Here is a 57,671-nt window from a genome sequence, read left to right on the forward strand (position 1 = left end):
ACAGGAGCTGTACCATCAGCTATCATACTAATCTCAGTAGCAGCTGCTTTAGATAAATCTATGATTCTACCAGCGACAAATGGCCCTCTATCATTAATTCTAACTGTTGTAGTTTTGCCATTTTTCAAGCTTGTAACTTTAACCATTGTATTCATTGGCAAGGTTTTATGTGCTGCAGTTAGAGCATACATATTATATGTTTCGCCATTACTTGTTTTCTTACCGTGAAAATTTGGCCCATACCAACTAGCAATACCTGTGGCTGTATCGCCAACTTCTACTACTGTTGGGTAGTAGGTTTTACCATTTATGGTATATGGTCTCATTGTTGCTTCTTGGCTGCTTTTACTAGTATTTGGTTGAGTATTAAAATCTGAACCAAAATATGGAATACTACTTACAGAACATCCGCTAAAAACTAACGCTGTTAATGCGATTAATGATATTTTAGTGAGGTATGACAAGATTTTCTCCTATTGCTAATTTCATATTTGTTTTACTATTTGCTTTTACAATATCTGCTACTTCTACTCCAAATTTACGAGATATAGCGCCTAGCGTATCCCCTTTTTTAACCTCATATTCATAGATAGTTTTAGCATTTGCTGGGACTGCTAGTTTATAATTAGATTTAATTTTACTTATATTGTTATACTCTTTTATATCACTTGTTTTGATATTTAACTTTTTAGCTATTATCTCAAAAGTATCACCCTTTTTGGTATTGTAAATTTTAGTTTTTGGGCCTATTTTATAGTTTGCTATAAATTCCTCTTTTTTAATAGTTGGAATATAGATATAGTATTTATCTCTATTTGGCGGGGTAAAACTATATCTTAAATGCGTATTGTATTGGCTTAATTTTTCTATGCTAAATCCTATAGTAGATGCCACATCACGTAGGCTAATTCCACCTGGAATATCTACTTTTTCAATGCCTATATATGTAGCTGAATTTAGCATTGAGCTATCCTTTGAGATTAAAAAATCACTATCATTTGCTACATATGCCATCATTATAATCTTGCGTAAATAATCTCTAGTCTCTAGTGGTAGATATTTTTTCTTTGGATTTAATAAAATATTAATATCATCACTACCAGCAGCTTTTATAGCTCTACTTAGTTTGCCCTCACCTGCATTATAAGCCAAAATTGCTAAATACCACTTACCAAATCTATCCTTTAATCTCTCCAAATAATCAATAGCAGCATGCGTAGCTTGTAGTGGATCGCGTCTTTCATCAACATATTTATCAACTTCTAGATTATGCAGTTTTGCGGTACTAGGAATAAATTGCCAAATTCCAGCTGCCTTAGCGCCAGAGGTAGCTCTATTTGATAGTTTAGATTCTACAATAGCTAGATATAATAAAAAATCTGGAGCATTTCGCTCTTTTAAAACATCTTTGATTATAGCTGCGTGTTTATACTCTTTAGTTATAGTATTTATAAATTCTTGCTTTGTTGTATTCATTCTATTATTTTTTAATAACAAAAAATACTCATTATTAACATATTTAGGCTCAATATCAAGCTCTTTTAATATTCTAATCTCCTTTTGAGAATTATCATTCCAAACCATAAATCCAAATGAATAACTAAAACTCAAAAGTGTTAATAAAAATATTGATAATACTCTCATTTTTCTCCTTAAATTCCAAATAATCTATTTGCATTTTGTGTAGTTAAATTCTCTACCTCATCTCTACTCATACCTAAAATACCAGTCATCTTATCAGCTACATATGTTGTAAATGCTGGCTCATTTCTTTTGCCTCTATGTGGTTCAGGCGTAAGATATGGAGCATCAGTCTCAAGCACAAGCCTATCAAGTGGGATTTTAGGCAAAATTTCAACCAATTTTTTACCATTTTTAAAAGTCAAAACTCCACCTATACCATAATAAAATTTACTACTTAACTCAAGCAATATAGGACTAGCATTAAAGCAGTGCAAAACTCCACCTACTAGCCTATCTTCGTACTCTTTTAATATTTTTAGACTATCTTCATTTGCATCTCTAATATGCACAATCAGCGGGAGCTTAAGCTCAATTGCTAAATTTATTTGAGAGATAAAAGCATCTTTTTGTTTAGCTTTATATCCATCTATATCATTATCAGGAAGCCTAAAATAATCCAGCCCACACTCTCCAATAGCTATGCATTTTGGATCTTTAGCAAACTGACGCAATACAGCCTCATCATAACCTTCAATCTCATATGGATGTACTCCAGCTGCAAAGTAGATATTTTCATTTGAATTTGCTATTTGTGCAGCTTTTGGTAAATCATTTATATCAGCACCAGGAATTATAATCTTATTTACCCCATTATCAAAGGCATTTTTTATCACACTATCAATATCATCATATCTAGCATCATCTAGATGGCAATGTGTATCTATAATCATAAAATTTCTACCCTATTTTTACCATTTATTTTGGCTTTTTGTAAGGCCATATAGCCTTTTATAATCGCTTGGTCAAATTTAAGCGAAGTATCAAAACTACAAACACCAACTGAAATTGTCGGCGAAATCTCTGAAGCTACTACAAGACTAGCTACTTTAGATCTAATTTGAGCCATAATTTTTATAGAATCATCAAAGCTAATATTATTTAAAACTACTCCAAACTCACCACCACTAAGCCTAGAGACAACCATTTTTTTTAGCTCACTTTTAAGCGTAGATGCTACATGGGTTATAACCCTATCGCATAGATCAAATCCAAATTTAGCATTTATATCTCTTAATCCATCTATATCTACAATAGCAATGCTAAATTCTGCTTTTTGCTCTGCTAAATTTTTAATATAATTAAAAAAATAACGCCTATTAAATAACTTTGTTAATGGATCATATTTTTTATATAGCTCGATATTAATCTCATCTTGCATAGCTTTTAGATTGCTATCGACTCTATATATAATCTCCTCTTTACTAAATGGTATGGAAATAAAATCATTAGCTCCATTTTTTAAAAATTTAGCTGCTATATCATTATCGCTGCTAGCTACTGCGATTAAGCCTAGATGATTTTTATTTTTTGTTTGGCGAATTTGACGCATAAGCTCAAAACCATCTATAACTGGCATATTATAAGCTGTTAATATAAGCTTTATATCTGGATTATCATTTAGATAATTTAACGCCTCCTCTCCATGTGCTGCAGTAAAAACTTTATAAAGTTGGGAATTTAAAATCTCTTTTAGCTGATTTCTAACACTCATTGATGGTTCTACTATCATAACCTTATAGCTACGATTTCTACACAATCTATTAATAGTATCAAATATATAATTAATCCCATCAAGGCTATCTTTTAAAACATAATCAACTATATTTTTTTGAGTAAATATCTTTTTTAAATTCTCATCTACACTACCAGTAAGAATAATAGCTAAGATATTTTTAGATAACACATAATCTACTATTTCACCATCTGGGGCATCTGGCAAATTTAAATCAAGCAAAGCGATAAAAAAATCATCATTATCTTCAATAGCATTTATCGCCTCTGCATAACTATGAGCTACTACCACATCCATATCTACATTAGCGTCCATCTTTTTAGCTATTAGTTTGGCTAAGGCTTTATTATCCTCTACTATAAGGACTCTCTCTCGCATTATAACCCCATATTAATATTTTTAAGGCCCGATTATACTAAAATTTGACTTTAAGAGTTATTAAAGCAATAACTTCTTAGCAAATTCAGTTGCCTCTTGTGTTATACTCTCGCCACTTATCATACGCGATAACTCCATTACTCTTTCATCAATATTTAACTCTTTTGCAGTAGAGCCTTTTGAACTTTTTTGTACTAAAAAATGGTGATGAGCTTTAGAGCTAAGTTGCGGCTGATGTGAAATAGCAAAAATTTGATATAAGCTTGATAGTTCTATCAATACATTTGCAATACTCATAGCCTCTTTACCGCTTAAATTTGCATCTATCTCATCAAGGATTAACACTCCTCCACCAAGACCGCTAATCTTAGCTTCACTAGCAATAAATGCTAATCTTAAACGATTTATCTCTCCACTACTTAGAGTTTTTAAATTTGAGCTATTTAAATTTATATCTACTAAATCAGAGCCATTTATATCTAAATTTTTACTATTTAAATCCATATCAATCCTATCCATATATAGATCTTTTAAATAGCTATTTATCATAGTTTCTAACTCTTTTATAGCTTTAAAACGCTCTTTTGTTATAGCTTCTGAAGAGCTTTTAAGCTCATTTGATAATTTTGCAAATTTAGATACTAAATCAGATTTTTGAAACTCTATATTTTCATAATGGGCTAATTCACTCTTTCTTTTTTTTAATATCTCTAGACACTCTTCTATACTTCCATATCGTTTTATTAGAGCATTTAGACTCTCTATACGATCTAAAATCTCCTCAATATCCAATCCTTCAAACTCATCAAAATCCACACTACTTCTAGCTATTTTAAGCTCATTTAATGCATCGCTAAAAAATCCACTATCAATCTCGCTAATATGCAAAGCGTCCATTACTGCCTTCTCATAGGCAAATATCACTTCAGCTTTATTCCAAGCCTCTTCTATCTTATCTTTTTTACTAAGACGCTTTTTAATAGCATTAAGCTCTTCAAATTCTCCTACTTTAGGAGAAACTTGCTCGATCTTTTCTATCTCAAATTTAGCAAAATCTCTAAGCTCATCGATCTTTTTTTCCTCTTCATTTATCTTATCTAGATCTTTTTTAACGCTCAAAAATTCACCAAATTTCTCTTTAAATTTGATTAAATTCTGATTATGATTTTTAGATTTTTTACTAGCTAAAATATCTAAAAGATTAAGCAATCTACTATTTTCAAACTCTGTAATATCTTTCGCGCTTAAATATTTTAAATGGCGACTAGCAACTAAATTTAGATTTTTTTTAGATATCGATTGATTATTTATAAAGTATCTTGTGCTTTTATCTTTTAAAAGCTTAAAGCAGTTTATATCATCTTCTTCTATCCCAAACTCATCTAATCCTAACTTGCACTCTACATCAGCCTCAATGAGTCTAGCCTCGCTATCTTTATAACCAAAAACACTTAAAATTGCCCCCATTAAGACGCTTTTACCCGCACCACTAACGCCAGTAAATACACTTAGTCCATTACCAAATTTTAACTCTAATTCATCAAAACTTAAATAATTTTTTAGATAAAGTCTCTCTATCACTGGTGCCCCCATCTTAATTTCTCTTTTAACACGCCAAAGTAATCCCTTCCTTGATGTCTAAGCAGATTAACTCTAATATCGCTAACGCTAATATCTACACTATCAAATTCAATCAAATCCAATCTATCTTGACCATCTATTAGCACCACTACATCATCATTACTTCTAAACTCTAGTCCAAACTCTTTAGGCAAGACAAGCGGTCTTTGAGTTAGACTATGAGAACAAATTGGAGTTACGCTATATGCATCACATAAAGGGTAAATAATTGGCCCGCCAGCGCTCATATTATATGCAGTTGAACCCATCGCAGAGCTAACTATCACCCCATCACCAAAATATGAATTAAAATGCTTTGAGTTTAAAAACGCATCAATATGCGATGTAGTATCTATCTTTTTACGCATTAAAACTATATCATTAAAAGCGAGTTTGGTAGTAATTTTACCATTTTTATTAAAATTTGCCCTAAGCATATATGGGCGTTCAACATCATAAATTCCAGCCAAAAATTGATCTAAAAATCCACCAAATCCATCTAAAGTTGAATCAGTCAAAAATCCCAAATGCCCAGTATGCACACCATATACATAAGCTCCACTCCTAGCTGCCTTGCGACATGTAGCAATAAAATTACCATCGCCACCTAAAGAGATAATAACTCTAGCTCTTTTAGTTAGATCATCAAACTCATATCCTTGCACACCAAGACTACTAGCTACATGCGATTCAAATATAACATCAATTGAGCGACTTTTAATAATCTTAATAATTTTAACTAAGGCATCTTTTTGCTCTATTGGGTCTCTTGTTGTAATTGCTATAGTATTTAAATTTTTATGAATTTCAGACATAATACTCTCCAAAAATCAAAATTCTACACAAAAAAATATAATATAAAGTATATCTAAAAGCCTAAATTTAACTTTAGCTAATTACTAATAAAAATCTCTAATAAAAGTTTTATAAAATTTAATGTATAATGGCGGCTTTTTATAAACGAAAGGATTAATATGCGGAGTCATTACTGCACCGACTTAGACGCAAAAGATATCGGTAAAAGCGTGAGTCTATGTGGTTGGGTAAATTCATATCGTGACCACGGCGGCGTTATATTTATAGATCTGCGTGATAGAAGTGGACTTATACAGCTTGTATGCGATCCAGCAGATAGTAAATCAGCTCACGATATAGCTTCAAAAGTTAGAGATGAGTATGTTTTAAGAGCTAGTGGAAAAGTAAGAGCCAGAGGCGAAGGACTAGTAAATCCAAGATTAAAAACTGGCCAAATAGAGGTAGTAATCGATGAGCTAATCATTGAAAATGAGAGCGCTCCACTGCCTTTTGTCGTTGGTGATAATAATGTCGGCGAAGATATCAGGCTTAAATATCGCTTTTTAGATTTAAGAAATGAAGAGAGCCTAAATAAATTCCAACTTCGCTCTAAAGCTAGCATAGCTTGTAGAAATGCATTAGATAGACTTGGATTTTTAGAAGTTGAGACTCCTATGCTTACTCGTGCTACACCAGAAGGTGCTAGAGACTATCTAGTTCCTAGTCGCGTACATCCTGGTGAGTTTTACGCACTTCCTCAAAGCCCACAACTATTTAAACAACTTTTAATGTGTGCTGGATTTGATAAGTATTTTCAAATTGCAAGATGTTTTAGAGATGAGGATTTAAGAGCTGATCGCCAACCTGAATTTACTCAAATAGATGTTGAGATGAGTTTTTGTGATCAAGAAGATGTAATTAAAGTTGGTGAAGAGGTATTAAAAGATATATTTGTAGCTTGTGGTCACCAAATCCAAACTCCATTTAAAAGAATGTGCTATAAAGATGCTATGGAGCTTTATGGTAGTGATAAGCCAGATCTTAGATTTGATCTAGCTATGATTGATGTAATAGATATCTTTGCTAAATCAAATAATGAAATTTTTAGCACTCCAGCACAAGATCCACACAAAAATAGAGCCAAAGCTATTAAAGTTCCAAATGGTGATAATATCTTTAGTAAGCGTCAAATGCAACGCTTTGAAGAGTTTGTACGCAAATTTGGTGCTAAAGGTCTAGCATTTATCCAAGTTAAAGAAGATGGATTAAAAGGGCCGCTTGTTAAATTCTTTGAACAAGAACAAGTTAATGAACTCGTATCTAGATGCGATCTTAAAGTTGGAGATGTTGTATTTTTTGGAATTGGCGATAAAAAGACAGTTCTAGACTATATGGGAAGATTTAGAATTTTCTTAGCTGGTGAGTTAGGCATTATAGATGAAAAAGCACTAGAGTTCTTATGGGTAGTAGATTTTCCTATGTTTGAGCAAAATGATGATGGAAGCTACTCAGCTATGCATCACCCATTTACAATGCCAAACAATCCAGACGAGCCAAATTTAGAAGATATCACAAGTATCGCTTATGATGTTGTATTAAATGGCGTAGAACTAGGTGGCGGAAGTATTAGAATTCATAAAAATGATATCCAACAAAAGGTCTTTAAGCTTCTTAAAATTGACGAAGAAGAACAAAAAGAGAAATTTGGCTTCTTATTAGATGCGCTTAGCTTTGGTGCGCCTCCACATGGTGGATTTGCCATTGGTTTAGATAGACTTATTATGCTAACTACTGGCTCATCAAGCATTCGTGATGTAATAGCATTTCCTAAAACTCAAAAAGCTTCATGTCTAATGACACAAGCCCCAAGCAGCGTAGATACTCATCAATTAAGGGATCTAGGTTTAAGATTAAGAGAAAAGGATAAATAATGAAAAAACTATTTTTAATAATCGGTGCTCCAGGTAGCGGTAAAACAACTGATGCTAGTATAATCGCTGCAAATGATAGCAAATTTAGCCACTACTCAACTGGCGATCTATTAAGAGCTGAAGTAGCTAGCGGTAGCGATCTAGGCCGTTTGATAGATAGCTTCATCTCAAAAGGAAATTTAGTCCCATTAGATGTAGTTGTAAATACTATAATATCAGCTATTAAATCTAGCCCTACTGATTATATCCTAATAGATGGCTATCCAAGAAGCGTTGAGCAGATGATGGAGCTTGATAAAGTTCTAGCTAATACTGATGATGTAGAGCTATCAGGCGTTATAGAAGTAGACGTAAGCGAGCATGTAGCTAGAGAAAGAGTCCTAGGTAGAGCCAGAGGCGCAGATGATAATGATGAAGTCTTTAATAATAGAATGAAAGTATATCTAGGCCCTCTTAAAGAGATTAGAGATTTTTATAGCTCTAAATCTCTACTACGCAATATCAATGGCGAACGCACAATAGAAGAGATTGTTAGTGATATGGCAAATTTATTAAATACTATGATTAAGGAGTAAATATGGATATAAGCAAAATCAAAGCTGGTAGTAATCCAGATAAACTAAATGCAGTAATTGAGATCCCATACGGATCAAATATTAAATATGAAATTGATAAAGATAGTGGTGCAGTAGTAGTAGATCGCGTACTATACTCTGCAATGTTCTATCCAGCTAACTATGGCTTTGTCCCATCAACTCTAGCCGATGATGGCGATCCAGCTGATATTTTAGTTCTTAATGAGTATCCACTTCAAGCTGGTAGTGTGATACCTTGCCGTTTAATCGGTGTTTTAGTTATGGAAGATGAGAGCGGTATGGATGAGAAACTTCTAGCTGTGCCAGTAAGCAAAATCGATCCTAGATATGAAGATATCAAAAGCATAGATGACTTACCAAAAGCTACTCTTGATAAGATCAAAAATTTCTTTGAAACATATAAAATGCTTGAGCCTAATAAATGGGTAAAAGTAAAAGGCTTTGAAGATGCTAGCAAAGCTGAGGCTATCTTAGACGCTGCTATAAAAGCTTATAAATAATTCCTATGGTGGAGAACTCTCCACCAGCTTACTCTCAAATCAATCTACAAAAAAGGCTATAAATGATAATCTGCGAAGATAACTATCCTCAAATTCTAGATATAATCGCACAAAAGCTCACAAATGCTGATATAGAACTGCTACTAGTAGATTCTCAAACTATGCACCAAATCAATCTAAAAGAGCGCAAAATAGACAAAACCACAGATGTGTTAAGCTTTCCATTGCACTATATACCACACTTTCCAATTGGCTCAATAGTTATAAATACAGACCTAGCAATGACTAAAGCTAATGAATTAGGACACACAATAGATGAAGAGATAGCTCTACTTTTTACTCACGGATTGCTACATATTCTTGGATATGATCATGAAAACGATGATGGACAGATGAGAAGAAAAGAGATTGAAATTTTAAATGAACTAAATTTACCAGATAGTCTAATAGTAAGAACATTAGATGAGTAGTAGGGACTAGCCCTACTATCTTTTAGAATCTACCATTTAGTGATAGATAGTATCTTCTACCTTCATCTACTCTATCATATGTATTTACATATGCATCTTTACCTCTGTTTTTATAAGTTTCAAATCCATCTGTAAAATCTTTATCAAATAGATTATATATTCCAGCATTTAGGCTCCAATTTTTATTTATCTCATATGAAGCGCCTAAAGAGGCTAAAAATACATTTTGATAATACTCTCTATCTATATTTTTATTTCCCATATATCTATCTATCTGCCACTCACCTTTTATCCATGGAGTAATTTTTTTAGTTATTGAGTAGTCAGCTTTAGCTACTATATTATGCTTTAAGCTTCCCTCTTCTGGTTTGCCTACGCTATCTTTAGTAGTGCTATCTTTAATCTCAGTATCTAGATATGTATAGGATAAATTTAGATTCATATCACTAATAGGTCTAAGTCCAGCGCTAACTTCTACGCCCATATACTGCACTTCACCATGATTTATAGCTTGAGAGCATGAGCTACCTCCAGTAGCACTTGCGTTACAATTTCCTATATTAGGTATAGCTTCGCCTTGATTGTATGATGTGCTTGAAATTTTATCTTTAAAATCAGTGATAAATCCAGTTACAGCCATATCAAATATATCATCGCTATAGCCCATACCCAATTCATAGTTTATCGATGTCTCCTCTTTTAGATCTGGATTACCATATACTGGGGTTTTTCCTTGACCGCTATAGTTATACTCTCCAGCTATTAGCCTATTTGCTGTAGGAGCTTTAAAGCCTGTTGATACACCACCTTTAAATGTGAAGTTATCATTTAGATTATAGACTAGATACGCTCTTGGAGATATATTATTACCAAATATCTCATGATAGTTATATCTAGCACCTAGTGTTAATCTTAGATTTTCTAATATCGAATACTCATCTTCAGCAAATGCCGCTATAGCATACTGGCTAAATCTGCTTGGACTAGCTATCTTATCTTGCATTTTTTCTAGTTTATACTCAGCTCCAACGCTTAATATATTGCTTTGACCAATTGGAATCACAGCCTTAGTATCAGCTATATAGTCTTGAGCTAATATATCTCTATTTTGCCCGCTATATGGATTTTGTGCTACAACTAATCTACTATCATTAGTTACGCGGTTATATTGGATACCTGAATTTATAGTAAATCCATCATACACACCCTCATGCGTTAAATAGGTTACTAATTTTTCTACATCCATAGTTGGTTCATAGCCGCCTTTTGCTCCTACTGTACCAAGCTGCCCCTCTCTATTATCAAAATGATTTCTAGCATAATCTATATCAAATGTAAATGTATTTGCATCATCATGCATATAGTTTAATCTTGTGCCTATATTATAGTTATTAGCCTTTGTTGGGCTTTCACCTTGACTTCTATCTAATTCTTTACCATGTTCATTTCTATATATTACATTTGATTGTTCTCTATAGCTTTGAGCATATCTAAATGTAGCGCCTAATTTATTATCTATTAATGGACCATCAGCATAGATATTAAATCCATATAAATTTCCCCACTGATTATCCTCATTTATTAAGGTATTTAATCCAAATGAAGCGCCCCACTCATCGCTAACCTTTTTAGTGATGATATTTACCACGCCACCTAATGCCTCTGAGCCATATAGAGTACTCATAGGACCTTTGATAACCTCAATTCTTTCAATGCTAGAAAGTGGAGGCAAAAATGCGTTCATCACCTCACCAAATCCATTTGGCCCTATATCGCCACTAATACCTGAACGTCTTCCATCGACTAAAATTAACACATATCCATTACCTAAACCGCGTATAGATATATTATTCGCACCAGTTTTGCCAGGTGCTGAGATATCAACTCCTGGTATATCTGATATAGCCTCAGCCACATCTCTATATGGCTTTCTTTCTAATTCCTTTTTGGTAATGACATTCATTGTCGCTGGAGCTTCTTTAATCTCTTGAGAAAACCCAGAAGCTGTAACAACCACCTCATCTAATGCATACTTATCACTAGCTATAGCATAGTTTGATATACATGCTAACGCAGCTATGGAAAGTAGATATTTTTTATTCATAAATTCACCTTGAAAAAAAATTAACGCGGGAATTATATGATAATAATTATTAAAATAGATTTAAAATAAAATTAAATTTAACTAAATTTAAATACCAAATAAATCAAAATATTATCTAAGTTGTTATTTAAAATTCGATTCAAAAGCCTAAAAATAGATACTTTTGATTATAATTTAATAGATGAATTTAATAATATATCAAGTTTAACTAATGTATAATTTCAGTTGATTCGTTCAAATTTACAATATAAGGGGAGCTTATGAGTAAGCAAATCGAAGGGTTTCTTGGTATAAGCGAGGATCGCAAGAAAAGTAGAATTCCTGCAAAACTCGATCTTATTCAAAGTGGAACTGGGTTAGTCCTAGGACTATTTATGTGGGCACATATGCTGTTTGTATCTACCATACTATTTGGTGAAGATGTTTATAACCAAGTTGTGCATGTTTTAGAGCTTAGATTTATGTATGATAGCCCGCATATGAGCTATGTAACTAGCTTTATAGCTGCTTGTGTACTTGTTATTTTCTTTGTTCATGCTGCACTTGGTATGAGAAAAATGCCAATTAACTTCCGTCAATGGCAAGTATATCGCGCTCATGCTGTTCGTATGAAACACGAAGATACAACACTTTGGTGGGTTCAAGCTTGTACTGGATTTATCATGTTCTTCCTTGGTTCAGCACACCTTATCATCATCATCACAAATTCAGATCAAATCGGCTTAATGGCTGATGGTACACTTGGTTCTGCTGAGCGTGTTTATAGCCATTTTATGTGGTTATTCTATCTAGTATTACTTTTTGCTGTTGAGCTTCATGGTAGTATTGGTCTATATAGACTATGCGTAAAATGGGGATGGTTTGAAGGCAAAGATGCTAAAGCAACTCGTAAAAATCTAAAAAAAGCTAAATGGATTTTAAGCGTATTCTTTATAGCTCTTGGACTATTAAGCCTTGGGGCATTTCTTAAAATCGCTATGAACTAGGAGTATATATATGAACGTAAAATATTATGATGCATTAGTAATTGGTGGTGGTTTAGCTGGTCTTAGAGCTGCTGTAGCTGCTGCTGATAAGGGTCTTAGCACTGTAGTTTTAAGTCTATGTCCTGTAAAAAGAAGTCACTCTGCAGCTGCTCAAGGTGGTATGCAAGCAAGTCTTGGTAACTCTAAAATGAGTGAAGGCGACAATGAGGATGTTCACTTTGCAGATACTGTAAAAGGTAGCGACTGGGGATGCGATCAAGAGGTTGCTAGAATGTTTGTCCAAACAGCACCAAAAGCTATCCGTGAATTAGCATCTTGGGGTGTGCCTTGGACTAGAATTACAAAAGGTAAAAGAAGTGCTATCATAAACGCACAAAAAACTACAATTGATGAAAAAGAGAGCGTACATGGTCTAATCCATAGCCGTGACTTTGGTGGTACAAAAAAATGGAGAACATGCTTTACTGCTGATGCTACTGGCCATACAATGCTATTTGGTGTAGCAAATGAAGCTTTAAAACGCAATGTAGAAATTCACGACCGCAAAGAAGCTATCGCTCTAATTCATGAAAATAATCGCTGCTATGGTGCGATTGTACGTGATCTAGTAACTGGCGAAATCACAGCTTATGTAGCTAAAGGTACGCTAATTGCAACTGGTGGTTATGGTAGAATTTACAAACACACTACAAACGCTGTAATTTGCGAAGGTATCGGTGCTGCTATAGCGCTTGAAACTGGTATTGCAAGACTTGGAAATATGGAAGCAGTTCAATTCCACCCAACTCCAATCGTACCAAGTGGTATATTACTAACTGAAGGTTGCCGTGGTGATGGTGGTATCTTGCGTGATGTTGATGGATATCGCTTTATGCCTGATTATGAACCAGAGAAAAAAGAACTAGCAAGCCGTGACGTTGTAAGTCGCCGTATTATGGAACATATCAGAAATGGTAAAGGTGTAAAAAGCCCATATGGCGAACACGTATGGCTAGATATTAGTATTCTTGGTCGCGAACATATCGAAAAAAATCTAAGAGATGTTCAAGAAATTTGTCAAATCTTCAATGGTATAGATCCAGCCAATGAAGGTCCAAAAGGTTGGGCTCCAATTCTACCTATGCAACACTACTCAATGGGTGGTATCCGTGTAAAACCAACTGGAGAGAGCCAAACACTAAAAGGTCTATTTAGCTGTGGTGAAGCTGCTTGCTGGGATATGCACGGATTTAACCGCTTAGGTGGTAATAGCGTTGCTGAAACAGTTGTAAGTGGTATGATTATTGGTGATTATTTTGCTGAATATTGCGATAATAATGAGATAGATGTTCAAACAAAAACAATCGAAAGCTTCATAAATAAAACTCAAAACTACTTAAATGAGCTACTAAGCAAAGATGGCAAATACAATGTATTTGAAATCAAAAATAAAATGAAAGATATCATGTGGGAACATGTAGCTATCTTTAGAACTGGCGATGGCCTTGCTAAAGCTGTAAAAGAGCTTGAAGAGCTATATAAAGAGAGTACAAATGTTAAACTAGCTAATAAAGAGCTATTTGGAAATCCTGAGCTTGAAGAGGCTTACCGTGTGCCTATGATGCTTAAACTTGCTCTATGTGTAGCTTATGGCGCTCTTCAAAGAACTGAAAGCCGTGGCGCTCACTATAGAGAAGATTATCCAAAAAGAGATGATGCTAACTGGTGTAAAAGAACTCTTGCATTCTGGAAAGAAGGCGATACTCTTCCAACACTAGAATATGAAGAGTTAGATATCATGAAAATGGAAATGCCGCCAGCATTCCGTGGATATGGTGCTAAAGGTAACATCATAGAAAACCCACTATCAGCTAAACGCCAAGAAGAGGTTGATGCTATTAGAGCAAAACTTGAAGCTGAAGGTAAAAATAGACATGAAATTCAAGATGCATTAATGCACTATGAACTTCAACCAAAATATAAAGCATTAAACGAAAGAGCAGGTATAGGCTATGAGTAGAAAAATAAAAATTAGAGCATTCAAATACAATCCACTAAGCAAAGTAAGCAAACCTCACTTTGCAGAGTATGAACTAGAAGAGACAGATGGTATGACTCTTTTTATCGCGTTAAATCAAATTCGCGAAAAATTCGATCCAGGTCTTAGCTTTGACTTTGTATGTCGTGCTGGTATATGTGGTAGTTGTGGTATGGTTGTAAATGGCCGCCCGCAACTAGCTTGTAGAACTCTAACAAAAGATTATCCAAGTGGCGTTATCGAGCTTATGCCACTACCTGCGTTTAAACTACTTAAAGACTTAAGCGTTGATACAGGTAACTGGATGAATGATATGAGTAAAAGAGTTGAAAGCTGGATTCACTCAAATCATACTACAGATATTAGCAAAATGGAAGAAAAAGTAGATCCAGATGCAGCTCAAGAGACATTTGAACTTGATAGATGTATAGAGTGCGGTATCTGTGTAGCAAGTTGTGGTACTGCTCTTATGAGACCTGATTTTATCGGTGCTGTAGGTCTAAACCGTGTAGCTAGATTTAAAGTCGATCCACTAGATAATAGAACAGATGAAGATTTCTATGAATTAGTAGGCGATGATAATGGCATGTTTGGTTGTATGAGTCTTTTAGGCTGTGAAGATAACTGCCCTAAACACTTACCACTACAAAGCAAAATCGCATATATGAGACGCAAATTAGCTACTGTAAAATAATTATACACTCCCTAAGAGTTTCTTCTTAGGGAGCTTGCATTTAAAACAAATTTAAACTTGAAGTAATTTATCTAGGATTTTTAAACAGAGAGATAAATAGACTAAAAAGTCTATTTATAAAATTAATTAAATAAACTATCTAGTAGTTTATCAGAGACTTTATCTATCATATCTGAACTCTTATCAACGACTTTATCGCTCATTTTATCAACGATTTTATCCACTTTTGAGTCCTCTTTTTTCTCTGATTGAGCCATCAACAATGTAGAAAACAAAGTAGCTACAACCATTGTACTAATTACAATTTTTTTCATCTATACTCCTAATGATATTTAAGTTAGATGAACATTTTACCCCCCCCCTATAACAATAAGTAAATAAAATATAGATAAAGTATAAATATAAAAATTTAATTAAATTTAATCTTTGATTTTAAAAAAATTATAAAATTGATCTTTAAATTTTTTATTATTATCATTTTTATCACCCAATCTATATTTTATACATAATATTTAATTAAATTTTATTTGAGTATTAAATTTGATATTTTTAAAATTTAAGCTTAGATTAATCTCTATTACATTGCTTCTAATTGACTATATTTAGCCATTGCTAAACTCTTAAAAATTAAATTTAACTAAAATATTAATTATATTGATAAAATATATAAATGCTTAAGTTCAAATTCACTACAATCAATCCTTAAAATACTATATTAAAAGGAAAAATCATGAAAAAAATCGCCATAATCATTATGCTGCTTTTTAGCATAGGTGTAGCTAAAGATTCTAATCTCAATCCAAAAGAACTAGAAACTAATTGCAATAAAGGTGATATGGCATCTTGTATTCATCTTGGTGGTTTATATTATCAAGGTCAAGGTGTAAGACAAGATTATAATAAAGCTGCTCAGCTCTTTCAAAAAGCCTGCGATGGTGGAAATGCTTTTGGTTGCTATTCTCTTGGTAGTTTATATGATAAAGGCAAAGGGGTAAAGCAAGATTATAATAAAGCTGCTCAGCTATACCAAAAAGCCTGCGATGGTGGATATACTAATGGTTGCTATGATCTTGGGTATTTATATTATAAAGGTCAAGGTGTAAGGCAAGATTATAATAAAGCTACTCAGCTCTTACAAAAAGCCTGCGATGGTGGATATGCTATCGGTTGCAGTTTTCTTGGGATTTTATATTTTAAAGACAAAGATTATAATAAAGCTACTCAGCTATACCAAAAAGCATGCGATAATGGAATTGCTGAGGGTTGCGATGATCTTGGGAATTTATATTATTACGGTTGGGGTGTAAAGCAAGATTATAAAAAATCTGCTCAGCCATACCAAAAAGCCTGCGATGGTGGATATGCTAAGGGTTGCTATTCTCTTGGGGATTTATATTATTACGGTTGGGGTGTAAAGCAAGATTATAAAAAAGCTGCTCAGCTATACCAAAAAGCCTGCAATGGTGAATATGCTGTGGGTTGCAGTAGTCTTGGTATTTTATATTATGACGGTCAAGGGGTAAGGCAAGATTATAAAAAAGCTGCTCAGCTCTTTCAAAAAGCCTGCGATGGTGAATATGCTAAGGGTTGCTATGATCTTGGGAATTTATATTATTACGGTTGGGGTATAAGGCAAGATTATAAAAAAGCTGCTCAGCTATACCAAAAAGCCTGCGATAATGGACATGCTAAGGGTTGCAGTAGTCTTGGTATTTTATATTATGACGGTCAAGGTGTAAAGCAAGATTATAAAAAAGCTGCTCAGCTATACCAAAAAGCATGCGATGGTGGATATGCTGTGGGTTGCAGTTTTCTTGGACTTTTATATGAAAAAGGTTACGGGGTAAGACAAAATAATATTACGGCTAAAGAGCTTTATGGCAAAGCTTGTGATATGGGTTTACAAATTGGTTGCGATAATTACGCAAGATTAAATCAATAAAGATATGTAAATGGGTATCGGTGCTATATTAATACTATTTAGTTTTGTGCTAGTTTATCTAGTGCAAAAGTTTAAAATAGGAGTTGCTAGGATTTATATCTATATTGGGTATTATTTTATAATGAGCTTAGTTCTATCGTGGAGTGTTGCTAAAGAGTTAGGCGTAGAGAGTGAATATATCATCAATCTAAGCCAAGGACAGGGATTTTCTATGCTGGTAATAGGATTGACTTTGGGGTTTAGTTTGGTTGCTAGTGGTATTTTAATGTTAATATTTAGGCTTTTTAAGCGTAATATAGAAATGAATTTTGGCAGTTTGTTTAGTTATGTTTTTTGGTATTTGAGTTCTATAATACATAATATTTTTGCATTTGTTATATGCATAATAATTTATGCGATTAGCCAAATGCGAAAAAATGAACCTAAATTTAAAACTTACTTAACTGAGTATATACCAAATGTGGCATTTATTATATTAGTATTGAGCTTTTATGGTAATTTTGCAAATATAGTTAGATAAATTTTTAAATTACAAAAGATTGTCAAGGCGATACAAATAATGCCTTGACAATGACAAACACCTACGGCCAATTAAATTAACAAAATACTACTTAAAATGCTCTTTGATATGAGAAGTCTATAAGCTCGTTTTTGCCTTCACTTGCAGCTGCATATAGGGCGAAATTTGGATTTCTTAAAAGCTCTCTACCATATGCTACTATATCACAGTATCCGCCCTCTATCATCTGCTCGCCCTGCTCTTTAGTAGTGATTAATCCTACTCCAATAACTGGTATATTTACCACCTCTTTAATAGCTTTTGCATAATCTGCTTGATACATAGGCTTAAGCTCTGGAACTAGGCTTGGCTTTGATACTACTCCACCTGCTGAGACGCTGATATAGCACGCACCAAGATCGGCACATTTTTTAGCTATAATCTTGCTATCTTCTATGGTATTACCGCCCTCTTCCCAATCATCAGCACTAATACGCACGCCAAATGGAATTATAGAGCTAACTTCTTGACATATTAAGCTTAAAAGTCTCATTCTATTTTCAATACTTCCACCAAAATCATCATTTCTTTTATTTGTCAGTGGGCTTAAAAACTCGCTAATTAAATATCCGTGAGCTGCGTGAATCTCTACTATATCATAATCAGCCGCCTTTGCTCTAATGGCTGCTTCTTTAAATTTCGTTACAATCTCATATATCTCTTGTGCGTTTAGCTCTTTTGGGTGATCATACTCTAAACTAAAGCATATACCACTTGGACTTACTATATCAGGGCAAGTTCCTTTAGCTCCAGCGTGGCCTAACTGCACGGCTGTAGTTTTGCAAGTATATTTTTTAATCTCGTAATTTAGCTTAGTGTGTGCTTCTATTTGATTATCGCTCCATAAGCCTAGATCGTTTTTGGTTATACAGCCCTCAGGAGATACTGCTGTAGCCTCTACTATTATAAATCCAACTCCACCAAGCGATCTAGCCGGATAGTGTAATCTATGAAAACAACGAGGTAATCCACCAAAATCTCTAGCCTTATAAACGCACATTGGCGGCATTGCTATACGGTTTGGTATTGTGTAATTTCCAATCTTAATTGGTTCAAATAAAATTGACATCAATTCTCCTTTAGACATTTTTGAATCGGTATTATAATACCGCTTTTATCTTTAGCAACAAAACTTTGCGTACCAAATTCATAATTATAATTTTTTTTACTAATATTGTAATCTTGACACTCTATACTATCTTTTGTATTAAACTCAGTCAAAAGTACTTGTATATCATTACTGCGTCGCTCATCATCTGCATTATATAAAAATCCAGTTATAAATAATACAACGCACACCGCAAGAATAGAGAGCTTTGAGCGCCAATTTAACCTTTGGCTAGAAATAGCTAGCACTATTAAGACAACAACTGCTAAAACTAAAAATAGCACAATTCTCATCTCTCGCCTCTTAGTTGATAGCTAATATCTCCAGCACCAAAGCCAATCACAAGGCCACTAGCTAAGCTATGTTTAACGCCAAAATTATCAAAAAATTCAATACTATCGCCGTTGCGTTTAATGCTATCAGCAAATAAAGCACCCTTAAATTCGCTCTTTAAATCCACGCCATTTGGCTCTTCTCCGGCTGCATATACTGGCAAAACTACAAGCTCATCTACATCGTCAAAACACTCTTTAAATCCATCTAAATTTGCCATTAATCTTGAGTATCTATGTGGTTGGAATATCGCTGTAATACTCTCAAGTCCAAGTAGCCTTGCATACTCTTTGGCACTTTTTAGAGTCGCTTTAATCTCAGTAGGATGATGACCATAATCATCGATTAGAGCAAATTTCTCATTAGCAACTAAAATATCAAATCGCTTTTTTATCCCTTTAAATTTCTTAAGATTTTCCCTAACTTCTTCAAGTCCCATCATAGAATTTGCTGCTAATATCGCAAGACTAGCATCAATAGCAATATGCTCACCCATACCCCAAGCCTCAAATTTACCAAGTCCTTTAAGATGAAAACTTGTATATGGTTCATAATTTCTAAGCACCATTTGCATATTGGTTATATCACCCTTTTCAAGGCGAATACAATCCATCTTAATAGTGCTTAAAAACTCATCTTCAGCATTAATAATACGAATCTTAGCCCTTTCTAAAAAGCCCTTATAAGCAGCATGAAATTTCTCAATATCATTATCATAATGCTCCATATGTTCAGGTTCAGCATTTGTTACGATAGCTAAAAATGGATTGGAATTTAAAAAGCTACTATCACTCTCATCAGCTTCAAATATCAAATTATCACTAGCTTCATACTTCATATTTGAGCCAAATTCTTTACTTATAGCGCCAATTATAGCGCTACCTTCCATAAGAGCTGCGAGCATAGCCGAAGTCGTGCTTTTACCATGTGCTCCAGCTACTGCAAATACTCTTTTACCTTCTAAAATAAATGGCAAAGCCTCTTTGCGTGATAAGCACTCAATTCCACGCTTTCTAGCCTCTAGAAGCTCTACATTATCACCTTTAATTGCAGCACTATATACGACAAAATCAGGATCTTCAATAGCAGTTTTGCAGTGTGGTACGGTGATTTTCATACCGCTGGCTCTAAGCTCTTTAGTAATAGCACTATCAGCAATATCTGAACCACTAATTATAAAATCACGCTCTTTTAAAAATCTAGCAATAGCTGAGATACCAATCCCACCAATACCTATAAAATGAACTTTTTTCATATATTTAATCCTAGTAATGCCTCAGCTTTTTGGCGAAATTTCCATATTGAGCGAGCTTGCGTAATTAGCTTTTTATCTATATCACACATTAGCATTCCCTCATTTGCATCTAGACTACTCTCGATCTCCCCGTGAGGATTTATAAGCATAGTTTGCCCGTAAAACTCACTCTCAACCTCGCCAAATTTAGTCTTGCCAAGTCTATTTACACGAATAATATATATATTATTTGTAAGCGCTCTCATCTTTAAAAGCTCGTTCCATCGCTCATTAGAATTTAGCGTGCAAGCGCTTGGCAATAATACACAATCAACCTTTTTAGCTACAATTTCAGCCCAAATTCTATCAAAATGCGCCTCAAACCCAAACACAACCCCAAATTTAATCTTATCGACGCTAAAACTCATCACGCCAAAGCTATCTTTTTTAGAGTAAAACTTAGCCTCATTCCAGTGCGGATAATCAATTAAAATATTTTGCTCTTCATATTTGATACTTTGTGGGCTAAATTTAGCTACGACTTTTCTACACTCTTTACCTTTTATTTGTAAAAGTGGAGCGATAATTGTTAGATTATATTTGCTTGCCATCATTGATAAGCTTACTCTTTTTTGTTCGCTTTGCTGCTTTATCATAGATTTTGGCATTTTGATAATATCATTAAAAAATGAATTTATCACATACTCACCAAGCACCACTACACTAGCTCCACCCTTAGCTGCTAAATTTAAATAATGATCGATTCTAGAATCACTCATAGCTAAAGTATGCAACTGTAAAGCTGCTACCTTACTCACTATCTTCTCCTATTTTAGTAATCTCTAGCTTAGCGTTTTCTAGCATATCTCTAGCTTCATTTACTAATTTTAATCCATCTTTATATAGTTTTATGCTATCGCTAAGTGTTAAATTTTCATCATTTAAACTCTCTAAAAGTTTTTCAATTTTATCTATTTTATTTTCAAAACTCTCACTCATCTAATGCCTTTTTAATATAATCTTCTATCTTTTCTATCTCAACTAAGAATGCATCATGTCCATAATCACTATCAATACATATATACTCACTTCTATGGCCTTGACCTATTTGTATTAATGCCTCATGCATCTCTAGCATCAAATTTGGTGGAAATAAAATATCTCCACTAAATGCAATAAATGTCAATCTAGCTTTAGTAAGCATTAAAGCCTCATTAAGAGAGCCATAATGTCTTGTACAATCAAAGTTATTCATCATCTTTACAACATATAGATATGATAATGGATCAAATCTTTTTGGAAAATTATTGCCATTATACTCCATATATCTATCTACTTCAAATCGTCCTAAAAGCTCATAAAGTCCATCAGTTTCGACATATTTTCTGCCAAATTTCTTATCCATAGTACTAGGACTAAGAAAGCTAATATGTCCAGCCATTCTACCAAGCGCCATGCCTGTTAGGCCATTTGCTGCTATATCATCTTTATCATAGTAGCCGCCTTTAAAATTTGGGTCTTTTACTATGCCTTCAATAGCGATTTTATTAAATGCAATCGCCCATGCTTTAGTAGCATATGTAGTAGCTAGCATTACAACTCTTTTGGCAAAATTTGGAAACTCTATAGCAAAACAAAGTGCTTGCATTCCCCCAAGGCTACCACCTACTACTGCATATGCTTCTTTAATTCCGAGCCTATCAAATAGTCTCATTTGCGCCCTAACAACATCGCTAATTACAAGAACAGGGAATCGTAGTCTATACTCTTTTTTAGTGCTTGGCTCGATACTCAAAGGATTAGTAGAACCAAATGAACTTCCTAAAATATTTACACAAATAACAAAATATTTAGTAGTATCAATTGCCTTGCCATCGCCTATTATACCATCCCACCAGCCAGCTTTTCTATCACCTTCATAAATTCCAGCAGCATGAGCTGAACCAGTGAGCGCATGGCATACGACTATAGCATTGCTTTTATTCTCATTTAGTTTGCCATAGCACTCATAAGCTAAGTCAAATTCACTTAAAATTCGCCCACTCTCTAAATGCAATGGCTCATCAAAATGCTCTACAGCGTTATAAATTTCCACTAATTAACTCTATAATTTGGTGCTTCTTGAGTTATTATAACATCATGTGCGTGGCTCTCTTTTAGTCCTGCACTTGTTATCTCTACAAACTCGGCTTTATCTTGGAAGGTTTTAATATCTTGACTACCGCAATACCCCATAGAGCTTTTAAGTCCTCCAATTAACTGATGAATCACATCACGAATTGTACCAGCATATGGCACACGACCCTCTATACCTTCTGGTACTAGCTTATCTTGAGCTGTTCCTTCTTGAAAATATCTATCGCTGCTTCCTCTAGTCATCGCACCAATACTTCCCATACCTCTATAACTCTTATATTGACGGCCTTGGAATGTTACTAACTCGCCTGGACTCTCATCGCACCCTGCAAGCAAACTTCCTACCATTATACAGCTAGCACCAGCTGCTAATGCTTTTGCAAAATCACCACTATATTTAATACCACCATCAGCTATAATAGACACATTAAATTCCTTAGCAACTTCAGCACAATCGCTAATAGCTGTAATCTGTGGAACACCTACACCAGCTACAATTCTAGTAGTACATATAGATCCTGGGCCAATACCAACTTTTACACCATCAGCTCCGGCTTTGATTAGATCTATTACGGCTTTAGGATTTGCTACATTTCCTACTATAATATCTACTCCAGTTATTTGAGATTTAATCTCTTTTAAAGTATCAATAATTCCCTTGCTATGACCATGAGCTGAATCCATTACCAAAGCATCTACACCAGCTTCAGCTAAAGCCTTAGCTCTATCTATTTGACCAACGCCAATTGCTGCAGCGACTCTAAGACGGCCAAATTTATCTTTATTAGCATTTGGATACTCTTTGCGTTTTTTAAGATCTTTGATTGTAATAAGACCTTCTAGCTTTCCATTAGCATCTACAATTGGTAACTTTTCTACTTTATTAGTAGAAAATATCTTTTGTGCATCATCTAAAGTGCATCCTGATTGTGCTGTGATTAATGGAGTTTTTGTCATTACTTCACTAACTTTTTTACTATAATCATTTTCAAATCTTAGATCACGGTTGGTTAAAATCCCAATCAATATATTATTACTATCAACTACAGGAACGCCTGAAATTCTATAATCGCTCATTAATTCTAAAGCATCTTTAATACTAGCTTCAGCAGTAATCGAGATTGGATCCATAATTACACCGCTTTCGCTTTTTTTAACTTTTTTAACCTCTTTTACTTGAGATTCTAGATCCATATTTTTATGAATTACGCCAATACCGCCAAGTCTTGCCATCATAATTGCTGTTCTATGCTCAGTTACAGTATCCATCGCAGCTGAAACTATAGGGATATTTAACTCAATATTTTTGCTAAATTTAGATCTAATATCAACTTGTTTTGGCAAAATTTCAGAGTATTGAGGCACCAATAAAACATCTTCAAAAGTCAAAGCTCTTTTTACAATTTTCATACTATTTTCCTTTTATTATATTCTCTAAGCTTAAAGCTGCGTCTAAAACTGTCTGCTCTTGCCATGAGCCACCTATTAACTGAGCTGAGATATTTAGTCCATTTTCATCATTTGCAACTGGAACTGTAATAGCTGGAAGACCGGCTAAATTTACCCCGATTGTATAGATATCGCTTAAATACGCACTTAGCGGGTCTTTTAATTCGCCAAATTTATATGCTACCGATGGAGCTACTGGCATTAAGATTATATCAACTTCATTTAAAATCTCATCATATTCATGCTTGATAAAAGCTCTAGCCTTTTGCGCTTTAATATAATAAGCATCATAGTAGCCGCTACTTAAAACAAATGTTCCAAGAAGCATTCTACGCTGCACCTCTGCACCAAAACCCTCTCCTCTAGTATTTGCATACATCGCACCAAGAGAATCAGCACTAGCTCTATTACCATATCTTACGCCATCATAACGACTTAAATTTGCACTAGCCTCAGCTGTAGCAATGATATAATATGCAGCAATATCATATTTAGAATTAGCTAACTCTTTATAGCAAATTTCATAACCAGCATTTTTTAACTTTTCTATGGTTAAATTTAATGCATCTTTAACTGGAGTGCTTGCTTCATCAACATAGTTTTTAATTACAGCTATTTTTAATTTTCTATTTGGATTTAAATTTGGAGCCACTGGAGTAAAATCTACATTTGCACTAGTGCTATCTAGTTTATCATGTCCAGCAATAATATCATATAATATTGCAGCATCTTCTACATTTTGCGTAATTGGCCCAATCTGATCTAAACTACTAGAGTACGCACCTAATCCATATCTACTAACCCTTCCATATGTAGGCTTAAATCCTACGCAACCACAAAATGCAGCTGGCTGTCTAATACTTCCACCAGTATCGCTTCCAAGTGCTGCAATAGCAATACCAGCAGCCACAGCAGCAGCACTTCCGCCACTACTTCCGCCTGGAACTCTAGAGTGATCAAGCGGATTTAGCGTTCTACCATAATATGAACTCTCAGTAGTGCTTCCCATAGCAAACTCATCCATATTTGTTCTACCAAATGGAGCTAAACCAGCTAAGATTAACTTCTCAATTACAGTTGCGTTATATGGTGCTTTATAGCCTTGTAAAATTTTTGAACAGCTTGTAATTGCCCAATTTTTTACTTGAATATTATCTTTTATAGCAATTGGCACACCAGCAAAACTCTCATCAATTGGACTATTTGTCAATTGCTCAACATATGCACCTATCTCTTTAGTTTTTTCTATTTTATTAATCAGCTCTTTACGAAGTAGCTCTAGATCGCTAGAACTTAACTTCATAGCCTCTTTTAGACTTATCACTCTTTCTCCTTATATATATTAACCAAAACTATTCCTACAGCAGTAACGGCTAGTAAAACCGCAATTGTAACAACTATAGTCATAACCCCAACTGGTTCAGTTAGCACTCATCACCTCAGCACATCTAGGACATAGACACTCATCGCTTTGAGCGCTAAATTTCCAGCATCTAGGACATTTAAATTTAGCCGAACGAGCAACAACGAATCTATTATCACCCACTACAAACTCTGCTAAAATATCACTATCAACTCTAAATACTCCAAAATTACTTACCATATACCAATCAGCTACTTCATCTTTATCAAGAGCCAATATAGAATCACTGCTAATTTGAATTTCTAATTCTAAAGTAGCTTTAATTAGCTTATCTTTTTTTAGATTGTCAATAATTTCATTAAATTTCTCTTTACTCTCTCTAAGCAATGTATCATCGATTACACTATCAAATTTAATTGGTTCATAAACTAGATCAAAAACATCGCTTTTGCCGTCTTTGATTATACTAGGTGCATACTCCATAACCTCATCTACTGTATATGTAAGAGTTGGAGCAATAAGTGGTAAAAGTGCTTTAGTTATTAAAGCCATAGCAGTTTGCGAACTTGCTCTTTTAGTGCTATTTGCAGCATCACAGTATAATCTATCCTTGCATATATCTAGATAAATACCACTTAAATCACCGCTTAAGAAATTTAATAAAATATTAAATCCTTTTGAATACTCATAATTTTTAAAGCAGCTACTAACTTCATTAAAGCACGCACTTGCTTTGCCTAAAATCCATCTATCTAGCAAGCCAAATTCATAATTAAATTCTTTTAAATCGCTAATATTAGCTAGTAAAAATCTTATAGTATTTCTAATTTTTCTATACTGTTCGGCTACTTGTTTTAAGATATCATTGCCTATTTTTAGATCACTTGAATAATCACTTAAACTAACCCATAAACGCAAGATCTCAACACCAAATTCCTTAGCAACTGCATCTGGAGCTATTACATTGCCTTTGGATTTACTCATCTTTTCGCCATTTTTATCTACAGTAAATCCATGGGTTAATACGCTTTTATATGGTGCTTTTTCATTTACAGCACAGCTTAATAGTAGAGAGCTTTGGAACCACCCACGATGCTGGTCGCTTCCTTCAAGATACATACTGGCACTATATTCACCAGCGTCATAATCACCGCTATTTAACACAGCATTCCAAGTTGAGCCACTATCAAACCAAACATCTAAAATATCGCTAACTTTTTCTAATTCATCAGCCTTAAATTTGCACCCATTAGGCAATAGCTCATCAATACTCATACTCCACCAAGCATCAGCACCTTTTTCATCAAAAATCTTAGCTATATGATCTAAAATTTCACTATCAAAAATAACTTCTTTAGTAGATTTAATTCTAAAAAATGCAATTGGCACACCCCAATCACGCTGACGACTAATACACCAATCTGGACGATTTTCTATCATTGATGATATTCTTTTAATCCCAGCTTCTGGATAAAATTTCACGCTATTTAATGCCTCAAGAGCGGTCTGACGCAGAGTTTTACCACTTAATTTTGGCTCATCCATAGCAATAAACCACTGCTTTGTTGCTCTATAAATTACAGGTTTATGCGTTCTCCAGCAAAATGGATAGCTGTGAGTAAATTTACTTACTTTAACTACTGCATCGCCTAAAAGATCTATAATTTTCTCATTAGCTTTAAATATATGCATACCTATAAACTCATCTACAACATCTGCTGGCAATAAACCATTATGTTTTAGCGTCTCATCATATAGCCCAGCCTCATCAACTGGCATTATAACCTCTATACCATATCTAAGACTAGCAAAATAATCATCCTCACCATGACCAGGTGCAGTATGGACTAATCCTGTACCGCCATCCATTAAGACATGCTCACCAAGAATAAATTTAGACTCTCTGCCATTAAGTGGATTTATAGCGTGTAAATTTTCTAATTTTTGCGAATTAAACTCACTGATAATCTCTCCACTTGTAATGCCTTGAGCTACTAAAACCTCAAGTAACGGCTTAGCAAAAATTAATTTCTCTTTTGTAATGCAGTAAATTTCATTTGGATTTAAACTAATTGCTTGATTAGCTACTAATGTCCATGGAGTAGTAGTCCATATTACTGCTTTAGCATCCTCAACTCCTATTGCTTTAGATGCTGATTTTGATAATTCAAAAGCTACATATAGACTATAATCTTCTTTATCAGCATACTCTACTTCAGCCTCAGCAAGCGCGCTCTTAGCCGCCCAGCTCCAAAATACAGGCTTACTTCTTTCTATTAAAAGACCCTTTTTAGCCACTTCGCATAGGGTTCTATATATATTTGCTTCAAATTTAAATTTCATCGTCATATATGGATCTTCCCAATCCCCTATGACGCCAAGAGATTTAAACTCAGCTTTTTGAATCTCTATAAATTCACTAGCCCAGTCTCTACACTCACTTCTAATAGCTGCGGTACTCATACTCTTTTTTTTATCACCAAGCTTCATCTCTACTTGCTGTTCAATTGGTAATCCATGACAATCCCATCCTGGAGTAAATCTAACACTCTCTCCAAAAAAGTAGTGAGTTTTAACTATTATATCTTTTAAAATTTTATTTAATGCGTGACCTATGTGAAGGTGACCATTTGCATATGGTGGGCCATCATGAATATTAAAACTCGCAGATGCATTTTGACGAGCTTTTTTCATCTTATCATAGACTCTATTTTTATCCCATTTTGCGTATCTTGCTGGTTCATTTTGTGGCAAATTGCCTCTCATTGCAAAATCAGTAACCGGCAACAAAAGAGTATCTTTATAATCCATATAACACCTTTAATAGTAAAAAATTTTTTGATTTTAGCAAAAAGTATATAAAACTTAAGTAAAAATTGCTAAATTTAATCTATATAAATTTTTATAATTCAAATTTAATCTATCAAATGCTATTTTTAAGCAAACTTTTTGATTATTATGATATAATCACCGCTCAATTTTATATACCGCTCAGGAGGTCAAATATGGCTTTAGATACGGCTAAAAAAGCTCAAATAGTTGCAAAATTTGCTAGAAAAAGTGGAGATACAGGCTCTTCAGAAGTTCAAATTGCACTGCTAAGCACAAGAATAGCAGAACTAACAGAACACCTAAAAGTAAATAAAAAAGACTTTAGCTCAAGATTAGGTCTATTAAAACTAGTTGGTCGTCGCAAAAGACTACTAAAATACCTAAAAGTTACTAAATATGAAACTTATACTAAATTAATAGCTGAACTAGGTCTAAGAGATAAATAATTCATAAGCCCTTTTTAGGGCTTTTTACTTCTATACACTATAAAATCAATATCTATTAAGCAAAAAAATTGTAGAATACTAGCTTAAATTTAAATTTAGGAATTTTTATGCTAGGAATGGGAATCGGTGAAATATTAATAGTCGCCATTGTTGCTGTAATAGTCTTAGGTCCTGATAAACTACCAAGTGCGATGGTTAATATAGCAAAATTTTTTAAGATATTTAAACAAACTATAAATGGAGCTAAAAGCACATTTGAACAAGAGATAAAAATAGCTGAATTAAAAGAGGATGCTAAAAAGTATAAAGATAGCTTAACTAGCGGCATAGATGGAGTAAGAAAAAAGCTAACATTTGAAGAGCTTGATGAGTTAAAAAGCAATGTAACTAATATAGCAGGTTCAACACAAAAATCACTAGCTGATATCCAAAATGAGATATCAAATTTAAATCCTATAAATAAATTAAATGCTGGTTTTGACTTTAATAATGAAGAAGATCAATCACAACAACCTAAAAATACAATAACTGATAATCCAGCAAATATAAGCAATCCACCAAAATCAAATTTAAGCTCATTAAATAGCATAAATAGCAACCTAAATTCCAACCAAAAAGAGTTAAAAAATGAAATTCAAAAAACAAAAGAGGCATAATGTTTGAAGATTTAAGACCGCATTTAATTGAACTTAGAAAGCGTTTATTAATTAGTGCATTATCAGTTATAGTATGTTTTATCATATGTTTTAATTTTTGGGCGCCTTTGCTTGATTTTATGACTGCGCCACTTAAGGCTGTATTGCCAGATAATAGCAACATCATATTTACCCAAGTAGCTGAACCGTTTTTTACAGCGATGAAAGTAGCATTTTTTGCTGGGCTTTTGCTTGCATTGCCTATAATTTTTTGGCAGTTTTGGCTTTTTGTCGCTCCAGGACTATATGAAAATGAAAAAAAATATATAATTCCATTTGTGCTAAGCGCTACAGTAATGTTTGCTGTAGGAGCTGCATTTTGCTACTACTTTGTAGTACCAGTTGGTTTTTCATTTCTTATTAATTTTGGTGGAACATTATTTCAAGCACTTCCTAGCATTGGTGATTATGTAGGATTTTTTACTAAAATCGTAGTTGCGTTTGGAATTAGCTTTGAGCTACCAGTTGTTACATTTTTTTTAGCTAAGATTGGTATGATTACTGATGAGAGTTTGAAGAGATTTTTTAGATATGCTGTGGTTGGGATTTTTATTTTTGCAGCGATTATGACTCCACCAGATGTGCTTAGTCAATTTATGCTAGCTATTCCATTAATTGGATTATATTCTTTATCAATTTTAATAGCTAAAATGGTAAATCCAGCACCAAAAGATGAAGATGAAGAAGAAATTGATGATGAAAAATAATATATTTGATCTAGATAGCTATGATTATGAGCTTCCCTCTAGCTTAATCGCATCATCTCCAGCTAATCCAAAAGAGAGCGCTAATTTATTAGTATATGAACGCTCTAGTAATAAAATAACGCATACTAAATTTGGTAATTTGATGGAATTTTTACCAGATTGCGATATTATTTTTAATGATACTAAAGTTATCAAAGCTAGAATCTATGGCAAAAAATCAAGTGGTGGAGCTGTAGAATTATTATTAAATCAACCTTTAGGTCAAGGTAAATTTAGCACTTTAATTAAAGGTCGAGTAAAGGCTGGGACAATTTTAGAATTTGACAATAGGCTAAGTTGTGAAGTTATAGAGCTTTTAGATGAGTATAGAATTGTAAAATTTTATCAAAATAATAGATTAGTTGATACTACTTGTTTATATCAAATTTTAAATACAATCGGACATGTCCCACTTCCACCATATATCAAAAGAGAAGATCAAAAAAGCGATGAGATATGGTATCAAAGTATTTTTGCTAAAAATGATGGCGCCGTAGCTGCACCAACTGCTAGTCTTCACTTTAGTCCTCAAATGATTCAAAATCTAAAAAGCAAACACAATATCTCATACATCACTCTTCATGTAGGAGCTGGAACATTTAAAGGTGTTGAAGTTAGCGATATTAGAGAGCATAAAATGCATAGCGAGATCTATACTATAAGCGATGAGGCGATAAATACTATAAATAGCAATAAGCCTATTCTTGGCGTAGGAACGACAGTTACAAGATGTATTGAATACTTTTATAGAACTGGAGTAAAAGATGGTTTATGTGATCTATTTTTACATCCAGCTAATCCACCCCAAAGACAAAACTATCTATTAACTAATTTCCACTTGCCAAAATCAACGCTAATTATGCTAGTAGCAAGTTTTGTAGGCTTAGAAAATGTCAAACAAATTTACAAACAAGCCATAGAAAAAAATTATAAATTCTACTCTTATGGCGATGCGATGTTGGTGATATAATGAGAGCTTTATTTTTACTTTTTATAGCAGATTTGTTATTAGCTAGTGAGGCAATTGGTATAGAAGGATATATAGCATCTAGTATTTTATTTTTCTTAATTGTTCTTTTAATTGCCATTAATAACAATTCAGTAGAGAATAAAAGCCAAAAACTGATTCGAACATCAAATAAAAGCTTAGCTAAATTAAATTTAATATTTTTTCAAAATAGAGTAGAAAATGGAGATATTGTAGAGCGTTTAGAGCTATTTTTTAAAGTGCTTCACTCAAAATCTTCTCAAAATCAAAACTCGATAATTTTTAGCTATCCACCAAAAGAGGCAAGATATTTTAGTGCTAATTTTAAAGCTATCACAAATGCAACTCATAATATATTAAGTTTTGTCAATAAAAGTGTGAATAATAGCTCAATCTTGCTATCTATAAAACCTACCAAAAATCCAAATGAATATCAAGTTTTAATCAAAACATCGGCGCATATGAATAGTAGCGAGATTAAAAAAGCGCTTGAGAATAAAAATAAAAATATCAATTATAAATTTCTCTCTATAGCTTCAAATTATGTTGAGCTAATTGGTTCAAAAATTGAATTTAACATCAAAGCCAATAACTCAATATTTTCATTTAATATCATAATGCATCAATTAAGCCAACCACAAACAATAGAGATAACAACGCAAAAAAATGCATTAGTTGCATATGAGAGTCAGACTGGATTTTTTACTATTGTAGCTCAATTAAGTGCTTATGGAGTATCTACTCAACCAGAATCAAGCTGGGAAAGTGTCAAAAATCATATAACAGATATGCTATATAAACCAAATTTTTTATTTATACAGGCTAAAATACTTAAAAAACTACCATATAGTGAATTAAATTTAATAAAAGAGTGGCAAAAAATTAAAGGATTTAAAATCATAACTATTAGTGATAATGAATACTATGATGAAGTAGCCAGTAGTTTTGGCGATGCAATTTTATATCAGCCATACACTACTGATGAACTATCTAGCTTAATAGAGTAAGCTTACTCCATCTCTAAACGCATAAGATACATATCCTCGCCACTAATAACATCTAGTGAGTTTGAACCACATTTTGGACAAAGAAACTCATTTTCTAAAAGCACACTTTGAGCACCACACTCGTTGCATTTAATCGTAATATCTTTTGAATGAATTATAAGCTTAGCATCTGAACAGATTGTATCTGCTTTAAAAGCATCAAAAGCACTTTGTAAATAGTGCGCTTCTACCCCACTTAATCTTCCTATCTCAATCTCTACTTTATTTATCTTTGTAGCGTTGTGCTTCATAGCATTTGTCTCACACAATTTAAATAGATCTTGGACTATAGCTAGTTCATGCATTGGCTCTCCTTTTAGCAAATTCTAGGCAACAGCTCACCCTTTGGTGGCTCCATAAATCTAGATGCTCCATAGCTATTTTGTATAATTACATTACCTTTATTACTATCTAAAATCTCGCCAATAGTATTTGCATTTGAGTCAAATTCTCTTAAAATCTCAAGCGCTTTAATCTCATCTTTAGGATCAATAGCTAAAACAAAGGTTCCCTCATTTGCCAACTCATATGGCTCAAACCCAAGCATCTCGCAAATTCCCATAACCTCATCACTTACAGCGATATTTTCCTCATTGATTTTAATATCATACCCACAAGCTTTTGCCCACTCATTTAAGACTGCTGAGAGTCCGCCACGAGTAGCATCTCTCATAGAAAAAGGTTCAATTCCGGCTTTAAATAGTGCTTCAATTACAGAATTTAAAGGCTTACAATCGCTTTGTAAATCACTTTGGAGTCTTAACTCATTTCTACTTGCTAGTATTACAGCTCCATGCCTACCAACATCACCGCTTAATAAAATTTTAGCTCCAATTTTTAAATTTTCTACCTTAGCTTCTTTAATAATCTGGCCAACTCCTGAAGTGTTTATAAAAATCTTATCACAACTTCCTTTGCTAACTACCTTAGTATCGCCACATACTATGCTAACTCTTGCGATATCAGCACTGCTTTTGATACTTTCTAAAATCTCTTTAAGCTCAGCGATATCTAGTCCCTCTTCGATAATCAACGCACAGCTAAGATATTTAGGCTTAGCTCCCACCATAGCTAGATCATTTACAGTACCACAAACTGCAATTTTACCAATATCTCCACCAGCAAATTTAATAGGACTAACTACAAAACTATCAGTACTAAATGCAAGTTTTCCACTTAAATTTAAAATCGCACTATCATTATTTTGTGATAAAATTTCATTATTAAAAGTCTTAAAAATCAATCCATTAATAAGATCGTTCATCTCTTGCCCACCACCACCGTGAGCTAGCATTATCTTTTGCATTTACCCTCTTTTAGTATATTTATAATACGCCGCACAGGCTCCTTCGCCACTTACCATACAGCTACCAATTGGATTTTGTGGATTACACACCTTACCAAAGACTTTGCAATCATATGGCTTAGCCTTGCCACGCAATATCTCTCCGCATATACAAGCTTTTGACTCTTTAGACTCGCCTACTTCTACATTAAAATGCTTCCTTGCATCAAGCATACCAAACTCATCTCTAAGCTTCATTCCGCTCATAGGAATTACCCCAAGTCCTCTCCACTCAAAATCGCAAGGCTCAAGATACTTATTTATTAGCTCTTTAGCTTTTAAATTTCCTTGATTACTAACGACTCTAGCATACTCATTATAGACTTTATGGGTGCCGTTTTCATGTTGATTTACTAAATTTAATATACTATCCATTAAATCCAAAGGCTCAAACCCACTCACAGCTATTGGAGTACCAAACTCATCTGCAAGCTCTTCATATATAGCACTTCCTGTAATTACGCTTACATGGCTTGGACCCAAAAATGCATCTATCTTAACATCCTTATCACTCATTATAGCTCTTACTGGAGCTGGTACAGTTACATGATTGATATGAACAAATAAATTTTTTAGTCCTAAGTTTATCGCCTGTTCTACTACTACTGCACTCATTGGAGTAGTCGTCTCAAATCCTATAGCAAAAAATACAACCTTCTTATCTGGATTTTCTTGTGCAATGCTTATTACATCAAGTGGAGAATATAAAGCCCTAATATCTGCCCCGCCAGCTCTAAGCTGAGCTAGAGAACCTTTGCTTCCAGGTACTCTCATCATATCAGCTAAGGTACAAAATATAACCCCTTCTATACCAGCAATAGCAATAGCCTCATCTATGCGGCTTCTAGGCATAATACACACTGGACACCCTGGCCCATGAATAAAATTAATATTTTCTCCTACTAATTGAGGTAATCCAAATTTCATAATACTATGCGTATGACCACCGCAAATTTCCATTATATTTAGTGGCTTTTTGCTTCTTTGTTTAATTATCTTACTTAAGGCTAAAATTTTATCTTTATCTCTAAAACTATTTATCAAATCCATTAATTTTACCCTTTTAAAGCTGCTAAACCCATATCGCCTTCATCGGCTGATATTTTGCCATTTTGCATATCATTAGCTATTTGCTCATATATTTTTAAACTCTCCAGTGCATACTGAGTATCGATCTTCTCCATAGCAAATCCTACATGGATTAACACATAATCTCCCACAGCAACAGGTTCAGCTATAAGATCTAAGCTAACTCCACGCCTAACGCCCATAGTATCTACTATTGCAAAATTATTTTCATCTATTGATATTACTTTTGATGGTATACTAAGACACATTATCTAGCCTCTTTTTTAACTTTTATATAATTTATCCATTTATCAATTCCTTGATTGCTTTTACTATCAACCTCTATTATATCAACTTTTGGGTTTAGTTTTCTAGCTTCTTTTTTCACCACTTCTACATCAAAATCAAAATGCTCTAGCAACCCAATCTTAGTAATTATCACTACATCAGCAGCTCTAAACATCACTGGATACTTAGCTACCTTATCGCTACCTTCTGGTACGCTAATTAATACAGCATTAAGGTGCGCTCCTACATCATAGCTAGCTGGACATACAAGATTACCAACATTTTCTATAAATACTAAATCAAGTTCATTTAAAGGCAAGTGATGAAGACCATTATGCACCATAAAAGCATCTAAATGGCATGTTTGACCTGTGCTAATTTGATATGCTACACCACCAGCATTTACTACGCGATTTGCATCCATATTAGTCTCTAAATCCCCTTCAACTACACCAATTTTTAATCCACTAGCCTTTATAGTTGCTTCTAAAAGTGTAGTCTTACCAGCACCTGGACTACTCATCAAATTTATACAAAGTAGTCCATATTCATCAAGATGAGCTCTATTGTGAGCTGCTTCGTGATCATTATCTTTTAATATTTTCTCTACTACTTCAATAGTCTTTTTTTCATTTAACACCGGATGGTCATGATGACCATGATGGTGATGATTATGATGATCATCGTGACTATGATGATGCGATCCACCCATACTACAACCACAATCTTTACACATAATATCTCCTTAATTTTAAAACAATTAATAATCTTATATATTAAAGCTTAGTATTATATCTAAGCAGATTTAAGCCAAAGTAAATCTGCCCCATAGCAATACCAGAATCATTCATAGGTTCATTAATTGGCAGATAATATTTAATATCATGGCGTCTAAACTCAGATATAGTTCTTTTTAACAAAGCTCTATTTTGCCATACTCCACCGCATAAAACAACTGGAAGATTATGCATTTTAGCAATCTTTAGAGCCAAATTTGAAATTCCATTTATAAAAGCAGTAGCTGCTACTTCCATAGGATCATTTAAAGCGCCTATAAAAGCATTTTTATAATTAATTACATCTTCATCTATTTCAAATTCATAGGCCACATTTATATTTTCATCATATAAAGCCTCAAGCATCATAGGGGCCTGCGCATCATAGGTAATAACTGGCAAATTTAGCACAATTGCAGCAAACGCATCAAAAATTCTACCAAGCGAGCTAGTAGCTACTATATTTAATTTATTTTCTAAGATTTTATCTAGATTAGATTTTTGAATTTGAGGTACTATGGCATCTATTTTTGGTGAGTTGAGATTGTATTTTTTTGCTATTGCGTAGGCTAGATAGTAGATATTTTTTATCCCTTTATCTGCTCCAATAAGCTCAAAATTATCAAAATGCATAACTCTTTTAAACTCATTATCTTTACATCTTAGCACTTCGCCACCCCATATAGTAGCGTCCTGGCCATATCCAGTTCCATCAAAGCTAAGAGCTAAAACTTCGCAATCTAAGCCATTTTCTAACATTACACTAAGAGCATGAGCATGGTGATGATAAACCCTATAAATCTCTTTATCTTTAAAATTATTTACAAATCCAAAATGCGGATGAGCATCACCAATGATAAAATCAAACTCAAACCCATAAATACTCTTAAAACTCTCTAGCAGCTCATCAAATCTTTTAATCACTGCTAAAGAGCCCATATCGCCAATATATGGAGAGCTAAAGATAAGGCCATCTTTATAGATAGCAAATTGATTTTTCATCAAGCTCCCAAGCGCTAAAAAGCACCCTTTTGGTGCATCTTTTAATCCTAAATTTAAAGGCATAATATTAGGCTTTAATCCACGAGATGTTCGAAGATAAATTGGCTTTGAAAATAGCTCAAAACAGATGCTATCATCGCTTGGATTTACAATATCTCTATCATTATCAAGAGCATAATCACACACACTACCAAGTCTACTAGCAAGCTCATCAAAGTTTGTTAAAATAGGCTCTTTGCTTGGGTTTGCGCTAGTAGCTATAATTGGAGAGTTTAATCTATCTAATAGCATTATATGTAGTGGAGTTGGCGGCAAAAATATACCAACGCTTCCTACACCACTAGATATTGACTTAGGTAGATTATTTTTGGATTTTAATAAAACAATAGGTTTTAAATTTGAGTTTAAAATCTTAGCTTCACTCTCATTAATATAAGCATAATCACAAGCCATATCAAGATCTTTACACATTATAGCTAAAGGTTTATGCGGACGCCTTTTACGCTCTTTTAAAGATGATACAGCCTTACTATTTAGAGCATCGCAAACAAGATGAAATCCGCCAACTCCTTTAATAGCTATGATTTTGCCATCTTTTAAATCATCTATACATCTTTTAAGAGCCTCTTTATTATTTGCAAGAATTTTGCCATCTAAACTCTTATAGCTTAGCTTTGGGCCGCAGTTTTTACATGCTACTGGTTGAGCATGATAACGGCGATTGGTTGGGTCTTTATACTCATCTTGGCACTGTTTGCACATATTAAATTTACCCATTGTAGTATTTATTCTATCATATGGCAAGCTTTTAATCAAAGAAAATCTAGGGCCGCAGTTTGTGCAGTTGATAAATGGATGATTGTATCGTCTATTTGTAGGATCTTTTAATTCAAATTTACACTCATCGCATATAGCAAAATCAGGTAAAATCGGTGCAAATTTATAACTTTCTTGCGAGCTAATTATATTAAAATCATCATATTTTTTATCGCTATTGCTAATAATAATATTATCTATTCTAGCTAGTGGAGGTAGATCTATTTTAAGCTTAGATATAAACTCATCAATATTTTTTTCATCGCCACAAAGTTCAATTTTTACACCGCTAGAATTATTTAATACAGTTCCATTTAGCTCAAGATTTTTAGCTAATGAATAGACAAAAGGGCGAAATCCAACACCTTGAACCAGCCCAAAAACTTCAATCTTAATTGATCTCAAGTGGATAGTGTCCGCTAAATTTACTTTTATAATTTGAATTACAAAACTTTAAAGCTAAATTTGCAATTACAGGATTAGCAAAGAGATTCCCGCTAAATATCATACCTTCGCACTCTAGCTCATCTTTTAAAATATCACCAAAATCACTTAAAAAAAATGCCAAACTCTCCAAACAGCCAAAGCTAATATTCTTCGCATCTGCGCCAGCTAGCCTAAAACTCATCGTACTTCTAATAGCTCTTACCCAATCAAATTCGCTCTTGCTACTCATTTTATAATCAATTCTTACCCCTTTTAAACCACTATAATCTCTAGCATAATTTAAAATTTGACCATTGTATCCTAGAATTTGATCAATTATCATAAATAGCGAATAAAAATTATTAGGTAAATTTATAGTGCCATTTGGTAGCTTGTACTCTTTTTGATAGTTTGTAAGCAGCCTATCGCCACCATCAAATTCAGAAATTTTTTGCCAAATTTCTTCAAAACTCTTTGGTAAATTAATTCTAAGCATATCAAATTCATCTTCGCCCTTATAAACTTTGATAAAATCGCTATATTTTTGACTTAAAAATACTCTAGCGATTGTAGAATTTGCTACACCTAACTCACTTACACAAAGACCAAAAAGAGCATAATTTTTATCATCAAATGAGTTTATAAACTCTCTTTCTTTAGCTCTTATAAACTCTCCAGCTCTAATAATTAAAATTCTCTCATCTAAGATTGATACTTTCATATCATCTTTAGAGCTTTTAATAGATAAAAAATTTATCCCATTTTCACTTAGGGCTTGAGTAATCTTATAAACATTGATATCCCAAGCGCTTCTAACATCAAAATATAGTGGTGCGTCTTTGTGATTACTACGATATATCGCATTAGTACGCAAATTTATAACCGGCTTTTCAAAACTAGCAAGAGCGATTAGAGATTCTTCATCGCATACAAAAATTTTAGCTGCATTTTTAAGATTTGTTGGTAGTATATAATCACAATCAAAACTACTAAATTTAGATATCTCATAACCATCATAATTTATAGTTTTACCAGCCATTATATCTTTTATAGCATTAGCTATAAATATATTATCACTTTTAAAGCCAAATTCATTTTCATCTGATTTTAAAGCATTTGGAGTAATATTTTTAAAACTAAAATCAAACTCGAATTCGCTATTTTTTGGTAATTCATCAGCTAAACTGACCTTGGACTCTTCAATAAAAATTGAGTGCGGAACTAAATTTATATACTCATCGCTAAATTTAGTTAGCTCGTTTTCATTGCCTTCTACATATAATTTTATAGATCTATTTTGAGCTGTGATAGAGTATTTTAAAGCACTTTTTTTAGCCCAAAAATCTAAAAAAAACGCTAAAACCGAGCCATCATTTGCACAACTAAATTCAAAGCAAAGTATCAAAATTGCTCCTTTTTCCACTCATCAGCCATATCTTGCACACCTTTATCATCTATCCTTTCATAGCTAAAGCCTAAATTTGAAAGTTCTTTTAATATTATCTTTTCCATTAAATTTGTAGATTTTTTAATCTCATCGCTAAGCTCAAAACTCATTGGAACAATTCTTCTAGGTACTACACCTATTATTTTAGTTTGTGGTCTATCACCTACTAAATCCATCATTTCAATAGTTTGAAGCATCTCTACTTCGTGTGCTGACCCAGACCAATTAATGCTCTTTGGCATATCATCAAAATCAAAGAAATATACATCTCCTATCTGCCCACCATCAGCATCAATACAATCAACTACTATTAAGTAATCACTATCAGCCATTATTGGAGTTAGATGATTTGCTAAAGTGCCACCATCTACAAATTTTAAACTATGTTCTTTGGAGTTAAATTTAAAGTTATTCTCAATCATCTTAATAAAATGAACGCCGACACCTTCGTCGGCGAACATTACATTTCCTACTCCTAGGATTAAAACACGCATCTACTTCTCTTTTGGGAATTTGTAGCCGCTAACTATCGCATCCATAGCGCCATCTTTGCCTTTTATAGCATTAAATACTGCCATATAAATATGAATTACCATAAAGATAAAGATAATCCACATAGCGATATGGTGAATTTGGCGTACATTTGCTAAACCACCCATCCAAGTCTCAACAACTCTCATAGGCTCATACAAAAATCCGCCAAGTCCTTCATGATACACATGCACATATAAGATTAATCCTGTAAGACAGATAACAAAAAGAATAATATAAAAGAATAGATAAGATGCAAATTGCAATGGATTATATGTCCCATGCATATGCGGATGCTTACCTAAAAATAGATAATATTTAATTTGAGCAATCCAAACTTTAATATCTAAAAAATCCTTTACACTCACTCTTTCAATATGGCTTTGTTTATCAAAGAAAAATAGATAGAACTTAAAGATAAAGCAACCAATCAATATAAACCCAGCAACTTGATGAACTGCACGCCATTTAGCGTTCATAAAATTTATAGGCTCACCAGTTATAACTGGACTAACAAATACATAAGCTAGGTAAAATCCGCTTACACTCAAAACTACAATAGCTATAGCTCTAATCCAGTGTGTAAGACGAAGTCCTATGCTAAATTCATACTCAGCGATATGTTTTTTACTACTTTTCATATCTGCTCCCTTAGATTAAATTCGGATTTACTTTATAGCTACTTAATTCATTGCCTTTTGTATCCATTACATGAACCGCACAAGCAATACATGGGTCATATGAGTGGATTTTACGCACTATCTCTAAAGGCTGTTTTAAATCAGCAATTTTCAAGCCGATTAAGCACGCTTCATAGCTAGCCATCTGTCCTTTTGCATCTTTTGGACTTGCGTTCCATGTAGATGGAACTACAGCTTGCCAATTTTCAATCACGCCATTTTTAATTCTACACCAGTGGCTTAACATACCTCTTGGCACATTACCTATAAATCTACCTTTATACTCTTTATTGGCATCAATTTGATATTTAGCACATGTGCTATCATCAACTTTTAAATTCTCAATTAGATTATTTAGTGCTTTTAGAGCATTATCAGCAATGATTTTTGCCTCAATCATTCTGCATGCAGTTCTACCTAAAGTAGATAAAACAGCACTTACTGGCAAGCCAGTTTCAGCTAGGAATTTATCCACTACTGGAACTACATTTTTATTGCCTTTTACATAATTTACTACTATATTTGCAATTGGCCCTACTTGCATTGGAAGTGAGTTATATCTTGGGGCTTTAATCCAGCTATATTTACCAGCAATATCAAATACTTTTGACTCTTCCATCTCGCCTTTAGCATTTAGAGTTTTAGCATCTTTAAAACCTGTATAATTTGGCGTTGTATCACCATCATATGGATGAAGTGGTGCATCATTTTTATACCATGAACGAGTAGCTTCTTCTGTTATTAAATTTTCATCTACTTCAAATACTTTAGAGATATCACCATTTAAGATATATCCACCATCAAATAGATACTCATTAGCACCAATTTGGAAATCTTGATATGTCATTAAATTTGGCGTACCAATATCATTTACCACGCTTGGTTCATTTGCATAAGCTTTAGCAGCCATTACAAGATCTGGCCAATAAGCACGATTAATAAAGTCAGCCATCTCTTGGAATTTAACCATATACTCACCTAATCTTGCTGGGCTTTGAAGATCCATAACGCATGTTACGCCGCCTACAGTTAGACTTTGTGGATGAGGCTGTTTAGCACCAAATACAGCCATAGCTTGAGCGATTGTTCTTTGAAGTCTTAAGCACTCAAGATAGTGACTTAGAGCAATTAGGTTTTGCTCTGGAGTAAATTTATATGTAGAGTGTCCCCAATAAGCATTAGCAAATGGCCCAAGATTACCTTTTTCTACGAATTTTTTTACCTTATCTTGAACTAGCTTTAACTGATCTGCACCACATGCATATGGAGTATCGCAATATTTAAATGCTTCTTGGCTAGCTTTTAGTGGATCTGCACTTAATGCGCTTACTACATCAACAAAATCAAGCGCATGAAGTTGATAAAAATGCACTGGATGGTCATGCATAAATAAAGCTGCATTCATAAGAGTTCTAGTTAGTTTTGCATTTAGCGGAGGGACTATTTTTAGAGCATCTTCTACAGCCTCTATACCTGCTCTATAGTGCGAAAATGTACATACACCACAAATTCTTTGTGTCATAAATCCAGCATCTCTAGGATCTCTACCTTTTACAATTACCTCAATACCACGCCAAAGAGTTGAGCCACTATAAGCCTCTTTAACTACATTATTTTCATCTACAATTACTTCTACACGAAGATGGCCTTCAATTCTTGTAATAGGATCTACTACTATTCTTTGTTCGCTCATATTTTACTCCTTCTCTTTTGTTGCAGTAGCGATAAGTGCGTGAGCTGCGACGGCTACACCTGTGATTGCTAATACACCTATACCAATTTTATCGCTTATTGCATCAGCACCAAGCCCATCAAATACAGTATGATATAATCTATCGCCTAGTGGCACCTCAAATGGCCCCATCTGATCCCAAAAATCTGGCTCAGAACAGCCGATACAGCCGTGACCTGCTTGAATTGGCCAACTTGTGTGTTGGTTAAATCTCTCACGAGAGCAGTTATTAAATGTATATGGACCTTTACAACCTACTTTATATAGACAATATCCATCTTTTGCACCTTGATCGCCAAATTCTTGTACAAATTCACCAGCGTCAAATCTACCGCGTCTTTCGCATAGATCGTGAATTCTAAGACCATAAGCCCATTTTGGTCTATTATATACATCAAGCGCTGGAAGAGTACCAAATAACAAGAAGTTAAGCACATTACCAACGATATTTTTTTCACTTGGAGGACAGCCTGGGACATTAATTACTGGTTTATTTGTAATCTTATGAAGTGGCTGAGCATTTGTAGGGTTTGGAGCCGCTGCTTGGATACCGCCAAAGCTAGAGCATGTACCAATAGCAAAAATAGCAAGAGCATTATCACTAGCATGAATTGCATGCTCTCTACCTGTTGTTCCTTTTGGTCCTACTGTTAGATAAAATGCACTATCACCATCTGGAATACCGCCTTCTACCATTAAGACATATTTTCCTTTATATTTTTGTATAGCGTGTTCTAGATTTTCTTCAGCTTGCCAGCCAGCTGCTGCCATAACTGTCTCATGATACTCTAAACTAATATAATCAAAAATTAAACTATCAATGGTTGGAGCATCACTTCTTAAAAGACTCTCACTACATCCTGTACACTCTGCCATATGTAACCAAATAACTGGAAGCCTATCGCTAAGCTCAGCAGCTTGAGCTACCATCGGCGCAAAACTTGCAGGTAGAGCCATAAGAGCTGTCATAGCCCCAGCCCATTTCATAAAGTCACGACGAGTAAAACCATGCTCGCTTAATACTTCCATAATAGAACTATTTTCTTTCATTTTAGGAAGTTTGGCTAATTCTGCTAGCCTGTTTTGTATGGTGCTTAGATTGCGATTATCTACCATAAAATTCTCCTTGAATTGAGATTAAATTTATCTTAAAATAAATTCTTTCGTGTTATTCTACTATCATTTTACTTAAGAAAATTAATAAATAAAAATTAAATTTAGATTTTAAAATTATTTTAAACATAAAAGGGTTAAATTCCCTATTTTCTATAAAAATCGCCATTAAATTTTAAATTTTGATTAGAATTTTAGAGATAAAAATATAATCATACAGATTTTATCTGAGTTATATTTAAGCCAAAAAATTAATTTTTTTATCCTAAATCACACTAAAATTAGCAATAAGAATATAAAAATTTAGATATATTTATACTTATTAAATCTTAATTTTAAAATTAAAATAATATTTAATTTTTATATTTTTTGAGTTATATTAAAACATTAGATAGCATATCTAAATTTAAGAATATATAAATAAAATTGCAAATTATCAATTAAAATCGCCCACCAAAGTGAGCGATTAAAAGCTATAAATATATAAAACTAGCCTATTTCTTAGGTGCAATCATATCTTCAGGTCTTACCCAAGCGTCAAATTGCTCAGCTGTTAAAAGACCTAAATTTATAGCCTCAGCTTTTAGAGTTGTTCCATTTTTATGAGCAGTTTTGGCTATTTTAGCTGCGTTTTCATATCCGATATGTGGATTTAATGCAGTTACTAGCATTAAGCTTTCATGAAGTAGTTTATCTATTTTTTCTACATTTGCAGTAATACCTACAGCACAATGATCATTAAAGCTAATCATAGAATCGCTTAATAATCTAATGCTCTCTAAGATATTATGAGCAATTACTGGCTTAAATACATTTAGTTCAAAGTTACCTTGACTTGCGCCCATTGCTACGCTTACATGATTACCTGCTACTTGAACAGCTACCATTGTTACAGCTTCGCACTGAGTTGGATTTACCTTACCTGGCATAATTGAGCTACCTGGTTCATTTTCTGGGATATTAATCTCACCAATACCACATCTTGGGCCACTTGCTAACCATCTAATATCATTTGCGATTTTCATTAAATTTGAACCAAGACCATTTAATGCACCACTTAAAAATACCTCAGCATCATGACTTGTTAATCCATGAAATTTATTTGGATGAGATTTAAAACTAAATTTAGTTTTTGTAATATCGTTTAATACTTCACTTACCATTGGGCTAAAATCTGGATGACTATTAAGACCTGTACCAACTGCAGTTCCGCCGATTGCTAACTCTTCAAGAAATGGAATTGTAGCTAAGATTTGATCTTTGCTAGCTTTTAGCATATGAGCATAGCCGCTAAACTCTTGGCCTAGAGTTAATGGAGTTGCATCTTGTAGGTGTGTTCTACCGATTTTTACAAGGTTTGCAAACTCTTTAGCTTTTGCATCAAGTGTAGCATATAAAGTATCAATTGCTGGGATTAGTTGCTTAGCAATCTCAAGCACAAATGCAATTCTCATCGCTGTTGGATATGTATCATTTGAGCTTTGACCTTTATTTACATCATCATTTGGATGTACTAATTTTTGAGTTCTAAAATCACTACCTAAAATTTCAGTAGCACGATTTGCAATTACCTCATTTAAATTCATATTAGATTGAGTACCGCTACCTGTTTGCCACACTACAAGTGGGAAATTGCCATCTAGTTTGCCTTCTAAAATCTCATCACAAGCTTGAGATATAGCATTAGTCTTAGCATCATCAAGGCGGCCAAGTTTATTATTTACAATAGCGCAAGCTTTTTTAAGATATGCAAAACCCTCTATAACCTCTGAAGGCATTGTGCCTTTACCGATTTTGAAGTTTTCTAAACTTCTTTCAGTTTGAGCTCCCCAATACTTATCATTAGGGACTTTAATCTCGCCCATAGTGTCTTTTTCTATACGAAAATCCATTGCATTCCTTTCAAAATTTAAAATCTAAAGTTAGTATTATCCATTAAAATGGCTTATAGCTACATAAATTTTATAATTTATTTATCTAAATTTAGCTAAAATCGCATATTTTTTATATTTATTAAAGGGTTAAATATGGCTGAATTTTATGATGCGAAAATAGTAGAAGAGAAATTTTATAAAATTTGCGAAGATCGTGGATATTTTGAAATTGATGGAAATAAAAATATTCAAGAAGATGGCAAAACATTTTGCATTATGATGCCACCACCAAATGTTACTGGTGTTTTACACATTGGACATGCATTAACATTTACTTTACAAGATATAATTACTCGATATAAAAGAATGGATGGCTATAAAACCCTATGGCAACCAGGTCTTGACCACGCAGGAATCGCTACGCAAAATGTAGTTGAAAAGCAGCTACTAGCTCAAGGTATAACCAAAGAGGAGTTAGGCAGAGATGAATTTCTTAAAAAAACATGGGAATGGAAAGAAAAAAGCGGTGGCACTATAGTCTATCAAATGAGACGCCTAGGTATAACCCCAGCATGGTCTAGAGAGAGATTTACTATGGATGAAGGGCTTAAAAACTCGGTTAAAAAAGCCTTTGTAAATCTATATAATAAAGGGCTAATAATTCGTGGTAACTATATGGTTAATTGGTGTACTCATGATGGAGCATTAAGTGATGTAGAAGTAGAACATAAAGCAAATAAAGGCAAACTATACCACTTAAAATATCCATTAGCCGATGAAAAATCTAAATTTGTAATAGTTGCTACAACTAGACCAGAAACATATTTTGGCGATACTGCTGTAATGGTAAATCCAGATGATAACAGATATAAAGAATTAATTGGCAAAGAGGTTATACTGCCACTAATTAATCGTAAAATTAAGATTATTGCTGATAGCCATGTTGACAGTGAGTTTGGTACTGGCGTGGTTAAAGTTACTCCAGCTCACGATGTTAATGATTATGAAGTAGGAAAACGCCATAACTTAGAGTTTATCACCATCTTTGATGAAAAAGGGATTTTAAACGAGTATTGTGCTGAGTTTGAAGGATTAGAAAGATTAGAAGCTAGAGATAAGATCGTTCAAAAGTTACAAGATGAGGGCTTTGTAGAAAAAATAGAAGATTATGAAAACCAAGTTGGATATTGCTATAGATGTAAAAATGTAGTTGAACCATATATATCTAAGCAATGGTTTGTAAAATCTCAAATCGCAGATGAAGCCATCAAAAGCGTCAATGAAGGTAAGGCTAAATTCTACCCATCACATTGGATAAACAGCTTTAATGCTTGGATGAGAGAGCTTAAAGATTGGTGTATATCTCGTCAGCTTTGGTGGGGGCATCAAATTCCGGTATTTTACTGCGATTGCGGCCATGAGTGGGCTGATGAAAATGAGCCTTTACAATGTCCAAAATGTAATGGAGTTAAATTTACTCAAGACCCAGATGTGCTTGATACTTGGTTTAGTTCAGGATTATGGCCATTTAGTACGCTTGGGTGGGGAAATGGCAATGCCTTAAAAGGTCAAAAATGGAACGAAGGCGACTTGAGTGAATTTTATCCAAATACAATGTTAATAACTGGTTTTGATATATTATTCTTCTGGGTTGCTAGAATGATGTTTCAAAGCAACAATGCTTTAGGAGAGTTGCCATTTAAAGATATATACTTACACGCATTAGTAAAAGACAAAGATGGTAAAAAGATGAGTAAAAGTAGTGGCAACATAATTGATCCACTAAATATGATAGATGAATTTTCTGCTGATATTTTACGCTTTACTCTAACTATATTATGCGTTCAAGGGCGTGATATTAGAATGAGTAATGAACAAATGGTACTAAGTAGAAACTTTACTAACAAACTATATAATGCTAGTAAATTCCTACTAATGAATGCTGATAAATTTAGCGATTTTGATGAAAATGCAATTAGCACAAAACTTGGCAAATATATGCTAAATCGTTTTAAAATTGCCGTAAATGAGACTAGAAAAGCACTTGATAGTTATAGATTTAATGATGCTGCTGATAGGGTTTATAAGTTTTTATGGGATGAATTTTGTGATTGGGGTATTGAACTTAGCAAGGCTGATAAAAGCGCAATTAGCGAGCTAGGAATGATATTTAAAGAGAGTATGAAGCTGCTTAGTCCATTTATGCCATTTATTAGCGAATATCTATATCACGAACTAAGTGGATCAAATTTAGAAAATAGCCAATCTATTATGATATCTAAATATCCAAAATCTAGTCAGATAGATAATAATATTATAGCTGAATTTGAGCTTATTATTGAGGCTATTATTAGCATTCGCCGCGCTAAAGCTACAATCGATCAAGGTAATGCTAAGATTGCTAAAGCCTTTATCAAACTAAATAGCAATCTTGATATTAGTAGCTATCTAAGCTTTATCAAACTACTTGCTAAATGTCAAGATGTAGAGATAACAGAAGATATTATCAGCAACTCTGCTAGAGATGTAAGTGAGAATTTAGAAAGTTTCGTACCACTTGCTGGAGTAGATACAACTGCTATTATAGCGCGTCTAAATAGTCAAAAAACAAAACTAGAAAAAGAGATAGCTAAGCTTGAAAATATGCTAAATAATGAGAAATTTATAGCAAACGCACCACAAAATGTGCTTGAAACCAATCGTCAAGGACTAGCAGCTGCTAAAGATAAATTAGCAAAAGTAGTTAATGAATTAGGCAATTTAACATAAATAAAATTTGGCAAAATCTATAAAGTATGATGATATAAATTTCAAAAATGTAGGCCAAAAGGATAAGAGTTGATACGCATAAAAAACCTAAAAAAATATTATGATAAACATCTTACTATAAATGATGTTAGTTGTGAGATAAAGCCTGGTGAAATTTTTGCTATTGTTGGTCACAGCGGAGCTGGAAAAAGCACGCTTTTACGCTGCATTAATGGGCTTGAAGGTTATCAAGATGGCAGTCTAAAAGTATTTGATAAAGAAATTTCGCAACTAAATGAGCAAGGTCTAAGAGAGTTAAGAAAAGATATAGGGATGATTTTTCAACACTTTGCTTTGATGAGTAGAAAGACCGTATTTGAAAATGTTGCTATGCCATTAGTTATGTGGGGATGGAATAAAAATGATATTAAAGATAGGGTTGAGGAGTTGCTAAAACTAGTCGGCCTAGAATCAAAGGCAAATAGCTATCCAAGCCAGTTAAGTGGTGGTCAAAAACAAAGAGTAGCCATAGCTAGAGCCTTAGCACTAAAACCAAAAATCCTCCTAAGCGATGAGGCTACTAGCGCACTAGATCCAAATACTACAAAGCAAATTCTATCTTTACTTGCTAAAATCAATCAAACTTTAGGTATTACTATAGTTATTGTTACTCACGAGATGGATGTGGTAAAAAGCATAGCAAATAGAGCTATCTTGCTTGAAGGTGGAGTTATAACCAACTCTGGAAGTATTGTTGAGCTATTTTTAAATCCAAATGAAAATATGAAAAAATTCCTTGGTGAAGAGGAGATTTTGCCTAATGATGGAGTAAATATTAAGATATTTTTCCCACCTGATGTAGCTATGCATAGTATAATAACACATATGGCAAGAGAGTTAAATATCGATTTTAACATAGTTTGGGGCAAACTTGAAAAGCTTGGAGATAAAGTTTTAGGTAGTTTAGTTATCAATGTAGAGCCAAAAGATGAACTAAAAGTAGAGGAATTTATCAAAAGCAAAGGCGCACTATATGAGATTATAAAGGAGATAAAATGATAGCAAAATTACTACTTGAAGCAACACTTGATACTTTATATATGACATTTGTATCTACATTTTTAGCCTTTATAATTGGGCTTGGATTAGCTATTATTTTGGTTATAACTAATAAAAATGGCCTAAAACCAAATAAAGCAATATACAACGCATTGGATATTATAGTAAATACACTAAGAAGTTTTCCATTTATTATTCTTATAATTGTCCTATTTCCATTTACTAAATTTATTGTTGGCACCAGTATTGGCACTACTGCAACTATTGTTCCACTTACCATTGGCTCAGCGCCATTTATTGCTAGATTAATAGAAAATGCTATGAATGAAGTAGATCATGGAATCATAGAAGCAGCCCTAAGCTATGGAGCTACCAAAACACAAATAATATTTAAAGTCATATTTATAGAGGCCTTACCAAGCATTATAAATGCCATAACTCTTACATTAATAGTAGTAATTGGCTTTACAGCCATGGCTGGTGCCGTAGGTGGTGGCGGACTTGGCGATGTAGCTATGAGATATGGATTTCAACGCTTTAGACCAGATATTATGGCCTATACAGTTATTATATTAATTGCAATGGTTCAAATAATTCAAAGCAGTGGTAATTTCTTATATAAAATTACTAAAAAATAATTAAATTTAAATTTTAGCCGATTTTATCTATGACTAAATTATAAGGAGTTCATATGTTATCAGGTATTAATGGTAATGCAGATACTCAATTAGCAGTTAGCACTATGGCGTTGAAAAAATCTATGGATATAGAACAAACTGCTATGAGCGATATTTTAAATGGCATAGTTGGTGCAAATATGCAAACTGCTAATAAAGATGTTCCAGTAATTACTGATCCTACGCAATTTGTCCAAGATGAGGCTCTAAAAGCTGGTAGATTAGATATCTACGCTTAGTCTAGAGAGGTTAAGCCTCTCTAATTATCTATAATTTATTAGTTTTAATTAAATTTAGTTTATTTATAAAATCCAACAGTGATTAATAGGCCCATTTCCATGTCCTATTGCTATTGTGTTTTTAAGTGCATTTGTTACATAATCTTTAGCATTTTTAACTGAATCTTTTACACTTAATCCACTAGCGATATTACACGCTATGGCTGATGAGAGCGTACATCCAGTACCATGAGTATTTTTCGTATCTATCTTAATAGCACTAAACTCAGTAAATTCACCATTTTCATATAGTAAATCAGTAGCATTACCTACAAAATGACCACCTTTTATCAAAACACTTTGACATCCATAGCTACTAATTTTTATAGCTGCAGCTCTCATATCATCTATATTTTTTATCTCTATACCGCTTAATACACTAGCTTCTGGTAAATTCGGCGTAACTACTCTAGCTAGAGCAAAAAGCTCATCAATATAAACACCAAGAGCATTATCATCCATCAATCTTCCACCAGTAGTAGCCACCATTACTGGATCTAATACGATATTTTTACAATTGTATTGTTTTAACATCTTAGCAACTGAATGCATAATATTTGCATTTGAGAGCATTCCTAGCTTAATAGCATCTGGAGTTATATCGCTTAAAACTGAATCAATTTGCGATTCTACAAACTCAGGCAAACAGTCTAAAACGCCACTTACTGCTGTAGTATTTTGCGCAGTTAATGAAACTATAACAGCCATTGCATAGAGCTTATGAGCAGTTATTGTCTTTATATCAGCTTGAATCCCAGCTCCTCCTGATGGATCTGAGCCTGCTATAGATAGTACTTTTTTCATATTTTTCCTTATATTATTTTAAATTCATAATCTATTTTGTATAATACCAAGTCAAATTTAATACTTAAGGATAAAATATGAAAAAATTACTTGCTTTAGGCCTAGTTGCTGCAAGCCTTGTAAGCTCTGCACTTGCTACAACTCTAAAGGTCGGTGCTACACCAGTTCCACATGCTGAGATACTTGAGTTTATCGCGCCAGAGCTAAAAAAATCAGGTATAAACTTAGAAGTTAAGGTATTTAATGACTATGTAATACCAAATATTGCAGTTGAAGATGGGGATTTAGATGCTAATTTCTTCCAACATATACCATATTTAGATGAGTTTAATAAAAACAAAGGAACTCACTTAGTAAAAACTGTTGGAGTTCATCTAGAGCCAATGGGCGTATATAGCAAAAAGATAAAATCTATAAATGAACTAAAAGATGGTGCAATAGTAAGCATACCAAATGATCCTACAAATGAGAGCCGTGCTTTAGATGTATTAGTATCTGCTAAATTGATAGAGGTTGATACAAATGCAAAACTACGCACCCCTTTAGATATTACTAAAAATCCTAAAAATCTTAAATTTAAAGAGATAGAAGCAGCTACACTGCCACGCACTTTAAATGATGTAGATATAGCAGTTATTAATACAAATTTTGCAATGAACGCAAACCTAAATCCTACAAAAGATGCTTTAATAATTGAATCTAAAGAGAGTCCATATGTAAATATCTTAGTTGTAAAAGATGGCAACCAAAATAAAGATAGTATAAAAGCTCTTAATAAAGCACTTCAAAGCCAAGCTGTCAGAGATTTTATAGCTCAAAAATACAAAGGCTCTATCGTTCCAGCTTTCTAATTTAAATTCATTTTTAAGCTAATTTTGGGGTTATTTTAGATATAATTAACCCCAAATTTTTATAAATTAAGGATATAAAATGTCAAAAAAATGTGCAATTACGGGCAAAGGCCCTATGGTTGGAAATAACGTAAGCCACGCTAACAACAAAACAAAAAGAAGATTTATGCCAAACCTTCGCACAGTCCGTGTAATGCTAGAAGATGGTACAACTAGAAAAATTAGAGTTGCAGCTTCTACTTTAAGAACAATGAAAAAACAATCAAAATAGCATATAAAAGAGGAATTTATGTCTTTAATAAAAAAGATTAAAAAATTCCTCAACTGGGCTGATGAGTCCAAACCTGAATATGATCTAAATACCGAACTATACCAACAATTAAAATCTTTCCGTCTCCCAATTATATTTGTAGTTTTGATGATGCTTTTTGGCACACTTGGCTATATGATTACTAGTAATTTTACACTCATTGATGCAATTTATCAAGCGGGGATGACATTTACTACTGTTGGATTTACTGAGGTCTCACATATAAATACTGCTGGACGCCTTTTTACCATACTTTTTATACTTATAGGCTTTTGTTTTTTTACTTTTTCTATGGGTCTTGTTATTGAAGTTATCAAAAAAGGGGTTCTAACTAGGATCTTAAAGGAAAGAAATATGATATACAAGATTGCAAGGCTTAAAAATCACTTTGTTATCTGTCATCACAATCTCTATACTATAGAACTCTCAAGACAGTTTAGAGAAAATCATATCCCATTTGTCGTAATAGACAATAGAGAGGATTTAGCTCAGATAGCCGAAACATATAAATATCCATACTATATAATAGATGAGCCACACACTCAATCAGCCATATTAAAATCTCATCTCTCAAGTGCTAAAGGATTGATAACCCTTAGCTCTAATATTGCTGATAATATCGCTCTTATAGCTACAGTTAGACTATATGAAAAAGAGCTTGGCAGAGTAAAGCCCTACTTTATCATGACTAACTCAGATAATGATAGCGATACACAAAAACTTATTAAATTAGGTGCAGATTCAGTAGTAAGCCCTTCAAAACTAGTAGCTCAAAGAATCTCAGCTATGAGCGTGCGTCCAGATATGGAGAATATTTTAGAGCAATTTTTATACAAAAAAGATTCTCCAATAGATATAGAAGAGATCAAAGTTCCAGAGGCCTCTTGGATTAGATTTAAAAGAATCAAAGAAACCCACCTAAGAAAACTAACAAATGCTGATATTGTAGGCATCACAGACCAAAATGGGAAATTTAGCCCAATGCCAAATGGTGATACGTTAATTGGTACTGGCTCAAAGCTTTTAGTTATTGGTACAGCTGAGAGTATTAGGGCTACTAAGCGTCTTATTTTTAGTAAATACAAACCAGAGGAGCTAAAATATGTTTAATATAATTAGTCTTAAAAATGGTCTTGAAAATGTTGATGGATTCTTTTTTGGTGGCGTTAGCACTGGGCTTAAACCAAATGGTGATAACGACCTTGGATTTATCAGAGCCGATGAGCCATTTATGCTTTCAGCTAAATTTACATCAAATAAATTTCAAGCTGCACCGATTGTCCATTTTAAACGCTATAAAAAAGGATTTAAATCAAATTTCTTACTACTAAACTCAAAAAATGCCAATGCAATGACAGGGCAAAATGGAGTAGATGATATTGATGAGCTTTTTAAGATTTTAAATCAAAAAACCCCGCTAATAAATCCAATTATGAGCTCTACTGGAGTGATTGGATATAGATTAAATCAAGAAAAAATCAGATCTGGATTTGATAAATTTGATCTTAATCAAAAAAATAGCGACTCTGTAGCAAGAGCAATTATGACTACTGATAGCTTTAAAAAAGAGATAGCTTTTAGAGTTGAACTTGAAGATGGCAAAAGCTTTAATATCGCAGCTATCTGCAAAGGTGCAGGTATGATAAATCCAGCATTTGCCACTATGCTTTGTTTTATCCTTACTGATGCTAATATCCCACAAAGCGATATGGATGAACTATTAGAAGCTACAACAAAGCATAGCTTTGATGCTGTAAGCGTAGATGGAGATACTAGCACCAATGACACATTAATGCTACTTAGCTCAGGCAAAAGCGGTGCATACGATAAAGAAGCTTTTAAATTCGCCCTAGATAAGATCACATTAGAAATGGCCTTAAATTTAGTCAAAGATGGCGAAGGTAGCACTAAGGTTGTCGCTTTTGAAGTAAAAGGTGCTGCTAACGATGATGAAGCTAGCAAAGCAGCTAAGGCACTTTCAAACTCACTTTTAGTCAAAACAGCTATTTTTGGAGAGGATCCAAACTGGGGTAGGATCGCATCTACGATAGGTGCTAGTGGCATAGAATGCGATAGTGCTAAATTAGTTATCTACTATGATGATGTACTAGTATATGATAAAGATCACCCCGAACTAGATGAAGCAAGAGAGCAAAAAGCACACGCAGTAATGAAAAAAGATAGCTACCGAATAATTTGTGATTTAGGTATTGCAAATGGTAAATTTACTGCATATGGATGCGACTTAGGGCATACTTATGTAAAAATCAATGCTGATTATAGATCATAATTGGCTTGGTTTAAGTATCTTTTTTGTATAATGTTACGATTTTAAATTTAAAGGAGTATAAATGCTACACGAATATAGAGATTTAATCACAGAATTAAAAGGCAAAAATGCACATTTTGATGCTGTATTTAACAAACATAATGACCTAGACCAAAAAATTCTAGATGTAGAAGAAGGTCGTGAGCATATGGATCAATTTGAGCTAGAAACACTTAAAAAAGAGAAATTAAGACTCAAAGATGAAGCTTATCATATTCTAATGGAATATAAAAAATCTAAATCAAATAACTAATACATTTGGGCTTTAAAGCCCAAATTTACTCTAAATATTTAAAAGTGATACATTTACTTATTTTCTTCATAATACTTCTTTAATTATTTGTTAATATTTTATCTGTTTTTAAATATTTTTATATTACAATTAATTAGATTTAACGATACTAAATCTATACTAATTTTGTATAGCGAGTTTTATGTTAATATATCAAGTACAAAGGATAAATTTATGTTTGGTCAATCTAAAAAAATCTCTCACTACGAAGAGCAAATTGTCGCTCTAAAAAAAGAGCTAGAAGCAAGAAATGCTGAAAATAGTAAGCTTCGTGCTGAAATTAAAGAGCTTTCATCTTGTCCGAGCAACCTAAATGAGTGTGATATAATTACATCTATTGCTCAAGATATGATTGGTGGCGTAAAAGCCAATTCAAAAAATATCCAAACCGGAATTGAAAAAAACCTAGATCTATCTCGTGCTTCTATTGCAAAAATAGAAGATAATCTAACAAATATAGCTGAGCTAAACCAATCTAGCAACAAATTAATAGAATCTCTAAATGAGATCACAAGCTCAAGCAACAAAACTCGCACGGCGGCTGAAAACCTACATAAAAGTGTTGATGAAATTACAAATGTAATCAATCTAATCAAAGATATATCCGACCAAACAAACCTTTTAGCCCTAAATGCTGCTATTGAGGCAGCTCGTGCCGGCGAGCATGGTCGTGGGTTTGCTGTTGTTGCTGATGAAGTTAGAAAACTGGCTGAGAGAACTCAAAAAGCAACTGCAGAAGTAGAGATGAATATCAACCTACTAAAACAAAATGCTAGCGATATGTTTGCTCAAAGTGAAGAAGTTGAGGCTATTTCAATTGAGTCAAATAAACATATTGAAGGCTTTATCACCAAATTTGATCTATTAGTAACTAATACTAAAGATATAGAACATAATGCAAGATTTATCTCTTATAATATCTTTACAAGCCTTGTTAAAATCGACCATATGCTATTTAAAACAAATGGTTATAATCAAATTTATACTAAAAATTACGAAACTATGCCAGATCATACTATGTGTCGTCTTGGTAAATGGTGCGAAGATCGTGGTAAGACTATATTTGGCAATACTGCTGAATTTAATCAAATTCTTGAGCCACATAGTATGGTACATAAATATGTCAATTCAGCAATTGATCTTGCAAGTAAAGACTTTACAAACAATGCTCCAGTAATTATAAAAGAGTTTAAAACATCTGAAGAATACTCTAATAAACTATTTGATATCTTTGATTCAATGGTTATTTCTAAAGCGCAATCGATGCAACATTAATCCATTAGAGAGCTACGGCTCTCTACTTTCATAACATCTCTTAATCAAAATCAAATTTTAAACTTGTTAAAATATGTAAAAACTTAAGGATTGAATTTGAGAGTAGTTATCTTGCTTTCTTTGTTCTATGTAATGATAAATGGATTTGAGCTTAGTAGAACACAGGTAGATAAACACACCACTCAACTCTCATTATCAACTATAGACCTAAGCTCTAATCTATCACAAAACTACTTTAATATGCAAACTTGCAAAGTATTAACTTCGCATTATAATCTAAACTACGAAGATAATAAAGGTTTAAGCAATATTGATCTTATTAATATTCAATCTCTTAAATTTAATCACTGGGCTATAAAAGATTTTGATTTTAATATATTTCAAACATTAAATAAGAATATAAAAGAGTATAATCTTTATGGTATCTACTCAGCATCTCATAATCTAAAATTCAATATATTTACATTTACCAATTCTATAAATACAGTATATGACGAAGCAGTAGAAAATAGCACACTATGTACTCACTCATCAAATATTAGCGCCCAAATACTAAAAAATACCAAAATCGGTACAATACTTTATCAAGATGAAACACATAAATATAATGCAAACTACTATATAAATACTAAACTTTATAAAAATCTATATCTTGATTTATCGCTTGATACTACTCAAACAGCAAACAATTTCTATACTAAATTTAAATTTAAATACTAAAGGCTCAATATGAAAAACCTAATAATAATCCTAGGCGAAGATCTTCAAATAAATCATCCATTTTTAGACTACTTTTTTGCCGCTTATAAGAAAAAATTTGATTTTCTTGCCTCTGTTAAATATATTCAAAATAACAATAAAGAACTACCATTTTATATAGAAAATTTCACCAAAAACTATGACAATATCACAATTTGTGCCAATGAAAATGGATTTTATACTCTTAGTAGAATTCTAGCTACTCTTACTACCGATACGATTGAGCTTAAATTTGAGACACTTATGCCATCTCAAGCAATTAAATTTAGCAAAAATAGCTTTTTGATAGCTATAAATAACTCTCAAATAAATTTAATCAAAGCCGAACCTACAAAAGAGTTACCAGAACTTCTTAGTAGCAATGAGCAAAACTCAAAAATATTTCACATAATAGATATAGATAAAGAGAGTGCACAGATATTACTTGAGCCATTAACTGCTACTTATAATGTAAATATCACACTTACCCAAATTATCGATGGCCTAACCAAGATAAAAGTTAGCACTAGCAAATATGGTCATATAGATAGCTTTATTGAGAGTGTAGCAAATTTATTTATAGGCAAGATTATACCATCTGATGATATAGTAGAATTTTTGGCTAAAAAGCTAATCCAAAATAATAAAAAAATTACTTTTGCTGAGTCATGTACTGCTGGTATGTGTGCAGCAACACTTGGGAGTGTACCTGGAGTTAGCGCTGCCTTTGATGGATCTCTTATAACCTACTCAAATAGCATTAAAAATCGCTGGATAAAGGTCGATAATCAGATATTAGAAAACTTTGGTGCTGTTAGCGCTCAATGCGTAGAAGCAATGGCTAGAGGTGCGATGGATTTAAGCGGGGCTGATTATGCTTTGGCAATTAGTGGTATAGCAGGTCCAGATGGCGGAAGCGAACAAAAGCCAGTAGGAACGGTATTTATAGCAGTTTCTTCAAGTAGCGGCGTAATCTCATCTAGGCTTT

The 57,671-nt window shown here is 33.5% G+C and carries 55 protein-coding genes and 1 pseudogene (2 of these 56 running past the window's edge); 26 read left to right on the forward strand and 30 right to left on the reverse strand.

Annotated elements, in window-relative coordinates:
• The 6 genes in view from CVIC12175_RS05075 to CVIC12175_RS05100 are tightly spaced (at most 60 nt apart) and all read right to left on the reverse strand, a layout consistent with a single transcriptional unit that may run on beyond the window.
• Positions 1–464, reverse strand: the 5' portion of a protein-coding gene (locus CVIC12175_RS05075) for a septal ring lytic transglycosylase RlpA family protein (protein WP_236861056.1). Its footprint begins 307 nt before the window's first position; 464 of the gene's 771 nt are visible here — the first part of the coding sequence; the start codon lies at positions 462–464; its stop codon lies off the left edge, out of view.
• Positions 448–1,644: a lytic transglycosylase domain-containing protein gene (locus CVIC12175_RS05080; protein WP_086302732.1), complete on the reverse strand. Its 1,197-nt coding sequence runs from the start codon at positions 1,642–1,644 to the stop codon at positions 448–450. The genes CVIC12175_RS05075 and CVIC12175_RS05080 overlap by 17 nt, the downstream gene beginning before the upstream one ends.
• Before the next feature lie 8 nt (positions 1,645–1,652).
• On the reverse strand, positions 1,653–2,414 hold the full coding sequence (locus tag CVIC12175_RS05085; protein ID WP_086302734.1) for a TatD family hydrolase: 762 nt from the start codon (positions 2,412–2,414) through the stop codon (positions 1,653–1,655).
• Positions 2,411–3,634: a GGDEF domain-containing response regulator gene (locus CVIC12175_RS05090; RefSeq protein WP_086276821.1), complete on the reverse strand. Its 1,224-nt coding sequence runs from the start codon at positions 3,632–3,634 to the stop codon at positions 2,411–2,413. Before CVIC12175_RS05090 ends, CVIC12175_RS05085 begins: the two co-directional genes overlap by 4 nt.
• A 60-nt stretch (positions 3,635–3,694) precedes the next feature.
• Entirely contained in the window at positions 3,695–5,215 is a 1,521-nt protein-coding gene (locus CVIC12175_RS05095) for an AAA family ATPase (protein ID WP_086302736.1), read from the reverse strand.
• Positions 5,212–6,069, reverse strand: a complete 858-nt coding sequence (locus CVIC12175_RS05100; RefSeq protein ID WP_086302738.1) for an NAD(+) kinase — start codon at positions 6,067–6,069, stop codon at positions 5,212–5,214. Before CVIC12175_RS05100 ends, CVIC12175_RS05095 begins: the two co-directional genes overlap by 4 nt.
• 159 nt (positions 6,070–6,228) lie before the next feature.
• Here CVIC12175_RS05100 and aspS point away from each other — a divergent pair, with 159 nt between their 5' ends.
• The 4 genes from aspS to ybeY all read left to right on the forward strand — a co-directional run bounded on the left by aspS (position 6,229) and on the right by ybeY (position 9,546).
• Positions 6,229–7,980: an aspartate--tRNA ligase gene (aspS, locus tag CVIC12175_RS05105; protein ID WP_086302740.1), complete on the forward strand. Its 1,752-nt coding sequence runs from the start codon at positions 6,229–6,231 to the stop codon at positions 7,978–7,980.
• On the forward strand, positions 7,980–8,555 hold the full coding sequence (locus tag CVIC12175_RS05110; protein WP_086256221.1) for an adenylate kinase: 576 nt from the start codon (positions 7,980–7,982) through the stop codon (positions 8,553–8,555). Before aspS ends, CVIC12175_RS05110 begins: the two co-directional genes overlap by 1 nt.
• 2 nt (positions 8,556–8,557) lie before the next feature.
• Positions 8,558–9,076 carry an inorganic diphosphatase gene (ppa, locus tag CVIC12175_RS05115; protein ID WP_086247168.1) on the forward strand — a complete coding sequence of 173 codons (519 nt, stop codon included), beginning with the start codon at positions 8,558–8,560 and terminating at the stop codon, positions 9,074–9,076.
• A 62-nt stretch (positions 9,077–9,138) separates the two neighbouring features.
• Entirely contained in the window at positions 9,139–9,546 is a 408-nt protein-coding gene (ybeY, locus tag CVIC12175_RS05120; protein WP_086256220.1) for an rRNA maturation RNase YbeY, read from the forward strand.
• 22 nt (positions 9,547–9,568) lie between these two features.
• Here ybeY and CVIC12175_RS05125 read toward each other — a convergent pair whose 3' ends face one another.
• A complete protein-coding gene (locus CVIC12175_RS05125; protein WP_086256910.1) occupies positions 9,569–11,650 on the reverse strand; it encodes a TonB-dependent receptor domain-containing protein in 2,082 nt (693 codons plus the stop codon).
• Positions 11,651–11,910: 260 nt separating this feature from the next.
• Between CVIC12175_RS05125 and CVIC12175_RS05130 the strand changes: the two are divergent.
• The 3 genes and pseudogenes from CVIC12175_RS05130 to CVIC12175_RS05140 form a co-directional block, all read left to right on the forward strand.
• Positions 11,911–12,624, forward strand: a pseudogene (locus CVIC12175_RS05130) (fumarate reductase cytochrome b subunit); the annotation flags it as partial.
• 22 nt (positions 12,625–12,646) lie between these two features.
• Positions 12,647–14,635, forward strand: coding sequence for a fumarate reductase flavoprotein subunit (locus CVIC12175_RS05135; RefSeq protein ID WP_086247164.1), 1,989 nt, complete (start codon positions 12,647–12,649; stop codon positions 14,633–14,635).
• Positions 14,628–15,347, forward strand: coding sequence for a fumarate reductase iron-sulfur subunit (locus CVIC12175_RS05140; protein ID WP_086302742.1), 720 nt, complete (start codon positions 14,628–14,630; stop codon positions 15,345–15,347). Before CVIC12175_RS05135 ends, CVIC12175_RS05140 begins: the two co-directional genes overlap by 8 nt.
• A 122-nt stretch (positions 15,348–15,469) precedes the next feature.
• On the opposite strand, the gene CVIC12175_RS05145 is transcribed toward CVIC12175_RS05140, so the two are convergent.
• Positions 15,470–15,661, reverse strand: a complete 192-nt coding sequence (locus CVIC12175_RS05145) for a hypothetical protein (protein ID WP_086276827.1) — start codon at positions 15,659–15,661, stop codon at positions 15,470–15,472.
• Between the two features lie 416 nt (positions 15,662–16,077).
• Between CVIC12175_RS05145 and CVIC12175_RS05150 the strand changes: the two genes are divergently transcribed.
• Positions 16,078–17,289 (forward strand): SEL1-like repeat protein, encoded by a 1,212-nt coding sequence (locus CVIC12175_RS05150; protein ID WP_086302744.1) that lies wholly within the window; start codon positions 16,078–16,080, stop codon positions 17,287–17,289.
• A gap of 61 nt (positions 17,290–17,350) precedes the next feature.
• On the forward strand, positions 17,351–17,809 hold the full coding sequence (locus CVIC12175_RS05155; RefSeq protein WP_192940146.1) for a hypothetical protein: 459 nt from the start codon (positions 17,351–17,353) through the stop codon (positions 17,807–17,809).
• Positions 17,810–17,900: 91 nt separating this feature from the next.
• Here the strand turns inward: CVIC12175_RS05155 and CVIC12175_RS05160 are convergent, their stop codons facing one another.
• The 9 genes from CVIC12175_RS05160 to ileS all read right to left on the reverse strand — a co-directional run bounded on the left by CVIC12175_RS05160 (position 17,901) and on the right by ileS (position 28,282).
• Positions 17,901–18,917, reverse strand: a complete 1,017-nt coding sequence (locus CVIC12175_RS05160) for an oxidoreductase (protein WP_086302748.1) — start codon at positions 18,915–18,917, stop codon at positions 17,901–17,903.
• Positions 18,917–19,249, reverse strand: a complete 333-nt coding sequence (locus CVIC12175_RS05165; RefSeq protein WP_086247157.1) for a hypothetical protein — start codon at positions 19,247–19,249, stop codon at positions 18,917–18,919. Before CVIC12175_RS05165 ends, CVIC12175_RS05160 begins: the two co-directional genes overlap by 1 nt.
• On the reverse strand, positions 19,246–20,544 hold the full coding sequence (gene murC / locus CVIC12175_RS05170; protein WP_086302750.1) for a UDP-N-acetylmuramate--L-alanine ligase: 1,299 nt from the start codon (positions 20,542–20,544) through the stop codon (positions 19,246–19,248). Before murC ends, CVIC12175_RS05165 begins: the two co-directional genes overlap by 4 nt.
• On the reverse strand, positions 20,541–21,341 hold the full coding sequence (locus tag CVIC12175_RS05175) for a carbon-nitrogen hydrolase family protein (protein WP_086302752.1): 801 nt from the start codon (positions 21,339–21,341) through the stop codon (positions 20,541–20,543). Before CVIC12175_RS05175 ends, murC begins: the two co-directional genes overlap by 4 nt.
• Positions 21,334–21,522 carry an exodeoxyribonuclease VII small subunit gene (gene xseB / locus CVIC12175_RS05180; protein ID WP_086302754.1) on the reverse strand — a complete coding sequence of 63 codons (189 nt, stop codon included), beginning with the start codon at positions 21,520–21,522 and terminating at the stop codon, positions 21,334–21,336. The genes CVIC12175_RS05175 and xseB overlap by 8 nt, the downstream gene beginning before the upstream one ends.
• Complete coding sequence (gene metX / locus CVIC12175_RS05185; protein ID WP_086254615.1) at positions 21,515–22,618, reverse strand: homoserine O-acetyltransferase MetX; 1,104 nt, start codon at positions 22,616–22,618, stop codon at positions 21,515–21,517. The genes xseB and metX overlap by 8 nt, the downstream gene beginning before the upstream one ends.
• Positions 22,618–24,069 carry an IMP dehydrogenase gene (gene guaB / locus CVIC12175_RS05190; RefSeq protein ID WP_086302756.1) on the reverse strand — a complete coding sequence of 484 codons (1,452 nt, stop codon included), beginning with the start codon at positions 24,067–24,069 and terminating at the stop codon, positions 22,618–22,620. Before guaB ends, metX begins: the two co-directional genes overlap by 1 nt.
• Before the next feature lies 1 nt (position 24,070).
• Positions 24,071–25,432 (reverse strand): Asp-tRNA(Asn)/Glu-tRNA(Gln) amidotransferase subunit GatA, encoded by a 1,362-nt coding sequence (gene gatA / locus CVIC12175_RS05195; RefSeq protein WP_086256212.1) that lies wholly within the window; start codon positions 25,430–25,432, stop codon positions 24,071–24,073.
• Between the two features lie 96 nt (positions 25,433–25,528).
• Positions 25,529–28,282 (reverse strand): isoleucine--tRNA ligase, encoded by a 2,754-nt coding sequence (gene ileS, locus CVIC12175_RS05200; RefSeq protein WP_086302758.1) that lies wholly within the window; start codon positions 28,280–28,282, stop codon positions 25,529–25,531.
• Positions 28,283–28,476: 194 nt separating this feature from the next.
• On the opposite strand from ileS, the gene rpsO reads away from it, so the two are divergent.
• The 5 genes from rpsO to CVIC12175_RS05225 all read left to right on the forward strand — a co-directional run bounded on the left by rpsO (position 28,477) and on the right by CVIC12175_RS05225 (position 32,185).
• Entirely contained in the window at positions 28,477–28,749 is a 273-nt protein-coding gene (gene rpsO / locus CVIC12175_RS05205; protein WP_086256210.1) for a 30S ribosomal protein S15, read from the forward strand.
• Positions 28,750–28,856: 107 nt separating this feature from the next.
• Positions 28,857–29,405 carry a Sec-independent protein translocase protein TatB gene (gene tatB / locus CVIC12175_RS05210; RefSeq protein WP_086302760.1) on the forward strand — a complete coding sequence of 183 codons (549 nt, stop codon included), beginning with the start codon at positions 28,857–28,859 and terminating at the stop codon, positions 29,403–29,405.
• Positions 29,405–30,151 (forward strand): twin-arginine translocase subunit TatC, encoded by a 747-nt coding sequence (gene tatC / locus CVIC12175_RS05215; RefSeq protein ID WP_086256208.1) that lies wholly within the window; start codon positions 29,405–29,407, stop codon positions 30,149–30,151. The genes tatB and tatC overlap by 1 nt, the downstream gene beginning before the upstream one ends.
• On the forward strand, positions 30,123–31,160 hold the full coding sequence (gene queA, locus CVIC12175_RS05220; protein WP_407932376.1) for a tRNA preQ1(34) S-adenosylmethionine ribosyltransferase-isomerase QueA: 1,038 nt from the start codon (positions 30,123–30,125) through the stop codon (positions 31,158–31,160). Before tatC ends, queA begins: the two co-directional genes overlap by 29 nt.
• Positions 31,160–32,185, forward strand: a complete 1,026-nt coding sequence (locus CVIC12175_RS05225) for a hypothetical protein (protein ID WP_086315897.1) — start codon at positions 31,160–31,162, stop codon at positions 32,183–32,185. Before queA ends, CVIC12175_RS05225 begins: the two co-directional genes overlap by 1 nt.
• A gap of 2 nt (positions 32,186–32,187) precedes the next feature.
• Here CVIC12175_RS05225 and hypA read toward each other — a convergent pair whose 3' ends face one another.
• The 12 genes from hypA to fumC all read right to left on the reverse strand — a co-directional run bounded on the left by hypA (position 32,188) and on the right by fumC (position 45,340).
• Positions 32,188–32,529, reverse strand: coding sequence for a hydrogenase maturation nickel metallochaperone HypA (hypA, locus tag CVIC12175_RS05230; RefSeq protein WP_086247147.1), 342 nt, complete (start codon positions 32,527–32,529; stop codon positions 32,188–32,190).
• A gap of 11 nt (positions 32,530–32,540) precedes the next feature.
• Positions 32,541–33,530 (reverse strand): hydrogenase expression/formation protein HypE, encoded by a 990-nt coding sequence (gene hypE / locus CVIC12175_RS05235; protein WP_086256908.1) that lies wholly within the window; start codon positions 33,528–33,530, stop codon positions 32,541–32,543.
• The gene (gene hypD / locus CVIC12175_RS05240; RefSeq protein WP_086302764.1) at positions 33,531–34,619 is read right to left on the reverse strand and encodes a hydrogenase formation protein HypD; all 1,089 of its coding nucleotides are present in this window, start codon (positions 34,617–34,619) and stop codon (positions 33,531–33,533) included.
• Between the two features lie 5 nt (positions 34,620–34,624).
• Positions 34,625–34,906, reverse strand: a complete 282-nt coding sequence (locus CVIC12175_RS05245; protein ID WP_086247144.1) for a HypC/HybG/HupF family hydrogenase formation chaperone — start codon at positions 34,904–34,906, stop codon at positions 34,625–34,627.
• Complete coding sequence (hypB, locus tag CVIC12175_RS05250) at positions 34,906–35,661, reverse strand: hydrogenase nickel incorporation protein HypB (RefSeq protein WP_086256906.1); 756 nt, start codon at positions 35,659–35,661, stop codon at positions 34,906–34,908. Before hypB ends, CVIC12175_RS05245 begins: the two co-directional genes overlap by 1 nt.
• Positions 35,662–35,701: 40 nt before the next feature.
• The gene (gene hypF / locus CVIC12175_RS05255) at positions 35,702–37,924 is read right to left on the reverse strand and encodes a carbamoyltransferase HypF (RefSeq protein ID WP_086302766.1); all 2,223 of its coding nucleotides are present in this window, start codon (positions 37,922–37,924) and stop codon (positions 35,702–35,704) included.
• A complete protein-coding gene (locus CVIC12175_RS05260; RefSeq protein WP_086256904.1) occupies positions 37,911–39,350 on the reverse strand; it encodes a hypothetical protein in 1,440 nt (479 codons plus the stop codon). The genes hypF and CVIC12175_RS05260 overlap by 14 nt, the downstream gene beginning before the upstream one ends.
• Positions 39,347–39,886 (reverse strand): HyaD/HybD family hydrogenase maturation endopeptidase, encoded by a 540-nt coding sequence (locus CVIC12175_RS05265; protein ID WP_086248864.1) that lies wholly within the window; start codon positions 39,884–39,886, stop codon positions 39,347–39,349. The genes CVIC12175_RS05260 and CVIC12175_RS05265 overlap by 4 nt, the downstream gene beginning before the upstream one ends.
• Positions 39,887–40,564 carry a Ni/Fe-hydrogenase, b-type cytochrome subunit gene (gene cybH, locus CVIC12175_RS05270; RefSeq protein ID WP_086256200.1) on the reverse strand — a complete coding sequence of 226 codons (678 nt, stop codon included), beginning with the start codon at positions 40,562–40,564 and terminating at the stop codon, positions 39,887–39,889. It lies immediately after the preceding gene.
• A 10-nt stretch (positions 40,565–40,574) separates the two neighbouring features.
• Entirely contained in the window at positions 40,575–42,296 is a 1,722-nt protein-coding gene (locus CVIC12175_RS05275) for a nickel-dependent hydrogenase large subunit (protein ID WP_086256903.1), read from the reverse strand.
• Between the two features lie 3 nt (positions 42,297–42,299).
• Positions 42,300–43,451 carry a hydrogenase small subunit gene (locus CVIC12175_RS05280; RefSeq protein ID WP_086247137.1) on the reverse strand — a complete coding sequence of 384 codons (1,152 nt, stop codon included), beginning with the start codon at positions 43,449–43,451 and terminating at the stop codon, positions 42,300–42,302.
• Between the two features lie 491 nt (positions 43,452–43,942).
• A complete protein-coding gene (fumC, locus tag CVIC12175_RS05285; protein WP_086256199.1) occupies positions 43,943–45,340 on the reverse strand; it encodes a class II fumarate hydratase in 1,398 nt (465 codons plus the stop codon).
• Positions 45,341–45,475: 135 nt separating this feature from the next.
• Here fumC and CVIC12175_RS05290 point away from each other — a divergent pair, with 135 nt between their 5' ends.
• From CVIC12175_RS05290 to CVIC12175_RS05305, 4 genes are all read left to right on the forward strand, one after another.
• On the forward strand, positions 45,476–48,091 hold the full coding sequence (locus tag CVIC12175_RS05290; RefSeq protein WP_086302768.1) for a valine--tRNA ligase: 2,616 nt from the start codon (positions 45,476–45,478) through the stop codon (positions 48,089–48,091).
• A 69-nt stretch (positions 48,092–48,160) separates the two neighbouring features.
• Positions 48,161–49,129 carry a methionine ABC transporter ATP-binding protein gene (locus CVIC12175_RS05295; protein ID WP_086302770.1) on the forward strand — a complete coding sequence of 323 codons (969 nt, stop codon included), beginning with the start codon at positions 48,161–48,163 and terminating at the stop codon, positions 49,127–49,129.
• The gene (locus tag CVIC12175_RS05300; RefSeq protein WP_086256899.1) at positions 49,126–49,767 is read left to right on the forward strand and encodes a methionine ABC transporter permease; all 642 of its coding nucleotides are present in this window, start codon (positions 49,126–49,128) and stop codon (positions 49,765–49,767) included. The genes CVIC12175_RS05295 and CVIC12175_RS05300 overlap by 4 nt, the downstream gene beginning before the upstream one ends.
• Before the next feature lie 53 nt (positions 49,768–49,820).
• Positions 49,821–50,045, forward strand: a complete 225-nt coding sequence (locus tag CVIC12175_RS05305; RefSeq protein ID WP_086256898.1) for a hypothetical protein — start codon at positions 49,821–49,823, stop codon at positions 50,043–50,045.
• 63 nt (positions 50,046–50,108) lie between these two features.
• Here the strand turns inward: CVIC12175_RS05305 and thiD are convergent, their stop codons facing one another.
• Entirely contained in the window at positions 50,109–50,888 is a 780-nt protein-coding gene (thiD, locus tag CVIC12175_RS05310; protein WP_086256897.1) for a bifunctional hydroxymethylpyrimidine kinase/phosphomethylpyrimidine kinase, read from the reverse strand.
• Between the two features lie 77 nt (positions 50,889–50,965).
• On the opposite strand from thiD, the gene CVIC12175_RS05315 reads away from it, so the two are divergent.
• From CVIC12175_RS05315 to CVIC12175_RS05350, 8 genes are all read left to right on the forward strand, one after another.
• Positions 50,966–51,739 (forward strand): MetQ/NlpA family ABC transporter substrate-binding protein, encoded by a 774-nt coding sequence (locus tag CVIC12175_RS05315; protein ID WP_086256193.1) that lies wholly within the window; start codon positions 50,966–50,968, stop codon positions 51,737–51,739.
• A gap of 79 nt (positions 51,740–51,818) precedes the next feature.
• Positions 51,819–52,010 carry a 50S ribosomal protein L28 gene (gene rpmB, locus CVIC12175_RS05320; RefSeq protein WP_086247129.1) on the forward strand — a complete coding sequence of 64 codons (192 nt, stop codon included), beginning with the start codon at positions 51,819–51,821 and terminating at the stop codon, positions 52,008–52,010.
• Positions 52,011–52,028: 18 nt separating this feature from the next.
• Positions 52,029–53,159: a potassium channel family protein gene (locus CVIC12175_RS05325; RefSeq protein WP_086247128.1), complete on the forward strand. Its 1,131-nt coding sequence runs from the start codon at positions 52,029–52,031 to the stop codon at positions 53,157–53,159.
• Positions 53,152–54,339, forward strand: coding sequence for a bifunctional glutamate N-acetyltransferase/amino-acid acetyltransferase ArgJ (gene argJ, locus CVIC12175_RS05330; protein WP_086256896.1), 1,188 nt, complete (start codon positions 53,152–53,154; stop codon positions 54,337–54,339). The genes CVIC12175_RS05325 and argJ overlap by 8 nt, the downstream gene beginning before the upstream one ends.
• A 61-nt stretch (positions 54,340–54,400) precedes the next feature.
• Entirely contained in the window at positions 54,401–54,631 is a 231-nt protein-coding gene (locus tag CVIC12175_RS05335; protein ID WP_086247126.1) for a YdcH family protein, read from the forward strand.
• A gap of 213 nt (positions 54,632–54,844) precedes the next feature.
• Positions 54,845–55,945: a methyl-accepting chemotaxis protein gene (locus CVIC12175_RS08750; RefSeq protein WP_086315898.1), complete on the forward strand. Its 1,101-nt coding sequence runs from the start codon at positions 54,845–54,847 to the stop codon at positions 55,943–55,945.
• Between the two features lie 96 nt (positions 55,946–56,041).
• Positions 56,042–56,665, forward strand: a complete 624-nt coding sequence (locus CVIC12175_RS05345) for a hypothetical protein (protein ID WP_086276796.1) — start codon at positions 56,042–56,044, stop codon at positions 56,663–56,665.
• A gap of 9 nt (positions 56,666–56,674) precedes the next feature.
• Positions 56,675–57,671, forward strand: partial view of a CinA family protein gene (locus tag CVIC12175_RS05350; RefSeq protein ID WP_086256893.1) — the 5' portion only. Its footprint extends 92 nt past the window's final position; only the first 997 of its 1,089 coding nucleotides appear in the window; its start codon is at positions 56,675–56,677; the stop codon falls past the right edge of the window.

This window comes from Campylobacter vicugnae (assembly GCF_002139875.1).
Classification (GTDB): domain Bacteria; phylum Campylobacterota; class Campylobacteria; order Campylobacterales; family Campylobacteraceae; genus Campylobacter; species Campylobacter vicugnae.

Coding starts and splice junctions, on each gene's coding strand:
- CVIC12175_RS05140 (WP_086302742.1), top strand. CDS start 14,628: ATGAGTAGAAAAATAAAAATTAGAGCATTCAAATACAATCCACTAAGC.
- CVIC12175_RS05305 (WP_086256898.1), top strand. CDS start 49,821: ATGTTATCAGGTATTAATGGTAATGCAGATACTCAATTAGCAGTTAGC.
- rpsO (WP_086256210.1), top strand. CDS start 28,477: ATGGCTTTAGATACGGCTAAAAAAGCTCAAATAGTTGCAAAATTTGCT.
- CVIC12175_RS05125 (WP_086256910.1), bottom strand. CDS start 11,650: ATGAATAAAAAATATCTACTTTCCATAGCTGCGTTAGCATGTATATCA.
- CVIC12175_RS05090 (WP_086276821.1), bottom strand. CDS start 3,634: ATGCGAGAGAGAGTCCTTATAGTAGAGGATAATAAAGCCTTAGCCAAA.
- CVIC12175_RS08750 (WP_086315898.1), top strand. CDS start 54,845: ATGTTTGGTCAATCTAAAAAAATCTCTCACTACGAAGAGCAAATTGTC.
- CVIC12175_RS05100 (WP_086302738.1), bottom strand. CDS start 6,069: ATGTCTGAAATTCATAAAAATTTAAATACTATAGCAATTACAACAAGA.
- ppa (WP_086247168.1), top strand. CDS start 8,558: ATGGATATAAGCAAAATCAAAGCTGGTAGTAATCCAGATAAACTAAAT.
- hypD (WP_086302764.1), bottom strand. CDS start 34,619: ATGGATTTGATAAATAGTTTTAGAGATAAAGATAAAATTTTAGCCTTA.
- CVIC12175_RS05275 (WP_086256903.1), bottom strand. CDS start 42,296: ATGAGCGAACAAAGAATAGTAGTAGATCCTATTACAAGAATTGAAGGC.
- CVIC12175_RS05300 (WP_086256899.1), top strand. CDS start 49,126: ATGATAGCAAAATTACTACTTGAAGCAACACTTGATACTTTATATATG.
- ybeY (WP_086256220.1), top strand. CDS start 9,139: ATGATAATCTGCGAAGATAACTATCCTCAAATTCTAGATATAATCGCA.
- CVIC12175_RS05225 (WP_086315897.1), top strand. CDS start 31,160: ATGAGAGCTTTATTTTTACTTTTTATAGCAGATTTGTTATTAGCTAGT.
- CVIC12175_RS05110 (WP_086256221.1), top strand. CDS start 7,980: ATGAAAAAACTATTTTTAATAATCGGTGCTCCAGGTAGCGGTAAAACA.
- queA (WP_407932376.1), top strand. CDS start 30,123: ATGAAGAAGAAATTGATGATGAAAAATAATATATTTGATCTAGATAGC.
- CVIC12175_RS05145 (WP_086276827.1), bottom strand. CDS start 15,661: ATGAAAAAAATTGTAATTAGTACAATGGTTGTAGCTACTTTGTTTTCT.
- CVIC12175_RS05165 (WP_086247157.1), bottom strand. CDS start 19,249: ATGAGAATTGTGCTATTTTTAGTTTTAGCAGTTGTTGTCTTAATAGTG.
- murC (WP_086302750.1), bottom strand. CDS start 20,544: ATGAAAAAAGTTCATTTTATAGGTATTGGTGGGATTGGTATCTCAGCT.
- hypB (WP_086256906.1), bottom strand. CDS start 35,661: ATGTGTAAAGATTGTGGTTGTAGTATGGGTGGATCGCATCATCATAGT.
- cybH (WP_086256200.1), bottom strand. CDS start 40,564: ATGAAAAGTAGTAAAAAACATATCGCTGAGTATGAATTTAGCATAGGA.
- CVIC12175_RS05080 (WP_086302732.1), bottom strand. CDS start 1,644: ATGAGAGTATTATCAATATTTTTATTAACACTTTTGAGTTTTAGTTAT.
- CVIC12175_RS05245 (WP_086247144.1), bottom strand. CDS start 34,906: ATGTGTCTTAGTATACCATCAAAAGTAATATCAATAGATGAAAATAAT.
- tatC (WP_086256208.1), top strand. CDS start 29,405: ATGTTTGAAGATTTAAGACCGCATTTAATTGAACTTAGAAAGCGTTTA.
- CVIC12175_RS05135 (WP_086247164.1), top strand. CDS start 12,647: ATGAACGTAAAATATTATGATGCATTAGTAATTGGTGGTGGTTTAGCT.
- fumC (WP_086256199.1), bottom strand. CDS start 45,340: ATGGATTTTCGTATAGAAAAAGACACTATGGGCGAGATTAAAGTCCCT.
- CVIC12175_RS05160 (WP_086302748.1), bottom strand. CDS start 18,917: ATGTCAATTTTATTTGAACCAATTAAGATTGGAAATTACACAATACCA.
- CVIC12175_RS05315 (WP_086256193.1), top strand. CDS start 50,966: ATGAAAAAATTACTTGCTTTAGGCCTAGTTGCTGCAAGCCTTGTAAGC.
- xseB (WP_086302754.1), bottom strand. CDS start 21,522: ATGAGTGAGAGTTTTGAAAATAAAATAGATAAAATTGAAAAACTTTTA.
- CVIC12175_RS05325 (WP_086247128.1), top strand. CDS start 52,029: ATGTCTTTAATAAAAAAGATTAAAAAATTCCTCAACTGGGCTGATGAG.
- rpmB (WP_086247129.1), top strand. CDS start 51,819: ATGTCAAAAAAATGTGCAATTACGGGCAAAGGCCCTATGGTTGGAAAT.
- CVIC12175_RS05150 (WP_086302744.1), top strand. CDS start 16,078: ATGAAAAAAATCGCCATAATCATTATGCTGCTTTTTAGCATAGGTGTA.
- tatB (WP_086302760.1), top strand. CDS start 28,857: ATGCTAGGAATGGGAATCGGTGAAATATTAATAGTCGCCATTGTTGCT.
- aspS (WP_086302740.1), top strand. CDS start 6,229: ATGCGGAGTCATTACTGCACCGACTTAGACGCAAAAGATATCGGTAAA.
- CVIC12175_RS05290 (WP_086302768.1), top strand. CDS start 45,476: ATGGCTGAATTTTATGATGCGAAAATAGTAGAAGAGAAATTTTATAAA.
- thiD (WP_086256897.1), bottom strand. CDS start 50,888: ATGAAAAAAGTACTATCTATAGCAGGCTCAGATCCATCAGGAGGAGCT.
- guaB (WP_086302756.1), bottom strand. CDS start 24,069: ATGAAAATTGTAAAAAGAGCTTTGACTTTTGAAGATGTTTTATTGGTG.
- hypE (WP_086256908.1), bottom strand. CDS start 33,530: ATGCAAAAGATAATGCTAGCTCACGGTGGTGGTGGGCAAGAGATGAAC.
- CVIC12175_RS05085 (WP_086302734.1), bottom strand. CDS start 2,414: ATGATTATAGATACACATTGCCATCTAGATGATGCTAGATATGATGAT.
- ileS (WP_086302758.1), bottom strand. CDS start 28,282: ATGGATTATAAAGATACTCTTTTGTTGCCGGTTACTGATTTTGCAATG.
- CVIC12175_RS05265 (WP_086248864.1), bottom strand. CDS start 39,886: ATGCGTGTTTTAATCCTAGGAGTAGGAAATGTAATGTTCGCCGACGAA.
- hypA (WP_086247147.1), bottom strand. CDS start 32,529: ATGCATGAACTAGCTATAGTCCAAGATCTATTTAAATTGTGTGAGACA.
- CVIC12175_RS05335 (WP_086247126.1), top strand. CDS start 54,401: ATGCTACACGAATATAGAGATTTAATCACAGAATTAAAAGGCAAAAAT.
- CVIC12175_RS05280 (WP_086247137.1), bottom strand. CDS start 43,451: ATGGTAGATAATCGCAATCTAAGCACCATACAAAACAGGCTAGCAGAA.
- argJ (WP_086256896.1), top strand. CDS start 53,152: ATGTTTAATATAATTAGTCTTAAAAATGGTCTTGAAAATGTTGATGGA.